39 protein-coding genes and 1 tRNA gene (1 of these 40 running past the window's edge) are annotated in these 57,671 nt (G+C 73.7%); 19 read left to right on the forward strand and 21 right to left on the reverse strand.

The features are described 5' to 3' along the window. The first annotated feature begins 1 nt into the window (after position 1). Positions 2 to 991, forward strand: coding sequence for a rod shape-determining protein (locus tag ACFV1J_RS32120; RefSeq protein ID WP_385864007.1), 990 nt, complete (start codon positions 2 to 4; stop codon positions 989 to 991). 224 nt (positions 992 to 1,215) lie between these two features. Next, complete coding sequence (locus ACFV1J_RS32125; RefSeq protein WP_385864009.1) at positions 1,216 to 2,232, forward strand: alpha/beta fold hydrolase; 1,017 nt, start codon at positions 1,216 to 1,218, stop codon at positions 2,230 to 2,232. Between the two features lie 193 nt (positions 2,233 to 2,425). Here ACFV1J_RS32125 and ACFV1J_RS32130 read toward each other — a convergent pair whose 3' ends face one another. After that, a complete protein-coding gene (locus tag ACFV1J_RS32130) occupies positions 2,426 to 3,172 on the reverse strand; it encodes a TetR/AcrR family transcriptional regulator (RefSeq protein ID WP_385864011.1) in 747 nt (248 codons plus the stop codon). Positions 3,173 to 3,589: 417 nt separating this feature from the next. On the opposite strand from ACFV1J_RS32130, the gene ACFV1J_RS32135 reads away from it, so the two are divergent. Further along, entirely contained in the window at positions 3,590 to 4,831 is a 1,242-nt protein-coding gene (locus ACFV1J_RS32135; RefSeq protein ID WP_385864083.1) for an FAD-dependent monooxygenase, read from the forward strand. Between the two features lie 297 nt (positions 4,832 to 5,128). On the opposite strand, the gene ACFV1J_RS32140 is transcribed toward ACFV1J_RS32135, so the two are convergent. Continuing rightward, a complete protein-coding gene (locus tag ACFV1J_RS32140; RefSeq protein WP_385864012.1) occupies positions 5,129 to 5,653 on the reverse strand; it encodes a CGNR zinc finger domain-containing protein in 525 nt (174 codons plus the stop codon). A gap of 25 nt (positions 5,654 to 5,678) precedes the next feature. On the opposite strand from ACFV1J_RS32140, the gene ACFV1J_RS32145 reads away from it, so the two are divergent. Beyond that, a complete protein-coding gene (locus ACFV1J_RS32145; RefSeq protein WP_385864013.1) occupies positions 5,679 to 7,289 on the forward strand; it encodes an MFS transporter in 1,611 nt (536 codons plus the stop codon). A 213-nt stretch (positions 7,290 to 7,502) separates the two neighbouring features. Here the strand turns inward: ACFV1J_RS32145 and ACFV1J_RS32150 are convergent. Further along, positions 7,503 to 7,578, reverse strand: a tRNA-Arg gene (locus tag ACFV1J_RS32150). A gap of 301 nt (positions 7,579 to 7,879) precedes the next feature. Here ACFV1J_RS32150 and ACFV1J_RS32155 point away from each other — a divergent pair. From ACFV1J_RS32155 to ACFV1J_RS32185, 7 genes are all read left to right on the forward strand, one after another. Then, on the forward strand, positions 7,880 to 9,784 hold the full coding sequence (locus ACFV1J_RS32155; protein ID WP_385864014.1) for a dynamin family protein: 1,905 nt from the start codon (positions 7,880 to 7,882) through the stop codon (positions 9,782 to 9,784). Between the two features lie 887 nt (positions 9,785 to 10,671). Then, the gene (locus ACFV1J_RS32160) at positions 10,672 to 12,534 is read left to right on the forward strand and encodes a GTPase (RefSeq protein ID WP_385864015.1); all 1,863 of its coding nucleotides are present in this window, start codon (positions 10,672 to 10,674) and stop codon (positions 12,532 to 12,534) included. A 177-nt stretch (positions 12,535 to 12,711) separates the two neighbouring features. Beyond that, positions 12,712 to 13,239 carry a single-stranded DNA-binding protein gene (locus ACFV1J_RS32165; RefSeq protein WP_385864017.1) on the forward strand — a complete coding sequence of 176 codons (528 nt, stop codon included), beginning with the start codon at positions 12,712 to 12,714 and terminating at the stop codon, positions 13,237 to 13,239. A 630-nt stretch (positions 13,240 to 13,869) separates the two neighbouring features. Further along, on the forward strand, positions 13,870 to 15,267 hold the full coding sequence (locus tag ACFV1J_RS32170) for an LAETG motif-containing sortase-dependent surface protein (protein WP_385864019.1): 1,398 nt from the start codon (positions 13,870 to 13,872) through the stop codon (positions 15,265 to 15,267). 725 nt (positions 15,268 to 15,992) lie between these two features. Next, positions 15,993 to 17,657 (forward strand): energy-dependent translational throttle protein EttA, encoded by a 1,665-nt coding sequence (ettA, locus tag ACFV1J_RS32175; protein WP_385864020.1) that lies wholly within the window; start codon positions 15,993 to 15,995, stop codon positions 17,655 to 17,657. 4 nt (positions 17,658 to 17,661) lie between these two features. Then, a complete protein-coding gene (locus ACFV1J_RS32180; RefSeq protein WP_385864022.1) occupies positions 17,662 to 18,096 on the forward strand; it encodes an acyl-CoA thioesterase in 435 nt (144 codons plus the stop codon). Further along, positions 18,093 to 18,833: a hypothetical protein gene (locus ACFV1J_RS32185; protein WP_385864024.1), complete on the forward strand. Its 741-nt coding sequence runs from the start codon at positions 18,093 to 18,095 to the stop codon at positions 18,831 to 18,833. Before ACFV1J_RS32180 ends, ACFV1J_RS32185 begins: the two co-directional genes overlap by 4 nt. Before the next feature lie 72 nt (positions 18,834 to 18,905). Here the strand turns inward: ACFV1J_RS32185 and ACFV1J_RS32190 are convergent, their stop codons facing one another. The 10 genes from ACFV1J_RS32190 to ACFV1J_RS32235 form a co-directional block, all read right to left on the reverse strand. After that, positions 18,906 to 20,042 (reverse strand): ABC transporter ATP-binding protein, encoded by a 1,137-nt coding sequence (locus ACFV1J_RS32190; protein ID WP_385864026.1) that lies wholly within the window; start codon positions 20,040 to 20,042, stop codon positions 18,906 to 18,908. Further along, positions 20,039 to 22,804 carry an FtsX-like permease family protein gene (locus tag ACFV1J_RS32195; protein WP_385864028.1) on the reverse strand — a complete coding sequence of 922 codons (2,766 nt, stop codon included), beginning with the start codon at positions 22,802 to 22,804 and terminating at the stop codon, positions 20,039 to 20,041. Before ACFV1J_RS32195 ends, ACFV1J_RS32190 begins: the two co-directional genes overlap by 4 nt. After that, complete coding sequence (locus ACFV1J_RS32200) at positions 22,804 to 26,202, reverse strand: FtsX-like permease family protein (RefSeq protein ID WP_385864029.1); 3,399 nt, start codon at positions 26,200 to 26,202, stop codon at positions 22,804 to 22,806. The genes ACFV1J_RS32195 and ACFV1J_RS32200 overlap by 1 nt, the downstream gene beginning before the upstream one ends. Positions 26,203 to 26,433: 231 nt before the next feature. Continuing rightward, positions 26,434 to 26,838, reverse strand: a complete 405-nt coding sequence (locus tag ACFV1J_RS32205) for a globin (protein WP_385864031.1) — start codon at positions 26,836 to 26,838, stop codon at positions 26,434 to 26,436. 824 nt (positions 26,839 to 27,662) lie between these two features. Then, the gene (locus ACFV1J_RS32210) at positions 27,663 to 29,285 is read right to left on the reverse strand and encodes an FHA domain-containing protein (protein WP_385864033.1); all 1,623 of its coding nucleotides are present in this window, start codon (positions 29,283 to 29,285) and stop codon (positions 27,663 to 27,665) included. Between the two features lie 333 nt (positions 29,286 to 29,618). Continuing rightward, positions 29,619 to 31,139, reverse strand: coding sequence for a PP2C family protein-serine/threonine phosphatase (locus tag ACFV1J_RS32215; RefSeq protein ID WP_385864034.1), 1,521 nt, complete (start codon positions 31,137 to 31,139; stop codon positions 29,619 to 29,621). Between the two features lies 1 nt (position 31,140). After that, positions 31,141 to 33,756: a tetratricopeptide repeat protein gene (locus ACFV1J_RS32220; RefSeq protein ID WP_385864037.1), complete on the reverse strand. Its 2,616-nt coding sequence runs from the start codon at positions 33,754 to 33,756 to the stop codon at positions 31,141 to 31,143. Continuing rightward, positions 33,753 to 35,045 carry a hypothetical protein gene (locus ACFV1J_RS32225; RefSeq protein WP_385864038.1) on the reverse strand — a complete coding sequence of 431 codons (1,293 nt, stop codon included), beginning with the start codon at positions 35,043 to 35,045 and terminating at the stop codon, positions 33,753 to 33,755. Before ACFV1J_RS32225 ends, ACFV1J_RS32220 begins: the two co-directional genes overlap by 4 nt. A gap of 268 nt (positions 35,046 to 35,313) precedes the next feature. Further along, positions 35,314 to 36,342 carry a glutamate ABC transporter substrate-binding protein gene (locus ACFV1J_RS32230; protein WP_385864041.1) on the reverse strand — a complete coding sequence of 343 codons (1,029 nt, stop codon included), beginning with the start codon at positions 36,340 to 36,342 and terminating at the stop codon, positions 35,314 to 35,316. Between the two features lie 242 nt (positions 36,343 to 36,584). Next, positions 36,585 to 37,958: a hypothetical protein gene (locus ACFV1J_RS32235; protein WP_385864043.1), complete on the reverse strand. Its 1,374-nt coding sequence runs from the start codon at positions 37,956 to 37,958 to the stop codon at positions 36,585 to 36,587. A gap of 740 nt (positions 37,959 to 38,698) precedes the next feature. Between ACFV1J_RS32235 and ACFV1J_RS32240 the strand changes: the two genes are divergently transcribed. Then, positions 38,699 to 39,391 carry a FadR/GntR family transcriptional regulator gene (locus tag ACFV1J_RS32240; protein WP_385864045.1) on the forward strand — a complete coding sequence of 231 codons (693 nt, stop codon included), beginning with the start codon at positions 38,699 to 38,701 and terminating at the stop codon, positions 39,389 to 39,391. A 354-nt stretch (positions 39,392 to 39,745) separates the two neighbouring features. Then, positions 39,746 to 40,075, forward strand: a complete 330-nt coding sequence (locus tag ACFV1J_RS32245; protein WP_385864046.1) for a hypothetical protein — start codon at positions 39,746 to 39,748, stop codon at positions 40,073 to 40,075. Between the two features lie 265 nt (positions 40,076 to 40,340). Here ACFV1J_RS32245 and ACFV1J_RS32250 read toward each other — a convergent pair whose 3' ends face one another. From ACFV1J_RS32250 to ACFV1J_RS32280, 7 genes are all read right to left on the reverse strand, one after another. Continuing rightward, on the reverse strand, positions 40,341 to 41,360 hold the full coding sequence (locus tag ACFV1J_RS32250; protein WP_385864048.1) for an N-acetylglucosamine kinase: 1,020 nt from the start codon (positions 41,358 to 41,360) through the stop codon (positions 40,341 to 40,343). Further along, complete coding sequence (locus ACFV1J_RS32255; RefSeq protein ID WP_385864050.1) at positions 41,351 to 42,604, reverse strand: 6-phospho-beta-glucosidase; 1,254 nt, start codon at positions 42,602 to 42,604, stop codon at positions 41,351 to 41,353. The genes ACFV1J_RS32250 and ACFV1J_RS32255 overlap by 10 nt, the downstream gene beginning before the upstream one ends. Positions 42,605 to 42,612: 8 nt before the next feature. Then, the gene (locus ACFV1J_RS32260) at positions 42,613 to 43,521 is read right to left on the reverse strand and encodes a carbohydrate ABC transporter permease (protein WP_385864053.1); all 909 of its coding nucleotides are present in this window, start codon (positions 43,519 to 43,521) and stop codon (positions 42,613 to 42,615) included. A gap of 3 nt (positions 43,522 to 43,524) precedes the next feature. Further along, on the reverse strand, positions 43,525 to 44,490 hold the full coding sequence (locus ACFV1J_RS32265) for a carbohydrate ABC transporter permease (RefSeq protein ID WP_385864055.1): 966 nt from the start codon (positions 44,488 to 44,490) through the stop codon (positions 43,525 to 43,527). 45 nt (positions 44,491 to 44,535) lie between these two features. After that, on the reverse strand, positions 44,536 to 45,876 hold the full coding sequence (locus ACFV1J_RS32270; protein WP_385864057.1) for an ABC transporter substrate-binding protein: 1,341 nt from the start codon (positions 45,874 to 45,876) through the stop codon (positions 44,536 to 44,538). A 74-nt stretch (positions 45,877 to 45,950) separates the two neighbouring features. After that, on the reverse strand, positions 45,951 to 47,090 hold the full coding sequence (locus tag ACFV1J_RS32275; RefSeq protein ID WP_385864059.1) for an ROK family transcriptional regulator: 1,140 nt from the start codon (positions 47,088 to 47,090) through the stop codon (positions 45,951 to 45,953). Positions 47,091 to 47,406: 316 nt separating this feature from the next. Next, positions 47,407 to 48,498, reverse strand: a complete 1,092-nt coding sequence (locus tag ACFV1J_RS32280) for a mechanosensitive ion channel family protein (RefSeq protein WP_385864061.1) — start codon at positions 48,496 to 48,498, stop codon at positions 47,407 to 47,409. Between the two features lie 288 nt (positions 48,499 to 48,786). Between ACFV1J_RS32280 and ACFV1J_RS32285 the strand changes: the two genes are divergently transcribed. After that, positions 48,787 to 49,323, forward strand: a complete 537-nt coding sequence (locus ACFV1J_RS32285; protein ID WP_018088296.1) for an HNH endonuclease — start codon at positions 48,787 to 48,789, stop codon at positions 49,321 to 49,323. 65 nt (positions 49,324 to 49,388) lie between these two features. Here the strand turns inward: ACFV1J_RS32285 and ACFV1J_RS32290 are convergent, their stop codons facing one another. Beyond that, the gene (locus tag ACFV1J_RS32290) at positions 49,389 to 52,331 is read right to left on the reverse strand and encodes a beta-N-acetylglucosaminidase domain-containing protein (RefSeq protein ID WP_385864085.1); all 2,943 of its coding nucleotides are present in this window, start codon (positions 52,329 to 52,331) and stop codon (positions 49,389 to 49,391) included. 507 nt (positions 52,332 to 52,838) lie between these two features. On the opposite strand from ACFV1J_RS32290, the gene ACFV1J_RS32295 reads away from it, so the two are divergent. From ACFV1J_RS32295 to ACFV1J_RS32315, 5 genes are all read left to right on the forward strand, one after another. Beyond that, positions 52,839 to 53,108: a hypothetical protein gene (locus tag ACFV1J_RS32295; RefSeq protein WP_385864064.1), complete on the forward strand. Its 270-nt coding sequence runs from the start codon at positions 52,839 to 52,841 to the stop codon at positions 53,106 to 53,108. Positions 53,109 to 53,114: 6 nt separating this feature from the next. After that, positions 53,115 to 55,220, forward strand: a complete 2,106-nt coding sequence (malQ, locus tag ACFV1J_RS32300) for a 4-alpha-glucanotransferase (RefSeq protein ID WP_385864066.1) — start codon at positions 53,115 to 53,117, stop codon at positions 55,218 to 55,220. 141 nt (positions 55,221 to 55,361) lie between these two features. Next, positions 55,362 to 55,607: a hypothetical protein gene (locus ACFV1J_RS32305; protein ID WP_385864067.1), complete on the forward strand. Its 246-nt coding sequence runs from the start codon at positions 55,362 to 55,364 to the stop codon at positions 55,605 to 55,607. Between the two features lie 260 nt (positions 55,608 to 55,867). Continuing rightward, entirely contained in the window at positions 55,868 to 56,842 is a 975-nt protein-coding gene (locus ACFV1J_RS32310) for an acyl-ACP desaturase (RefSeq protein WP_385864069.1), read from the forward strand. A gap of 160 nt (positions 56,843 to 57,002) precedes the next feature. Then, positions 57,003 to 57,671, forward strand: the 5' portion of a protein-coding gene (locus tag ACFV1J_RS32315) for a DMT family transporter (protein ID WP_385864070.1). The gene runs 252 nt beyond the window's last position; only the first 669 of its 921 coding nucleotides appear in the window; its start codon is at positions 57,003 to 57,005; the stop codon falls past the right edge of the window.

Below are 57,671 nucleotides of genomic sequence, written 5' to 3' on the forward strand. Positions count from 1 at the left end.
GGTGCTGAACGAGCCGTCGGTGGTCGCCGTCAACGCCTCCGGCGACGTCATCGCCGTGGGCGAGGAGGCCAAGCGGACCATCGGCCGCACCCCGTCCGGCATCACCGCGATGCGCCCCCTGAAGGAGGGCGTCATCGCCGACTTCGAGGCCGCCGAGCAGATGCTGCGCGCCCTGATGAAGAAGGCCCTGCCCAGTCGCCGCTTCTCCCGGCCGCGGGTGGTCATCTGCGTCCCGTCCGGCATCACCGGCGTCGAACGGCGCGCGGTCGTCGACTCCGCCCGGGGGGCCGGGGCCCGCGAAGTGCACCTGATAGAGGAGCCGATGGCCGCCGCGATCGGCGCCGGCCTCCCGGTGGACGAGCCGGTCGGCTGCATGGTGGTGGACATCGGCGGCGGCACCACCGAGGTCGCCGTGGTCTCCATGGGCGGCCTGGTCACCGCCCAGTCCCTACGGGTCGCCGGTGACGCCCTGGACACCGCGATCACCGCGTACGTCAAGAAGAAGCACTCCCTGGCCATCGGCGAGCGCACCGCCGAGGACATCAAGATCGCCATCGGGTCGGCGGTGTGGACCCCCGTCGACGTCGACGAGGACGGCGAACCGGACCGCCGCTCCTCCTACACGGTCCGCGGCCGCGACCACATCACCGGCCTGCCCCGCCTCCAGGAGATCGACGAGGAGGAGATCCGCCGGGCACTGGCCGAACCGGTCGACGCGATCGTCCGCGCCGTCCACCAGACCCTCGACGCCTGCCCGCCGGAACTCTCCGGCGACATCATCGAACGCGGCATCGCCCTCACCGGCGGCGGCGCCCTGCTGCGCGGCCTGGACCGGCGGCTGCACGAGGAGATGGGCGTGCCCGTACGCGTCGCCGACCAGCCCCTGGACTGCGTCGTCAACGGCACCGCCAAATGCGTCGACGAATTCGCCACCCTGCACGGCCTGTTGACCGGGGCGAAGGAACAACCCCGCAGGACGGTGCGTTTGTAGGGTGACCGCTGCAGGGCCCACGCTGCGGGACTGACCGTTGCAGGCCTGACCGCTGTAGGGATGGCGCTGCAGGGCTGCACGCTGTAGGGGCGGCGTTGCAGGGGTGACCGCTGCAGGGCCGCACGCTGTAGGGGTGCACGCTGTAGGGGTCACGCTGCAGGCCTGACCGCTGTACGGGTGCTGCTGCGGAGGAGACCGCCCCACTGGGAGCACTAGGAGGACGCATGCCGCAGACCACCGAACCGGCCGACCACCCCGCCGGCCCGGTCCACCGCTTCGCCGAGATCCCCGAAGGCCGCATCCACTTCGTCGAGCAGGGCACCGGCCCGGTGGTCCTCCTGGTCCACGGCTTCCCCGAGTCCTGGTACTCCTGGCGCCACCAGATGGCCGCGCTGGCCGCCGCCGGCTACCGGGCCGTCGCCATCGACGTCCGCGGCTACGGACGTTCGTCCAAGCCCAGCGAGGTGTCGGCCTACCGGATGCTGGCCCATGTGGCCGACAACGTCGCCGTGCTGCGTGCCCTGGGCGAGGAGACCGCGATCATCGCGGGCCACGACTGGGGCGCCCCCATCGCCGCCCACAGCGCGCTGCTCCGGCCCGACCTCTTCACCGCCGTCGCCCTGCTGAGCGTGCCGTACACGCCCCGCGGCGCGACCCGGCCCACCGAGGCGTTCGCGCGGCTCGGCGGCGACGAGGAGTTCTACATCAGCTACTTCCAGGAGCCGGGCCGCGCCGAGGCGGAGATCGAACCGGACGTCCGCGGCTGGCTGGCCGGCATCTACACCGGCCTCTCGGGCGAGGCGAAGCCCGCCGCCGACGACCAGGACGGCAACGGCCTCACCCGGCTGACCGTCCCCGCGGGCGGCAGGCTCTCCGACCGCTTCGCGGCCGACAGCCCCCTGCCGTCCTGGCTCACCGAGGCCGATCTCGACCACTACGCCGGCGAGTTCGAGCGGTCCGGACTGACCGGCGCCCTCAACCGCTACCGCAACGTCGACCGGGACTGGGCGGACCTCGCCGCCTGGCAGGGCGCCCCGATCACCCGGCCCGCCCTCTTCATCGGCGGCGACCGCGACGCCCCCACCCACTGGCTGGCCGACGCCATCAAGGCCTTCCCGGTCACCCTGCCGGCCCTCTCCGGCTCCCACATCCTCGAAGGCTGCGGCCACTGGGTCCAGCAGGAGCGCCCCGACGAGGTCAACCGCCTCCTCGTCGACTGGCTGCGAAGCCTGCCTGTTTGAGCGGAGCCTGCCTGTTTGAGTGGGCCTTTTCGGGCCCTCTTAGTAGTGAGCACTCTTGGCCGGGCACAGGGCACCGGGCACAGGGCACCGGGCGCCGGGCGCCGGGCGCCTACGGGAGGGGACGTTGGGGCGGGCCCCTCGGTTGGGGGCCCGCCGGGCGAGGGGCCATGGGTGCGGCCCCGCCTGCTCCCTGCTATCTGTTGCCGCCCATGTAGACCTCCAGCCCGTCGAGGATGCGCTCCAGGCCGAACTCGTCCGCCCGGTCGCGCGCGGCCGCATCGGCCTCGGTGGCGGAGAGCGCCGCGGCGACCGCCGGATAGCGGTCGGCGCGGCCCACCAGCAGCTCGTTCAGCGCCGCGCTCATCACCTGTTCGGGCTCCGTCGCCCGCGCACTGCCCAGCCCCATCGACGCCGCTACCTGCGCGAGGGCCCGTACGTGGCCGCTCACCACAACCACGGCATCGAGCTGCTCCCCGCCGCTCAGCCCGGTGTCCGCCAGCGCGGCCACCGCCGTCTCCGTCCAGCCGAGTTCGTTCGGCCCCATGACACGCGGGCCGGTGGCCGCACCCAGCAGCCAGGGGTGCCGGCGGTAGGCGGCCGACAGCGCGTCCGCCCAGGCCCGTAGGCCGTTCCGCCACCCCTCGGGCAGGGTCGGCGGTTCGCCCATCGCACTGTCGATCATCAAGGCGACCAGCTCGTTCTTGCCCGGCACATAGCGGTAGAGGGACATCTTCGTGAAGTCCAGCTCGCCCGCGACCCGTTGCATCGAGACCGCCCCGAGCCCGCCGACGTCGGCGAGCGCGATCGCGGTCCGGGTGATCCGCTCCAGGCTCAGCGCCGGCCTGGGCCCGCGACTGGGCCGCTCCCGCCCACCCCACAGCAGCTCGACACTGCCCGCCTGGTCCCCGAACACACTGCGCTTCTCGTCCTCACCCACCATCCCCGCATCCTAAAACTGCGTCCGGGGTACACAGAACAGTGTCCATCGGATACAGTTTCTTCTGTCGATCCGCCGACCGCCGACCGCGGATCGCGGATCGCGGATCGGTCTCATGCGTGATGACAGGGGGAAGCAGCAATGGCTCGACGCACGGCAACACACGGAACGTCCCACACACAGACCTTGGGCCTGGAGGGAGAAGCACAAGCGGATGCGGTCGCGGGGGCCGGTCTCGGCCTCGGCCTCGGCCTCGCCGACGCCGACGGTGGCCCTGACGACCGGCCGGAGGACCGAACCGGTGGCCGACCTGGCGACCGACCCGGTGACCCGTCGGGTGGAACCGGTGACCGACCCGGTGACCGATCGGGTGGCCGAACCGGTGGCCGAACCGGCGACGGCCGAGGTCGCACGGTCCTCATCTCCGGCGCCAGCGTGGCCGGCCCGGCCCTCGCGTACTGGCTCTGCCGTCACGGCTACCGCCCCACCGTGGTCGAGGTGGCCCCCGCCCTGCGCGGCGGCGGGTTCGCGGTCGACTTCCGGGGCGCGGCACATCTGACGGTCCTGGAACGCATGGGAATCCTGGACGAGGTCAGACGCCACAGCACCGGCGGCGGCTCCGCCATGAGCTTCATCGACGACCAGGGCCGCCAACTCGCCACCCTGCCACCCGAGTTCGCCGGCGGTGACGTCGAAATCCTCCGCTCCGACCTCTCCCGGATCCTCTACCACCACAGCCTGACCCCGGCGGCCGACGGTCGCCCGGCACCCGAGTACGTCTTCGACGACACCCTCACCTCCCTCACACCCACTCCGGACGGAGTCCACGCCACCTTCGCCCGCACCCAGCCCCGCACCTTCGACCTGGTGATCGGCGCGGACGGCCTGCACTCCACCGTGCGCAGACTGGCCTTCGGCCCCGAGCAGGACTTCGTCAGCCACCTCGGCTACTACGTCGCCGCCTGGGACCTCCCGGAGTCCGCCCGCGACCTGGCCGCCCGATCCGTCGGCTACTCCGAACCGGGCCGCGTGGCGACCGTCGGCCGCACTCCGCGCCGCAGCACCGAGCCGGGCTATACGGGCGAGGCGTTCTGCGTCTTCGCCTCCGAGGAGGAGCTGACTCACGACCGGCGCGATCTTTCCGCCCACAAAAAGGCGATAGCCCGCGCCTACGAAGGAGCCGGCTGGCGCACCCCGGAGCTGATCGACACCCTCTGGGCCGCCGACGAGCTCTACTTCGACTCCCTCAGCCGCGTCGACGTCCCGTGCTGGTCCACGGGCCGTATCGCCCTCCTCGGCGACGCCGCCTACGGCGCCACTCTCGGCGGTATGGGCACCGGTTCGGCGATCATCGGCGCCTACGTCCTGGCCGGCGAACTGGCGGCATCCCCCGACGACCACTCAGCAGCCTTCACCCGCTACGAAAGCAGACTCCGCCGGTACGTGACCCAGTGCCAGGAAGGCGGCCGCGGCACCGGCGAGTTCCTCGCCCCCACAACCCAGGAGGCCATCGACGCCCGCAACGCTGCCCTCAACGACCCCGCAGCCCGCACCGCCATGCTCCAACAGGGCCACGCCCTCTCCACGGCCCTCACCCTCGACACCCCGACCCCGGACAGACCAACCTCCCACGCGCCGGGGACGGCGATAGGCACCGCGTAGGGCATGACGGAGATGCCGTTGGCCGCCCGTAGCGCTTCGAGGTGCCACAAGGCCACGCATGGCGCTTCCGGGATGCCAAAGGCCGTGGAACGCTTTCGGGGTGTCGTAGCTCCGCCGGGGGTGTCTCATCAGGTCCCGCATAGCGCTACGAGGGCAGGGAGGGGAGTGGTGGGAGGGGAGGGAGGGGGCGGGGGTGGGGGCCCCGAGGAGAACGCGAGCCGGCCGGCAGAGGGGAACGCCCATGCCCGCCACGCCCCTCACCCCACCCGTACTCCCCCCGCCCCACCCGTACTCCCCCTACTCCGCCCGCCGCTTGGCCCGGTGGCGGCGTACGGCGTCCCGGTTGGCGCAGGCGTGTGAGCAGTAGCGCTGCCGCCCGGCCCGGCTGAAGTCGGCATACGCATTGCCGCACTCGGCCAGCGCGCAGCGTCCCAGCCGGTGCGTGCCCAGCCCGGTCAGGTGCAGCGCGGTCCCCACGGCACCCACTGCCCGCAACACACCGCCCAACCCGATCCCGTCCTCCCGGTAGTGAATGTGCCAGCCGCCGTCCGCATGGTCGGTCAGCCGGGGAGGGGTGGACGCCTCGGCGAGCAGCCCGTTGAGCAGCGCCGCGCGCCGCTCGTCCGTCTCGGCATCGACCACCTCCGTCCACCGCCGGAGAAAGCCCAACACCTCGATCAGGTCGCCCTGTTCGACGGGCCGGTCGATGACCATCCCCGCCGCCACGCACCGTTCCTCCAGCTCCCGCACGCCGCCCGGAGGCGCGTTGGTGAGCTCGACCACAAAGCGGACGGGGTCCTCCCCGTAAGGGTTCAGCTGCACAAGACCATTACATCAGGCTGACCACATGACTTCCCACCCACCCACGAACCCCCACACCACCAAAAGCCACCCAACAACCGCCCATCGCCGCCCAGTTGGTCCCACCCCCACCGGCAACAGCCGCGCACCCGACAACAACGGCACACCCAGCAACAACCGCACGCCCGACAACAGCCCCACCCCCACCGCCGCCGAGGTCCCCACCCCCCACCCAAGCAAGCCCCGCACCCTCGGCACATGGCTCCCCCTCCTGGCCACCTGCCTCGGTACGTTCCTCCTCCTCGTCTACGCGACGATCGTGACCGTGGCACTGCCGAGCATCGCCGCCGACCTGCACGCCGGATTCGGCCCGCTCCAGTGGGTCGTCGATGTCTACACCCTCGCCCTCGCCGGACTGCTCCTCGGCATGGGCTCCCTCGGCGACAGCCTGGGCCGCAAACGCCTCTATGTCCGCGGCCTGACCGCCTTCACCGTCGCCACCCTGGCCTGCGGTCTGGCCCCCAACGTCCAGGTGCTGATCGCGGCCCGCGCCGTCCAAGGAGCCGCCGGCGCGGCCATGTTCGCCACCCTCCTCCCGCTGATCGGCCTCACCTACACCGGTCGCGACCGGGCCAAGGCGTTCGCCATCTGGGGCGCGGTAGCCGGCGCGGCGAGCTGCGCGGGAAACATCGCGGGCGGCATCCTCACCCACTTCCTCTCCTGGCAGTGGATCTTCTACGGTGCGGTTCCCCTCTGCGCCGCCACCCTCGCACTCTCCGCCAAAGTGCTCGCCCGTGACACCACCCGGCCGACCCACATCGACTGGCCGGGCATAGTCACCTTCACCCTGGCCGCCCTCGGCATCACCTTCGGCTTCATCCGCGGCGGCGAAGCGGGCTGGTCGGCCCCGTCGACCCTGCTCGGCTTCCTGACCGGCGCCGCCCTCCTGGCTGCTTTCCTCCTGGTCGAACGTTCCGCGGCGCGCCACCCCACGCAGCAACCCATGCTGCCCCTGGCCCTGTTCCGCAGCCCCGCCTTCAACGGCATGCTCCTCGCCGCCTGTGTCTACTACCTGGCCGGCTTCGGCTTCCTGCCCGTCCTCTCCCTCTGGCTCCAGGATGGTGCGGGCCTCTCCTCCCTGGGCACCTCCTTCGTCCTCACCGCCCAGCCCGCGGCGTTCTTCGCCACCTCCGCCCTCGTCGGCAGCGCCCTGCACCGCATGCCCGCCCGCTGGACCCTCGGCGGCGGCTCGCTGATCGTCGGCCTCGGCGACCTGGCCTTCCTCATGACCGCCCCCGGCTCCTCCTGGCCGGCCCTGCTCCCCGGCCTCGTCCTCACCGGCGTGGGCGCCGGCCTGGTGTCCCCCGTCCTCCCCGCGACCGCCATGTCCTCCGCATCCCCGGCCCACGCCGGCGTGGCCGCCGCCGCGGCCAACAGCGCCCGCCAGTTAGGCCTGGCCCTGGGCATCGCCCTCCTGGGCACCGTCTTCCACCAGTACGCCCCGCCCCCGACCCCGTCCCCCACCGCCTACGCCCACGCCCTGCACGCCGTCTTCCTCCTCGCCGCCACCCTCGCCCTCACCGGCGGCCTCCTCTCCACCCACCTCCTGACCCGTCCTCCCCACCACCACTCCAAGCCCCACCCCGCCGCCAGCTGACCCACATCCCTACGCACACCCCCACCCTCAGCACGGCCCGGGCGAGCAGGCGAACGCAGTGAGGGGACGGCGGGGATGGATGAGGGGCCGCCCAGCGAGAGGCGTAACCAAGCCAGCCGAGGCCCCATCCCACCAGCCCCCGCCCGCCCCCGGCACCCCCAGCCCCATCCACCCCCCAACGAAAAGAGACCCTCCCCAAGGGAGGGTCTCGCCTGGCGCCCCCGGCAGGACTCGAACCTGCGGCCAAGTGCTTAGAAGGCACCTGCTCTATCCACTGAGCTACGGGGGCCGGTGTGGGCGTGGATCACGGACCGCGGACCAGGATAGAGGTCCGGGTACCTCGTCCCGGTTGCTTCACCTCCGTGGCACGTTGTGGAGGTTCGGTGAAGCGGTCCCGATAATCGCAGGCAGGTACGAATCCTGCACCGCTTTTGACGTTCGGCGGGGCGGGTGTTGTGCACTCGTTATGCCTGCGTCTCAGTTGTCGCGAACGTCCCATGCGTCACTCGTCCCATTCTGTGGTGGTTCATGCGGCGCGCACGAGGGGTTATACGCTTCAAAAAGCCAACGAAATTGGGCATTCTGCACATGTGGCGACCTTGGACGTACGACCCCGGCTGATCGACGCACTGTCCGTACTGCGCGACCGCGTCGAAGCCGCACGCTTTCCGCTGCCACTACGGGGCGCCGCCCGGGCCCGGTGCAACCGGGCAGAGCTGCTCGCCCAGCTCGACGACTATGTGATTCCCCGCCTCCGCTCGCCTCAGGCGCCGCTGCTGGCGGTGATCGGCGGCTCCACCGGGGCCGGTAAGTCCACCCTGGTGAATTCGCTGGTGGGGCGGCGGGTCTCGGAGGCCGGGGTGCTGCGTCCGACGACGCGTACGCCGGTGCTGGTGTGCCATCCCGACGACGTCCACTGGTTCTCCGGACGGCGGGTGCTGCCGCAGCTCCTCCGGGTCTGGGGGCCCGAGGAGGACGAGGGCGGCGCGGAGGGGTCTCCCCATGAGCATGAGGGATGCGGGGCGTATGGGGAGTGTGGGGCGTACGGGGACAGTGGCGGCCCCGGTAAAGGGGGAGCGGGTGGGGGTGGGGAGCCGTTCGCGGTACGGATCGAGGTGGAGACGGCGCTGCCCAGCGGGCTGGCGTTGCTGGACGCGCCGGACATCGATTCGCTCGTCGCCCGGAACCGCGAGCTGGCCGCTGAGCTGATCTGCGCCGCGGACGTATGGGTTCTGGTCACGACGGCCGCCCGGTACGCCGACGCGGTGCCCTGGCATCTGCTGCGCGCGGCGAAGGAGTACGACGTCACGCTGGTGACCGTGCTGGACCGGGTCCCGCACCAGATCGCCACCGACATCTCCGGGCGGTACGCGGAACTGCTGCAGCGCGCCGGCCTCGGCCACGTCCCGCGGTTCACCATTCCCGAGCTCCCCGAGTCGGCCGGCGGCGGCAGTGGGCTGCTGCCTGCCACGGCGGTCGCCGGGCTGCGCGAGTGGCTGGAACGGCACGCCCAGGACCCGGCCGCCCGTAGGGCCGCCGCGGACCGTACCGCCACCGGGGTGATCGCCTCGCTGCGCAGCCGGCTGCCCGCCCTGGCCGGGGCCGCGGCCGCCCAGCACGCCGCGGGGCTCCGGCTCGCCTGCCGGGTCGAGGAGGCGTACGAACGGGCCGCCGAACGGGTGCGGAGCGAGGTCGCGGCCGGTGAGGTGCTGGCCGGGGACGCCCGCGCCTACTGGCGCGACCACGGGACCGGCGGCCGGTCCGACGAGCTGCTCGACGCGCTGACGGACGGGCTGACCTCGTTGCTGACCTGCGCCGTGGAGGAGGCCGACGAACGGGCCGCGGAAGCCTGGCGGCGCGATCCCGCGGCCGCCGAACTCCTGCTGACCGCGGCCCCGGGAGCGCCCGGAGCGCCGGGAGCCGCGGAGGGGGCGGACGCGTCGGGTGACTCGGAAGTCGCGGGAGCGGCCGGCCGGCTGGGCGTCCTCGTCCGTCGCTGGCGGCGCTGCCTGGAGGAACTGGCCGAGGAGGAGACCCGTGAGGCGCGTGAGGCACGTGACGCGCGTGGTGGACCGGCCGGTGAACGCGTCGCCCAGGTGGAGCCGGAGGAAGCGGCCGCCTTGCTGGCCGCCACGCTGCTCGGCGGCCGGCGCGCCCGTACGGCGGGCGAGAACCTCGCCGACCTTCTGGGGGCCCAGACCGCGCTGCGGCTCCGCGACCGGGGCGGGCGGCTGCTGACCACCTATCTGGGACGGGCACTGGACGGGGAGCGCGAGCGGCGGCTGGCGCCGCTGGACCGGCTGACCGTACCGCCGGACCAGCAGGCCGAGCTGATCGCCGCGCTGTCCGTATTGCAGCGCGAGCGGCAGCAGGAGGAGAGGACGGCGGATGCCCTACGGGCGGAGGCAGTAGTGGCGGGAGGCGCGGCGGCGAACGCAGTGGTGGTGGAGCAGGAACGGCAGCCAGAGCGGGAGAAGGCGGAGGTGTCGGGGTGAGCGGTTCCGGAACGGCGGATTCGGGTGTGGGGGAGGGTGCGCCCGCACGTACGGCTTCGGGCGTGGGGGAGGGCGCGGGCACGGGGAACACGCAGAGAGCCGGTGACGTGCGGGGAGTGGGGGACGCGGAGAGCGGCGCGGCCGGGTGTGGCGAGTCGTGGAGTGCGCCACCAGGAGGCGCGCGTATGGCGGCCGGGGAACCGGGGTCGGGCGGGGCGTGGGATGACGGGTTGATCGCCCGGCGGGTGCCGGAAGGCGGTGTTCCGCGACCGGGCGCGGGGCGGGGGCCAGGCGGGGCGCGGATCGAACCACGGACCGCGTCGCGAGGCGAGCCGCAGGCCGGTGCCGCGGGGGTCGCTTCGGGCGCCGGTACCGAGGAAGCGGGTGGTGGGTCATGCGTCGGGGCATATCCCGGGGCCTTCGCCGAGGTATACGCCGAAGCGCACGCCGGGGCATATGGAGGGGCGTGCGGCGAGCCGGGTGGCGCGGCGCACGCCGTATTGGGTGGCGAGTCGGGTACCGCGTCTTCTGGCGCTGCCCCTACCGCGTCCTGTGGCACTACCCCTACCGGGGCATACGGAGCCGGCCGTGCCGCTTCGTCCGGCGTCGGACCGTCCGGTTCGTTCGCCGACGGACGTTCCGGTTCGTCCGGAGAGGCGCGGGGCGGGTCGTTCGCACAGGGGCGAGGCGGATCGTTCGGTGAGGGGCGGGATGGGGCGGTGTCCGGTGAGGGGCCCTTGGGGTCGTCCGCCGCCGGGCCCATCGGCGCCTCGTGTGACAGACCGCATGAGGGACGGCCACATGAGGGACGGCCGTATGAGGGGTCGTACGACGCGTCGGGTGGCGAACCGTGTGGCGGGTCGCCGCAGGAGTCGCCAGCGGAGGCCATGGTTCAGCCGCGTCCGCCCGTGGAGGGCTATCGGTGGGTCGCGGATGGCGGCCGGCGGGGGCCGGAGGGCGGATTGCGGGCACGGCTGGAGGCGTTGCGGGAGCTGATCGCGCTCTCGCGGTCACGGCTGGACGGGCGGGCGCTGGCGGCGGCCGGGCGGGTGCTGGAGGCCGCGGACGAGCGGTACCGGCTGTCCGGCGAGCACACCGTGGTTGCCATCGCCGGAGCCACCGGCAGCGGGAAGTCGTCCTTGTTCAACGCCCTGGCGGGAGCGAACCGTTCACAGGTCGGGCCGCGGCGGCCGACCACCGCCGAGCCGGTGGCGTGCGTCTGGCCCGGCGGCAGACCAGGTGCCGAGGGGCTGCTGCGGCGGCTCGGGGTGCCCGCGCACCGGCGGCACATGGCCGCGGACGGCAACCCCGAACTGCGCGGACTCATCCTGATCGACCTGCCCGACCACGACTCCTCGGCCACCGAGCACCGTGCCCAGGTCGACCGGATGCTGGCGCTGGTGGACGCGGTGATCTGGGTGGTCGACCCGGAGAAGTACGCGGACGCGGTGCTGCACGAGCGCTATCTGCGGCCGTTGGCGGGCTATGCCGAGGTGATGTTCGTCGTCCTCAACCAGGTGGACCGGCTGCCCGGAGAGGCCGCCGACCAAGTGGTGGACGATCTGCGCCGGCTGCTCGACGAGGACGGCCTGGCGCTCGGCGAACACGGGGAGCCGGGCGCGGCGGTGCTCGCCCTCTCGGCGGCGACCGGCAAGGGTGTCGCGGAACTACGGGAGTCCCTCGGCCAGTTCGTCGCCGAACGGGGCGCGGCGGACCGGCGGCTGGCGGCCGACGTGGATGCGGCGGCCGAGCGGTTGCGGTCGGTGTACGTGGCCCGGAGCCAGGTCGGACTGACCGAACGGGCCCGTGAGGAGTTCGCCGACCGGTTGGCCGAGGCGGTCGGCGCGGTCGCCACCGGGCGGGCCGCGGAACGTGACTGGCTCCGGTACGCGGAGCGGGCCTGCGGCTCCCCCTGGGCACGGCTGCGGGTCCGCCGGGCCCGTGGCGCGCGGCCGAACCACGGGCCGGGAGGCGCGACGACCGGCGCGGGCGGCGGAACGACCGGGGCGGGACAGGCAACCACCGGCGTGGGACGTGGAGCGGTCGAGGTGCGCACCCTGGGGCGGACGGGTGGTCGGCAGGACACGGTTGGCGGGGGGACGAGCGGCAAGGCTGTGGCCGGACCCGCGCTCGCAGCGCGGCAGGTGACGGCGGGCCACCGGCGGATGTCCGGGGCCTGGGGCGGCGACGCGTTGGGGGACCCGGTGGTGGTCCGGGCGGCGGCCCGGCCAGTGGTGGAGCAGGCCGTACGGGGCGTGGCCGCGGAGGCGGCGCACGGGCTGCCGGCGCCCTGGGCGCAGGCGGTGCGCGAGGCGGCGGACCGGGGTGCGTGCGGGCTGCCGGAGGCGCTGGACAAGGTGGCGGCCGATGCGGAGGAGGAGCTACGGGGCGGACCGGCCGTCAAGCCGCGGTGGTGCACGGTGGCCGCCGCGCTTCAGGGGATGCTGTCCGTCCTCCAACTCATCGGGGTGCTGTGGCTGTTGGCGGCGCTGACCGGGCTGGTCGATGCCTCGACCTGGGTCTCCGGGCTGCTGCCCGCGGTCATCGGATCGGTGGGCGGTCCGGCGCTGGCATGGCTGTGCCGGGTGGTGGCACGCGGTCCCGCGCGGCGGTACGGGCAGGACGCCGAGCGGCGGCTGCGGAACGCGGCGGCGGCCTGTGGCCGGGGCCGGGTGCTGGAGCCGGTCGCCGCCGAGCTGCTGCGCTACCGCGAGGTGCGGGAGCAGTACGCGGTGGCGTCGGGGGCCTGACGGCAAAGGACGCGGGAGGGACACTGCGCTCCAGTGCCCCTTTCGAGTGGCCGAGTTGTCCACAGCCGGCAGGTTGTCCACAGGCCGCAGCGGGGCTTGCCGGATCCGTGCAGCATGAGGTCAACGCAGCGCGCGAGCGACCCGGCGAGCGCGCAGGAGACGGGGGAGTGGATTTCCATGAACGAGACGATGGTGACGCTGGTGGGCAATGCCGCGACGGCGGTGGAGCACCGGCAGACGACGGCGGGCGTGCCGGTGGCGAGGTTCCGGCTCGCGGCGACGTCCCGGCGGTGGGACAAGGCGCAGGAGCGGTGGACCGACGGGGAGACGAGTTTCTATACGGTCCGGTCGTGGCGGGGTCTGGCCGACAACGTCGCGGCATCGGTGGCGGTGGGCGAACCCCTGGTGGTGCAAGGGCGGTTGCGGCTGCGGGAAGGGGAGCAGTCGCCGGAGAAGGGCGGGCAGCGCTGGTTCTCGGCCGAGGTCGACGCCGTCGCGATCGGGCACGACCTGTCGCGCGGCACGGCGGCCTTCCGCAGAGTCACCCGCGTGAGCCGCATGAACGTGACCGACCAGGAACCGGTCCCGGCCCCACGCCCGGACCCGTTCCAGGGCGCGCGCCCGAATCCGGAACCGGAACCAGAACCAGGCCCAGAATCAGGAACCAGACCCCGTCCCGCGCCAGAGCCCGTAACCCAACCGTAGGAGCAGGCAGGACGGTTGAGGACGCGGGCCTGACGGTGAGCCAGGGATCGGCACCGGCGGGCCGGTCACCGAGGCGGCCACCGGGTCAGCCACCCGGGCCGGTCACCGAGCTGGTCACCAAGTCAGCCACCGGGCCGGTCACCGAGCCGGCCACGAAGCCAGTCACCGAGTCAGCCATCAGGCCAGTCACCAAGCCAGTCACCGAGTCACCCACCAAGCCAGCCAACGACCCGATCACCCAGTCCGCCCACGAGCTGGTCACCCAAGCTCGCTCACGAGGCCGCCCCCGGGGCCGTCAACGAAGACCGCCCACGAGACCGCCCACGAGACCGCCCACGAGGCCGTCACCGGGCCAGTCGACGTGGCGAATTCGTCGCAGAAGGCCGCAGTGCCCTGAAACGTCCCGGGGATTTGTCGATAATGCCAGGTCAGGGTGCCTGTGTTCGGTAACAATTGCGATTCGGATCGCTTATGGGATGCCATTACTGGGGACCCTGGTGCGCCTGCTCCTTAAGATCCGACGAGTAGTCACGGGGGCTCACGGGGGCTGACGTTCGGCTGTTTGAGTTCTTTGGATCTTTCCGGCGAGGCACCTTCCCCACCCGACCGCCTCGCCCAGAGGGGAAATTCATGCTTTCGATGAAGAGGCGGGGCGCAGCCCGCCTTGCCGCCGCGGTCGTGGCCTCCGGCCTCGTCGCGGCGGGTGCGATAGCCACCGCGGGGACCGCAGTGGCGGACGACACGACCCCGGCTCACGGGGGTGCCACCGCCACGCTCGGTGGCCTGAAGATCTTCGACCAGGCGGTTGTGCACAACGACGGCGGGGACCAGCGCGTCGGTGCGGGCCTGTTCGAGATGTCCGTCGACAACGGTGGCACGCTGCAGACCTACTGCATCGACATCCACAACCCGACGCAGCAGCAGGCGAAGTACCAGGAAGTGCCCTGGAGCGCCTCGTCGCTGCACAACAACGGGGACGCCGGCAAGATCCGCTGGATCCTGCAGAACTCCTACCCGCAGGTGAACGACCTCGCCGCGCTCGCCTCCAAGGCCGGTGCCGGGAACCTCACCGAGAAGACCGCGGCGGCCGGCACCCAGGTCGCGATCTGGCGCTTCTCCGACCACGTGAAGGTGGACGCGGTCGACCCGGCGGCGGAGAAGCTCGCCGACTACCTCGAGAAGAGCGCGCAGAGCGTCGAGGAGCCCAAGGCGTCGCTGACGCTGGACCCGCCGGCCGTCTCCGGCAAGTCGGGCAACAAGCTCGGCCCGGTCACCGTGCACACCAACGCCGATAACGTGACGATCTCCCCGGCCGCCGGTGCGCCGGCCGGCGTCAAGATCGTCGGCAAGGACGGCAAGCCGGTCACCAGCGCCGCCGACGGCACCCAGCTGTTCTTCGACGTGCCGAAGGGCGCCGCGGACGGCAGCACCTCGCTGACCGCGCAGGCCGCCACCAAGGTGCCGGTCGGCCGGGCGTTCACCGGCATCGGTGAGCACGCCAAGAGCCAGACCCAGATCCTGGCCGGCTCCAGCGAGTCCACGGTCTCCGCGGCCGCAACGGTCTCCTGGAAGAAGCAGGGCGCCATCCCGGCGATCACCGCCGAGAAGAACTGCTCCAAGGGCGGCGTGGACGTCACCGCCAGCAACAAGGGCGATGAGGCGTTCCGCTTCCAGCTGGCGGGCAAGGACTACGAGATCGCCCCGGGCAAGTCGCAGACCGTGACCGTCCCGGTGGCCGAGGACCAGCCCTACGAGATCACCATCAAGGGTGCGGGCGGCTTCAAGAAGACCTTCTCCGGGGTCCTCGACTGCAAGACCGCGGGCAGCGGTGGCGGTAAGCCCTCGCCCAAGCCCAGCCCGGCGTCGGTCGGCGGCAGCACCGGTGGCGGCCACGGCACCGACCTCGCCGAGACCGGTTCCAGCAGCGCCACCCCGATGATCGCGGGCGTCGCGGTCGTCCTGGTCGTGGTCGGTGGCGCCGCGGTGTTCTTCCTCCGTAAGAAGAAGGCCGGCACCCCCGCCCAGTAAGGGCCTCGGCGGCAGGCGCCCGGTGACGGGCGTGCGGTAACGGAAGCCGCCGGACAGAGAAGACGCCCGACGATGGGCGAGCAGTAACGGCGGTCGCCCGGCCGGTCACCTCTCGGTAACCGGCCGGGCGTCTGCGTTCCCCGCGGGCGGCTCGCGGCCCGCAGCTCGACGGCCCGCGGCCCGCGGCCCGACGCCCGTGACCAGCGGGAACGAGTAGTTCTGAAGACAACGACCAGTTCTGAAGACGACGAGCAGTTCTGAAGACGACGAGTCGGAAGCCAAGGGAATGGGCCGTCCTGCAGGCAATCTGCGGGCGGCGGGAACAAAACGTGGCCCCCGAGTGGTTAACGCTCCGGGGCCATGGACGTGCGGTCCCGGGGTACGGCCTCATGAGTGCCCCCGACGCCGCCACCGCCCGTGTGATCCCGCACCCCACGCCGCACCCCACCCCGCACCACGCCCTCTGACATCCCGCACCCGACCCCCCGGCATCCCGCACCCCACCCGCCGTGCTCGCACCGCCTCGCGGGCGTCCGCCCCTCGGCACCCGTTTCCTTCCGGGGACGGACGTACGGCAAGATGGGTGTATCTGCCCTCCCACGGTCGCGACGGACGTCACGACGGACGCATGGCGCACGCGCAGCGCATGACGGACGTACGACGGACGATGGCCCGGGGCGGTGCCGCACAGACCCTGATCGATCCAATCTGCCGGACGGTTTCTCTTGGCTGAGTACATCTACACGATGCGCAAGACGCGCAAGGCGCACGGCGACAAGGTCATCCTCGATGACGTGACGCTGAGCTTCCTGCCGGGCGCAAAGATCGGTGTCGTGGGTCCCAACGGCGCCGGTAAGTCCACGGTGCTGAAGATCATGGCCGGTCTCGAGCAGCCGTCGAACGGCGATGCCTTCCTTTCGCCCGGCTACACCGTCGGCATGCTCCTGCAGGAGCCGCCGCTGGACGAGTCGAAGACGGTCCTGCAGAACGTCCAGGACGGCGCCGCCGAGATCATGGGCAAGCTCCACCGCTTCAACGAGGTCGCCGAGCTGATGGCGACCGACTACTCCGACGAGCTCATGGAGGAGATGGGCAAGCTCCAGGAGGACCTGGACCACGCCAATGCGTGGGACCTGGACACCCAGCTGGAGCAGGCCATGGACGCGCTGGGCTGCCCGCCCGGCGACTGGCCGGTCAACAACCTCTCCGGTGGTGAGCGCCGCCGCGTCGCGCTGTGCAAGCTGCTGCTGGAGGCCCCCGACCTGCTGCTGCTCGACGAGCCCACCAACCACCTGGACGCCGAGTCCGTGCAGTGGCTGGAGCAGCACCTCGCGAAGTACCCCGGCACCGTCGTCGCCGTCACCCACGACCGGTACTTCCTCGACAACGTCGCCGAGTGGATCCTCGAGCTCGACCGCGGCCGCGCCCACCCCTACCCGGGCAACTACTCCACCTACCTCGAGACCAAGCAGACCCGTCTCAAGGTCGAGGGCCAGAAGGACGCCAAGCGCGCCAAGCGCCTCAAGGACGAGCTGGAGTGGGTGCGCTCCAACGCCAAGGGGCGGCAGGCCAAGTCCAAGGCCCGTCTGGCGCGTTACGAGGAGATGGCCGCCGAGGCCGACAAGATGCGGAAGCTGGACTTCGAGGAGATCCAGATCCCGCCGGGCCCGCGCCTGGGCAATGTCGTCGTCGAGGTCGACAAGCTCAACAAGGCCTTCGGCGAGAAGGTCCTCATCGAGGACCTCAGCTTCACCCTGCCGCGCAACGGCATCGTCGGCATCATCGGCCCCAACGGCGCCGGCAAGACCACGCTGTTCAAGATGATCCAGGGTCTGGAGACCCCGGACTCCGGCGACATCAGGGTCGGCGAGACCGTCAAGATCTCCTACGTCGACCAGGGCCGGGCGAACATCGACCCCAAGAAGACGCTGTGGGCCGTGGTCTCCGACGAGCTGGACTACATCAACGTCGGCCAGGTCGAGATGCCCTCGCGGGCGTACGTCAGCGCGTTCGGCTTCAAGGGCCCGGACCAGCAGAAGCCGGCCGGGGTGCTCTCCGGTGGTGAGCGCAACCGCCTCAACCTGGCGCTCACCCTCAAGCAGGGCGGCAACCTCCTGCTCCTCGACGAGCCCACCAACGACCTCGACGTCGAGACGCTCTCCTCGCTGGAGAACGCGCTGCTGGAGTTCCCGGGCTGCGCCGTGGTCGTCTCCCACGACCGCTGGTTCCTCGACCGCGTCGCCACCCACATCCTGGCGTACGAGGGCGACTCCAAGTGGTTCTGGTTCGAGGGCAACTTCGAGTCCTACGAGAAGAACAAGATCGAGCGCCTCGGCGCGGACGCGGCCCGCCCGCACCGTGCCACCTACAAGAAGCTCACCCGGGGCTGACCTCGTGCGATACCGCTACTCGTGCCCCCTGCGCTGGTCGGACATGGACGCCTTCGGCCATGTCAACAACGCGGTCTTCGTCCGCTACCTCGAAGAGGCGCGGATCGACTTCATGCGTCGGCTGGCGCCGGGGGACGGCAGCCCGTCGTTCACCGGCGGCTCGGTCGTCGCCCGGCACGAGATCGACTACGTGCGGCCGCTGGTGCACCGGCCCGCGCCGGTCACCGTCGAGTTGTGGGTGACGAAGATCAGCGCCGCGTCGTTGACGGTCGGCTACGAGGTCAAGGACGAGGACACCCTCTACCTGCGGGCCTCGACCGTCGTCGTGCCGTACAACTTCGCCGAGGAGCGTCCGCGCCGCCTCACCGCGGAGGAGAAGGCGATCCTCAAGGAGTACCTGGCCGACGCGTCGCACCAGGAGGGGGCCGTCGCGGTATGACGGTGCTCGCCCTCGCCGATGCCGGGGAGGCGGCGGACCTCGCCGCCTTCCTCGCCCGGCTGATCCACTACGACCGGGCCGCCGCGGTCCGGCTGCAGACCGGTGGCGGGGTGCTCGCCGTCTTCGGCCGGCCGCCGTCCTTCGAGGTGCTGGCGATCCGTACGGCCCGGCTCGCCGCGCCCACGGTCCCCGACGAGACACCGGGCACCGGCCTGGACATCACCGTCTCCGCCGGTGACCTCCTCGAAGGCATCGACGAGGAGCAGGGGACGCTGACCGTGCCCGCCGCCGTCACCGGTCCGCCGTGGGCCGGGCTGCTGCCGCCGCGCGGCGGCTGGCAGCGGGTGCCGGGACTGCCCGCGCCGGAGGCGCTGCTGCGCGCGGTGGCGGCCGCGGTCGCCGAGTTCCGGGCCCGGGACGAGGCACTGCCGCCCGAGCGCCGGACCCGCGCCGAACGCGACCGTATCGGCCGGGAGATCTGGTCGCGCACCCTCGGGGACACCCACCTCCCGCTGCGCGCCGCGCACGCCGCCCAGTCGCTGGGCTTCCTCCGCCCGGTCCGCACCGCCGTGCTCGCGGCCGGCGGCGGCCCGCACCCCACCGAACCGCCGGCGCTGACCCTGTTGTCCGCGGGCGGCTGGCTGCGGCTGCGCACCCCGTACGGGTCGGTCGCGGTGCGTACCGGCGGGCCGTCCGGGCTCACCGGGCTGTCGGGTCTGACGGTCACCCCCGTCTGAGCCGCTCCCCGTCCGGGCCGCTCCCCGTCTGAGCCTCCCCGTCCGGGCCGCCACCGGAACGGAGTGCCGCCCTTACGTCGTCCGGTCGCCGGGCTTCGTTCCGCCACTGGGCGTGGCCCCGTCACCGGGCTTCGTTCCGCCACCGGGTGTGGTCCCGTCACCGGGCTGCGTCCCGTCGTCGCCGGCCTGTCCGTCGCCGGGCCGCGTTCCCCCGCCGGCGCCACGGCCGGTGTTCCCGTTCGCCGTCGGGTCCGGCCACACCCCGATGTGGTCGCTCTCCAGCTCCAGCAGCACCCGGTGCGCCATGCCCAGGCTGCTGGTGTAGTCGGCCGGCAGCTGGAGCCGGCCGGCCCGGTCGAGCATCGCGTACTCCCGTGCCACCAGCGCCTCCCGGCCGGTCGCGGCGTCCCGTTCGGTGCGCCGCAGCACCTCCGACGACGTCCGGCCGTCGCGGATCGCGACCGTGCGCCGCACCTCGTCCGCGACCGTCTGGTCATGGGTGACGATCACGATCGTGGTGCCGAGTTCCTCGTTGGCGGTGCGGAACGCGGCGAAGACCTGCTCGGCGGTGTGCGAGTCCAGTTCGCCGGTGGGCTCGTCGGCCAGCAGGACCGAAGGGGTGTTGGCCAGTGCCACCGCGATGGCGGTGCGCTGCTGTTCGCCGCCGCTCAGCTGGTGCGGCCGGCGGTCCCGGCAGTGGTCGAGCGAGAGCATCGTCAGCAGTTCCTCGGCCGCCTTCGTACGGGCCGCCCGGCGCCGTCCGCCGCGCAGCTGCATCGGCAGGGTGACGTTCTGCAGCACCGTCAAATACGGCAGGAGGTTGCGGGCGGTCTGCTGCCAGACGAAGCCGACGACCTCCCGGCGGTAGGTGAGCCGGGCCCGGGCGTCCATGGTCAGCAGATCGCGGCCGGCGACCGTCGCGGCGCCCGCGGTCGGCACGTCCAGGCCGGCGAGGATGTTCATCAGCGTCGACTTGCCGCTGCCGGACGCCCCCACCAGGGCCATCAACTCGCCCTCGGACACCAGCAGATCGAGGCCCTGGAGCGCCTGCACGTCGACGCCGTCCGCGGAGAAGACCCGCACCAGCCGGTCGCAGGCGATCAGCGCGTCATGCCCGTAGGCGGGCCGCTCGCGCCGGGCCGCCGCCCGCGCCTCCAGGTCCGCCAGGCTCACCGGCGCGCTCGTGGCGTCCTCGGGCTCTGTGCTCATGAGGGGTCCCCCGCTCTCAACTCGGTGCTCTCCCGCCGCCGTTCGCCCACCCACGCCTGGACCAGGGCGACCGCCAGGGCCAGTACGACCACGCCCGCCGACGGCAGCAGCAGGGACGCGGGATCGGTCCGCAGCCGTACGGTGCCCGGCCCGCCGCCGGCCGTGCCGGGCAGGGCGAGCGGGGTGAGGTCCGTGCCGGGGCCCAGCAGCCGGATCGCCACGGCCCCCGCCAGCACCCCGCCGACCGCTGCGAGCAGCGCCTGCGGCAGCGCCTCCAGCACCATCAGCCGCCGCCCCCGCCCCGGCGGCAGCCCCATGGTGCGGAGCCCGGCCAGCAGGCGGGTGCGTTCCGGGGCGGTCCGCAGCAGGGAGAGGAGCAGGGCGAGCAGCGCGAACCCGGCACCAGCCACGACGGCCGCGGTGTAGAGGCGTTCGGCGCCCTGCTGGAGCGGCGAATCGGCCAGCGCGGCGCGTTCCGCGGAGCGCAGCGACACCTGGACGGCGAGGGACGCCGGGGTGTGGGCGCGGACCGCGGCCCGCAGCGCCCCGGCGTCCAGCCCGCGGCCGGACAGCAGCATTGTGGTGGGGCCGTTGTCCGCCTCGGCGTAGGTGTCGGGGTGCACCCGGGCCACGCTCCGGGCGTTGATCAGCACGAAGTCGCCGCCGGGCTGGGCCGGGGTGTCGGCGCGCACCGCCCGGGGACGGACGACGAGTTGGCCGTACTCCGGTTGCAGCGCCATCGGGGCGTCGCCGAACCGGGTGCGTACGCGCGGGGAGACGATCGCGGGCAGCGGCCGGTCGCCGCCCGGGTCGGCGAGGTCGGCGGCGGGGAAGGCACCCAGTCCCGTGGCGCGGGCCAGCCGGGCGTACGCCTCCGGTTCGGCGATCACCAGGTACAGCGGCGGGCCGCCGTCGTCCGCGGTCTGCACGCTGATCCGCAGCGGTACCGCGTCCTCGACGCCCGGCACCCGGGCCACGGCCCGCTGCAGCGCGGCGGGCAGCGGCCGTTCGGCGGAGATCCGGGCCTCCGCGCCGACCGCGGTCAGCGCCGCCCGGTCCCGGGCCGCGGCGACCCCGGCGAGCACCGAGCCGCCGAACGACGCGGTGGTCAGCGCGATCAGCAGGGCCAGCAGCGGCAGGCCGGCGGTGGCCGGGGCGCGGCCCGCGCGGGCCAGCGCGAGGAATCCCGTCAGTCCGGAGGTACGGGCGGCCGGGCGGGCCGCCAGCCGCAGCGGCAGCGGCCAGAGCCGCAGCAGCACCAGCGCGGCGATCACGGCGACGAGCACCGGGGCGGCGCTGACCAGTACGTCCACGCCCCCGCCGGCCGTGGTGCGGCGGCGCAGCGCGACCACCGCGCCCACCGCCAGGACCAGCACGGTCAGTTCGGCGACCGTCCGGCGCCGGGACGGGCGGGCCCCGGCAAGATCGGCGCGGGCGGCCGGGCGGGGACGGCGGTGTGCGGCGGCGGCCCGCAGCGGCAGCGCGAGCGTGCCCAGCAGCCCGGCCCCGGCCGCCGCCAGCAGCGCCGGCGCCATCCGCCCACCGGGCACCAGCAGCAGCGCCAGCCCGCCGCCGGCCGCCGCGGCGGGCAGCGCCACCACCGCGGTCTCCGCCGCCAGTTGCCCGGCCAGGCCCACCAGGGACGCGCCGCGGGCCCGCAGCAGCGCCAGCTCCGGGCGCCGGCGTTCCGCGGTGAGCGCGCCGGCCATCAGCAGCACGATCCCGGCGACGGTGCCGAGGCCGACCGCGGCCACCGTGATGACCGGGGCGATCGCCGCCCGGGTCCGTGCGTAGCCGTCCAGCAGATCGTCCACCGCACTGTCGGCCAGCGCGCCGCCGCCCGCCACGGCGCGCAACCGGACCAGCGTCGCGCCGTGTTCGACGGACCGCACCCGCTCCCGCAACGACGGGGCGTCCGCGGCGGTCAGCGCACCGGCGTCGACCGGATAGTGCCAGAACTTCTCCGGCTCCCCCTCGGTGGACAGCAGCGCCGGCCCGTCCCCGGGCGCCAGCAGCAGCCCGGCGTGCCAGAACCGCTGCGCCGGCACCCCCTCGGTCACGGCCCGGCGGGGCGCCGCCCGCAGCGGATCCGCGGCCCAGTAGTCGCCGTCCGGCCGCCGCGGCGCGAGCAGCCCGGAGATCCGTACGGTCAGGCCGTTCAGGTGCAGGACGCGGCCGGTGCGCAGATGCAGGGTGCGGGCGGTGGCCGTGGTCACCGCCGCCTCCAGCGTGCCCGCCCCCGGGGCCGCGGCCCGCGGCAACCGGCCCTCGGTGACGGTCGCATGCCCGCCGAGGCCGGAGGCCGCGTACAGCGACAGTTCCGGATCGACGCCGTCCGGCCGTGGCAGTCCGGCGTCCCGGGCCGCCAGCGGGTTCGTGGTGCGGACACCGTGCACCGCGTCCGCCGCCGGGGTGCGCAGCGGGGCGCGGAACAGGCTCCGCAGCGCCCGGTCCTGACGGTCCAGCGCGGTCGCCGCGTAGCCGGCCGCCGGGTCCGCGCCGGTGACGTCCGCCCGGCCGACGGAGATCTCCACGGCCCGCTGCTCGGGCGGCGCCGAGGCGAGCGCATGGCGCAGCCCGTCCGTCTCGTACCGCGCCACCCCGCGTGGGAACGCCGCCGCCAGGAACGCCGTGACCAGCACCAGCGCGCCCAGCGCCAGCGCCGTGGCGCGCGCGGACCGCAACCGGACGCCCAGCAGGCCCGGCCGGGTGAGCGCGTTCCCCCGGCGGTCGGCCGCCCGCCGTGCCGGAGCCGTCGCCATCACCGCACCCCCTGCCCGCGCAGCGCCGTCACCGGGTCGCCGCGGCGCAGCCCGAGGGCCGCGACGACCAGCAGCGGTCCGGCCGCGACCGCCGCCAGCAGCCCCGCCACCTGGCCGGCCGGCAGCTCCACCAGCACCGGCGGCACCGGGCGGGTGGCCTGCCCGGTCAGCACGACCAGCGGCACCACCGCCCGGGTCAGCACCGCACCCAGCACCCCGCCGACGGCCAGCGCCAGCACGATCAGCACCCCCTGTTCGGCGGCGAGCGTCCGGGCCAGCTGCCGGCGCGGCGCCCCCAGGGCCCGCAACACGGCGAATTCGCGGTCGCGTTCGCGTACCGACCCGGCGGCCCCGACCGCGAAGCCGACCGCCGCCAGTGCCACCGCGACCACCGCGGCCGCGGTCAGCGCCGTCTGCGGACCGAGCCCCAGCGGATCGTCGTGCAGCTCCCGGGCGATCTCCGCGCGCGCCAGGACCTGGCCGGGGTCGGTGTCCGGGCGGGCCCGCAGCGCCGTCACGACCCGGTCCGACGCGCCGGGACGGGGCCGCAGCCACCACTCGGTGGCGGTCAGCGGGGCGGCCCCGAGGTCGGACAGCGCCGCGTTGACGGCACCGAAGTCGACCAGCAGCCCGCCCCCGGCCGGCGGGCCGTCCGCCGGGCCGGGCAGCGCCCGCACCGCCCGCACGATCCGCGCCTTCACCTGCTGCCCGCCGACCGGCAGATCGACCACCGACCCGACCCGGGAGCCGCTGTCGCGCAGATAGGCATCGGTGGCCACGGCGGCCAGCGGCGGCAGCGGCGGATGCGCGGCGGTGATCCGCACGGTCGTCACCGCCGCGGTCCACTCCTCGGGCCGGGCGCCGGTGTCGTACGTCTGGGCCAGCAGCCCGCCCGCGGGCACCTCCGCGCGGCCGGCCCGCGGCCCGAACGGCTCACCCACGTAACTGCTCTTGTCGCTGATGCGGGCCCGCCAGGCCGGCCCGCCGGGCGCGGTGAGCGGGCGGACCGCCCCGCCGGCGGTGACGGCCTGCGCGGCGGACACGGTCAGCCGCTGACGGTACGACACCGACGACTGGTCCATGTCGGCCAGCAGACCGGTCACCCGCAGCGGCCCGGCCGGACGCCCGGCCGGCGGACCGGCCGCGGCGGCCAGGTCCACGCGGAGGGTGTGCGGCCGGCCGTCGGCCGCGAGCCGGCCCAGCGGCAGCGTGTACGGCACCCCGAACCGGTCGGTGACCTGGACGGACAGGGCCGCGGGCACCGGCCCGGTGTCCCGCCCCGGATTGCCGGGCCGCGGGCCGTCGGCCACCGGGGGCAGCGCCTTGAGCGACCGCAGCTGTGCCGTCACCCGCAACGCCCCGGCGTCGGGCGGCAGAGGAAGGCCCACGGCCCGGTCGTCCTTCGGCGCCAGCGCGCGCAGCACCCCGTCCGCCGCGCCCGCCGAGTCCGCGGCGCCGCCCGCCAGGTCACCGCGCAGCAGCAGCGCGCCCGCGGACCGCCGGGAGTCCACCGCGAGCAGTGTGGAGGACCGGCCGCCCGACAGGTCCAGGTTCACCAGCCCCACCGGCAGCGCCGCGGCCACCCCCGGCACCGCCGCATAGCCGCCGCCCTGCCCGAACTCCGGTGTCCTGCTGGCCAGTACGCGCACCGCCGCACCCGCCCGGAAGTCGGCCTGGTCGTCCTGCGAGCGCTGCCAGGACGCGCGCTGGCCGATCGCCAGCATGCCCAGCGCGGTGGCCAGCACCAGCAGCAGCACCGGCCCGGCGCCCCGCCCCGCGTACCCGCCGCCCGAGCGGAGCCCGGCGGCGGGGGAGGTGCGCCGGCTGATCTGCCAGCCGGCCAGCGCCGCGGCCAGCCCCCGGCCGCGGGCCGCGCCCCGCTCGGCGATCCGGGCGGCGAGCGGCAGCAGCCGCAGCGTCAGCACCGTACCGGCGAGCAGCGCCAGCGCCGGGGCGGCCACCAGCACCGGGTCGACGCCCAGCGCGCCGGTCCCGTCGCCGGTCAGCACGCCGCCGCCGGCCCCGCCGTGCGCGGTCCGCTGCCGCAACTGCCCGTACGCGACCCCGGCGATCACCAGCAGTCCCAGGTCCGCGCCGGCCCGTGCGGCACCGGGCAGCGCACCGGACCGCCGCCGGCGGGGCGCGTCGGACCCGGTCCGCAGCAGCGCCGGGGCGGCCACCGCGAGGGCGCAGCCCAGGGCCACGGCAGCACCGGTCAGCCAGGTCGTGGCGGTGAGCCGGGTGTCCAGCGGCAGCCCGATCCGGGCCAGGGCGCCGTGCGCGGCCAGCAGGCGGATCAGCGGGCCGGACAGCAGCGGCCCGGCGACCGCGGCCGGGACGGCCAGCAGCAGCGACTCGGCGAGGGCCAGCCCGGCCAGCTGCCGCCGGGAGGCACCGCGGGCCCGCAACAGGGCCGTCTCGCCGGCCCGTTCACCGCTCAGCATCCGGGCGACCAGCAGCAGCGCGTACCCGGCGAGCAGCACCAGCTGGAGCGCGACGATCAGGATCGTGGCACGGTTCACCAGCAGCGCCCGCCGCAACTGCCCCAGCGCCGTGGGCAGATCGGTGCTCGCGGTGGCGTGGCCGGCGAACGCCGGATCGGCCATCAGCGCCGTGGGGGCCCGGCCGGCCGCGGCGCCGAGCGCCGGCAGCCGGTCCGCGGTGAGCGTGCCGAAGTCCGCGGTGGCGAGCCAGCCCACCGAGTCCTGCACCAGCCGCCCGTCGCGGAACGCCGCCGGGTCGGCCAGCAGCGGCCCGTAGGTGGTGAAGCCGACCGTGCGCACCCCTCGGCCCCCGAGGTCGTCGAGGTTCCAGTACGGGTCGGTGCGGTCCCGGGGCCGGTAGACGCCGGTGACCACGACGGTCAGATGCGGCGGCCCGGAGAGCCGGTTGTCGAGGGTGATGCGCCGTCCGGGCCGGGCCCCGAGCCGGGCGGCCGCGGCCTCGGGCAGCGCGACCGGCAGCGGACCGCGCCGTTCCGCGGTGGGCCAGCGGCCCTTGACGAGGGTGAGCCGGGAACGGTCCAGGGCCGCGAGCTGGGTGAGGTCCGGTTCACCGGTGCGGGCCCGGGACGGCCCAGGCGTCCGGGGCAGCGCGTACGGCCCGGAGCGGGTCAGTGTCCGCACCGTGTACGGCAGCCCGTCGAACGCCCGCCGGGCCGCCGCGGCCACCGCCCGGTCCGCCGACTGCCGTGATCCGGGCGGGAGTTGGGCCTTCACCTGGAGCGCGGCGGCGGCCGCCGACCTGGTGCGCAGCGCCTGCCGGAGCCCGGCGTCGCCGACCGACTCCGAGAACGCCGCCAGCGTCGCCAGCACCGTCCCGGTCAGCAGCACCGACAGCAGGGCGGCGACCAGCAGCAGACGGTGCGCCCGCACGCGCAGTACGGCATAGCCGGCCACGGTCCCCCCTGCCGTGTTCAGCGTCGTTCGCGATCAGTCGCTCACGGTCGGTCGAACGGATGTCACACGAATGATCGACGCAACGGATGGAACGGATGCTGTCAGAGTGCGAAGCGTCCGGTAAGCGGTTTCCGAGGGGCCTTGACCGGATCGTGACGCGATGTGTCCGGCAGCGCACGCCCGCGGCGCGACGGGGGCGCGGGGAGGTGTGACGTATCTCTCGTGCGGTCGTCAGTCCGCGGTGTTGATCATCGACGCGGCGGCGTACGTGAGGTAGTCCCACAGTTGCGCCTCGTGTTCCTCGGCCAGGCCGAGCGAGTCCACCGCGTCCCGCATGTGCCGCAGCCAGGCGTCGTGCGCGGCCCGGTCGACGGTGAACGGTGCGTGCCGCATCCGCAACCGCGGGTGCCCACGGCCGTCGCTGTACGTGCGGGGCCCGCCCCAGTACTGCATGAGGAACAGCGCCAGCCGCTCCTCGGCCGGGCCCAGGTCCTCCTCCGGGTACATCGGCCGCAGCAGCGGGTCCTCGGCGACTCCCTGGTAGAAGCGGTGCACCAGGCGCCGGAAGGTCTCCTCGCCACCGACCTGCTCGTAGAAGGTCTGCTCCTGCACCGTGCCGCGTGGAATCTCGTTCACGGCTCCATGGTGACAGACGCTGCGCGGGGCTTGGCTGGCCTCCGACGTACCTGGCTGTCTCGCCGGGGGGCTCGCCGTTGTGCTGCGCTTTGCGGTGCCTCCCACGTACCTGTCTGTCTCGCCGCGGGGCTGGCTCGCCGTTGCGCGCTTTGCGGCGCCGCGTACGTTGTCGGCTGTCCCGTCGTGGGGCGTGTTCGCCGTTGCGCCTGGCGGCGGGCGTGGTGTTTTTGGGTGCGGTGCCGGCCCTCCAGACTTCGTCCTCCGGTCCAGCCCCTCCCGTTGGTGGGGGGTGAGAGGCCGGTGGGGGCGGGCGTTGTCGTTCGGCGGTTTCTCGTGTCGTGCGGTGTCTTGTGTCGTGCGGTGTGGGGAATTCCGCGCCGGCCGGTCGAGTTGAGGCCCTGCAGGGGGCGCCCGTACCCCTTACGGGATCTGTTCGCCTCTCCCCTACGGGACCGCCGACCCCCACGTCCACCCCTACCCACCCTTCTCCCTCCCCCAACGGGAGGGGACGGGCCGGAGGGGCCGGTTGTGTGGACGTAAAGCGAAGCAGTCCACACGACCGGCCCCGGAGGACCGTCACCGCACCCACCACCACCCAGCCCGCCGCAGGCGCAACGGCGACCAAGATCCGCGGCGCCGCAGACAGGTGCGTGGGAGGCGCCGCAAAGCGCAACGGCGAGACGCCCCGCGGCGCCGCAGAAAAGTACGTACGGGGCGCCGCAAAGCGCAACGGAGAACAACAACCGCGGCGCCGCAGACGGGTACGTACGGCGCGCCGCAAAGCGCAACGGCCCCGCGGCGGGAAAGCCAGGTACGTGGGAGGGCTAGCCCCGACGCACCGTGAGGGTCGTCCAAGCCCCCACATGCACCCGGTCGCCCTCGTGGAGCGGCACCGGCACGTACGGCTGGATCGGGTCCTCGGCGAGGTTGATCGTGGTGCCGTTGGTGGAGTTCTGGTCCACCACCGCCCAGCTGCCGTCCTGCTGCTGCGCCAGCAGTGCGTGCTGGTGCGAGACGCCCGGGTCCTCCGGCGGGCTGCCCAGGTCGATGTCCGGGGACTCGCCGGTGCTGTTGCGGCGGCGGCCGACCGTGAGCTGGCCGTTGGCGAGCGGCAGCACCTGCTCGGGGGAGTACGAGGGCAGGTTGAGCCCCGCCGCCTCCGGGCCGCTGCGGCCCATCATCGCCATGAAGTACTCGCGGTCCGGGGCGATCGCCACCACCCAGCCGTCACCGACGACCGGCGGCGGGCCCTGCGGCGGTGCGGCGGGACCCTGGCCGGGACCGCCGTTCCACTGCTGGTCCGGGCCGGGCCCCTGCTGCGGCGGCATCTGCTGCTGCTCGTACGGGGCCGGCGGCTGGTCGTAGGGACCGGGCTGCTGGTCGTAAGGACCGGGCTGCTGGTCGTACGGGCCCGGCTGCTGCGGCGGGAACGGCGCGGGCGGCTGCTGCTCGAACGGTGCCTGCGGGCCGGGGCCGGGCGGCGCGGGCGCCATCGGCGGCGCGCCCTGGGCGGCGGGCGGGCTCAGCGGCCAGTCGTCGTTCTGCTGCGGCGGGGGCGGGCCGGGCTGTCCGGCCGGGCCGGGGCCGGGCATGCCGGGCGGCGGTCCGGGCTGTCCGGGGAAGCCGCCGGGGGCGGGCTGGCCCATGCCGGGCGGCATGCCCTGCGGCTGCTGGGGGTGCGGCGGCGGGAAGCCGTAACCGCCCTGGCCGTCCTGGCCACCGGGGCCGGGCATCGGCTGGCCGGGGCCGCCGGGGCCGGGTGCCGGGGGCGGGAAGCCGTAGCCGCCCTGGCCGCCCTGGGTGCCGGGGCCGCCAGGTCCGCCGGGGCCGGGTGCGCCGGGCGGCGGGCCGGGCTGCTGGCCCATGGGCTGCCCGGGCGGGGCGTAGGACATCGGGGAGTTGGTGAGGAAGTTGTAGCGGCACTCGCCGCAGAACGGCGCCATCCCGTCCCGCGGCGTACGGCACTGCGGGCACGGCTCGCCCGGGGCGCCCGGCCCGCCGGGAGCGGACTGGTCGGGTCCGGGGCCGGGCATCGGCTGGCCGAGGCCGGGGCCGCCAGGGCCGCCGGGACCGGGTGCCGGCGGCGGGAAGCCGTAACCACCCTGGCCACCCTGCGTGCCGGGGCCGCCGGGGCCGGGCGCGGGCGGCGGGAAGCCGTAGCCGCCCGGAGGGCCCTGCGGGTCGGGGCCGCCCGGGCCGAGACCTCCGAAGCCGGGTCCGGGGCCGCCAGGGCCAGGTCCGGGGCCGCCGGGGCCGGGGGCGCCGGGCGGCGGGCCCGGCTGGCCCTGCGGCGGACCGGGCTGGCCGGTCGGCTGCGCGGGCGGTGGTGTGTTCAGGAAGCCGGCAGGCAGGGAGGGCGGCGGGGGGACAGCACCCGGCATCCGCTGGCCGCACACCTCGCACCAGTCTTCGGCCACCGACTGGTGGCCGTTCGGGCAGGTCGGCATGTCGGTTCTTCCCCCTCCGTACCGTTTACTTGCTCTGGTACTGCTCGGTACTGATCGTGGTTCTCTGTCGCTTTTTTTCGTGCTGCGACGGTGCGCGTGGCGCGTGCGGCGGGAGTCGTCCCGCCCGCCCCGGCACCCTTCGCCTTCCGTCGCACAGTACCGGGCGCCGTCTTGACGACGCCCACCACCTTCGCAAGGAGTTTCGCACTCTCCTCCCCCCGTGCGACTCCGGACGGCCGGTCAATGCCGCCCGAAGTCCCCGTTCCACGGCCGGAATCGGATCGAACCTCCGATAAGCCGTCATCCCTCCCCTGGTGACCGGCTTGTGGTGGTTCAGCCCGTCCGGCCGGGGGCCGGTGCGGGGAACGGCACGACCGCCACGGTGACGTTGTCGTGCCCGCCGCCGGCGAGGGCGTGGGCGACCAGCGCCCGGGCGGCGGGCAGCGGCCGGGCCGGCGCGTCGTACGGCAGCACCGCGGCCATCTGCTCCGCGGTGTCGGCGTAGTTCCACAGCCCGTCCGTGCACACCACCACGACGCCCGGCCCGTCCGGCTTGAACGACGCGGTGTGCGGCTCGACCTCGTAGGCGTCGGCGCCCAGCCAGCCGGTGATGGCGTGCGCGCGCTGGTCGGCGTTGGCCTCTTCCTCCGACATCAGGTTGTTGGCGACCATCTGGGCGGCCCAGGAGTCGTCCTCGGTGAGCCGGACGGGCGGCGCCGTACGGTCGTTGGGGATCCAGTACGCGCGGCTGTCGCCGACCCAGCCGACGGTCAGCAGCTCACCGCCGACCAGCACGCCGACGATGGTGCAGGCCGGGGCGTTCTGCTGGCGGTGCTCGTCGTGCACGATCGAGGGATCGTCGGCCAGCGCGTCCACCGCGGCGGACGCGGTCAGGACGGCGTCGTGCATGGCCTGCTGGGGGTGGGCGCCGCGCGGCAGGGAGGCCGCCAGCGCCTCACCGGCCGCCTCGGACGCCGCCCGGGAGGCGTCGTCCGGTCGGGTCGCCGAGGAGACCCCGTCACAGACCACGGCCGCCACGGCGGGCGCGCCGTCCGGCAGCGCGGCGGCCCGCAGCGCGAAGAAGTCCTCGTTGCGGTGGTGGCGGTGGCCCCGGTCGCTGACCGCCGCGATGCCCGCCAGCTCCCGCTCCATGTGGTCCCGTTCCGGTCCCGTGGCGGCGGCCTCCGGGGCGGGTGCCCCGGCGGGCGCGGCGACGGGCGGTGCCGGAGCCGGCGGCGGATCGAAGGGCGACCCGCCCGATGGCGGGTCGAACGGCGACCGTCCCGACGGGACATCGAAGGGCGTCTCCTCCGGGGCGGCCGTACCGGTCCCGTCCATACCCGCGCCGGTCCCGTCCGTGGTCGCCCCGGCCCCTTCGGCGTGCGCTCCGGCCGCGGCGTCGGCGACCGCCTCGTACCCGGCCACCCGCGGATCGGCCGGCGGACCGGCCGGGGAAGCCGCGTCCACCCCCGGCAGACGGGTGCCGGGATCGGGCGGCGGCGGACCGGCCGGGGCGCCACCGGCGGGCGGTACGGGCGGTGCGGCCGGTGCAGGCGGTACGGGGGGCCGCGGCGGCACGGGGGGCGCGGGTGGTACCGGGGGCGCGGGCGGCGCCAGTTCGTACGCCGACGGCTCCGAAGACTCCGGCCTCTCCGACACATCCGGCGTCTCCGGCGTCTCCGGCGACTCCGACGGATGCGAAGTCGCCTGTGTCGCCGAAGTCGCCGGTGTCGCCTGCGTCCCCTGCGTCCCGGCCGTCGCCGGCAGGGCGGCACCGCACCGCCCGCAGAACTCGTCCGCCGCCTCGTACGGCTCGTCGCAGCCCGCACACCGGAACGGCCCAGTCACACCCATGTCACACCCATGTCCTGGGGCGGAAGCGGTTGGCCCGTTCCACCAGTTCGATCCTTCTCTCACCACGTTCCGCCAGCCGCGCCAGCAGGCGGTACGACCGTTCCAGGCCGAACCGCAGCCCGCGCTCGTCCAGTGGGCTGCCGAGCAGCACCGGCGGTCCGCCGCCGGCGGCCGTACCGTCCGGTCGGGCACCGTGGCTCCCGGAGAGTACCCAGTCCAGGGCCGCGCCGAGTACCTCGGTGGCGAGTTGTTCCCGCCGCCCGGCGTCCAGGCCGAAGTCCGCGAGCGCCTCGACCTGTTGGGCGGCCGCCCGCAGGTCCGGCCACAACGGATCCTCCGGGGGTCGCTGCCGCAGTCGGGCGCGGACCGCCGCGATCCGCGCCGCGGTGTAGTGGATGGACGACGCGGGGACGGACTCCAGGGCCTCGACCGCGCCCTCCCGGTCGCCCGCCGCCAACCGCACCCGCGCCAGCCCGAACGCGGCGCTGACGTAACTGCGGTCGGTCGCCCACACCAGGCGGTAGTACTCCACCGCGTTGTCCCACTGCTCCAGCAACTCGGCGCACAGGCCCAGCGCCAGCTTGGGCGCCGGCTCGCCCGGGAACGCGTCGTAGACCGCGTCGAAGGCCAGCGCCCCGGCCTCCCGGTCGCCGGTCGCCAGTGCCACCAGGCCGCGGTGCCACACCACCCGCCAGTCGGCGCCCCGGTCACGGGACGCCTCACCGGGCCCGTCACCGGACGCGTCGGCGGACCGGACCGCGGTGTCCCACGGCCCGGCGGGCGGATCCGCCAGCTGCGCCAGTACGTCCTGGGCCGCCGCGGCGTCGCCGTTCTCCAGATGGGCGCGCAGCTCCCGCAGCCGCACCTCCAGGGAGGCGACGGGCGCGGCGCGCAGCGCGGGCAGGAGTTCGGCCGGGGCGGCGGTCAGCAGCCCGGCCAGCAGCCCGGCACCCGGGTCGGCCGGATCCACCCGCGGCACCGGCAGTGCGAGCGCCGCACGGGCCACGTCCAGCGGCCGCAGCGCCGGCCCGGAGGGCACCGCCGCCCCGGCCCGGTCCGGGGCCGGGCCGCGCGCCCCCAGCAGCGAACTGTCGCCCTCCTGCGGCGCCAGCAGCTCGGTGTCCGCCGCCCGCAGCTCCGGCCCGAACAGCTGCGACAGCGCCGGCCGCGGCTCGCCCGACCGGACCGCCACCACCTCCCGCAGCACCCCCGTCAGCTGCTCGGCCATCTCCTGCGCCGACCCGAACCGGCGGTCGCGGTCCGGGTCCGTGGCACGCACCAGCAGCCGGTAGAACGACTCGTAGGCGCGGAACACCTCGATGTGGTCCGGATCGGGCAGCGAATCGGCGAAGACGTTGGTGTAGCCCTGGAAGTCGAAGGTGAGCACGGCGAGGGTGCGCGCGACGGTGTAGAGGTCGGAGGCGACCGACGGGCCCAGCGCGGCAATCTCCGGCGCCTGGTAGCCGATCGTGCCGTAGATCGGGCTCTCGTGGTCGTCCATCCGGCGCACCGCGCCCATGTCGATCAGCTTGAGCTGGTCGTGCTGCTGGATGGCGTTGTCGACCTTGAAGTCGCAGTACAGGTAGCCGCGGCTGTGCAGATGGCCGAGCGCCTCCAGCGCCTCGATGCCGTACGCACAGGCCTGCTCCACCGGCAGCGGATCGCGCCTCCCCTCGGGAGTGCGCCGGTCGTTGGCGATGTCCTTGAGCGACTTGCCGCCGACGTACTCCATGACGATGTAGCCGTCGAGACTGCCGGTGTCCCGGTCGAGGTGCTGCACGAAGTTGTAGATCCGCACGATGTTGGCGTGCTCGATCTCCGCCAGGAACCGCCGCTCGGACATCGCGACCGCCAGTGCCTCCTCGTCACCGGTGTCCAGCAGCCCCTTGAGCACCACCCAGCGGTCCGACACCGCCCGGTCGATCGCCAGATAGATCCAGCCCAGCCCGCCGTGCGCCAGGCAGCCCACGACCTCGTACTGGCCGTGCACCATCTCCCCGGGCCGCAACTTCGGTACGAAACTGTACGGATGGCCGCACTTGCCGCAGAACCCCTCCGTACGGCCCGGCCGGTCACCGCGCGCACGGCCCACCGGCGCACCGCAGTCCGCCCGGCTGCAGAACCGCTTGCGCTCCGGCACCTCGGCATGCGTCAGCACCGCCGTCCGCGGATCGGGCCGCGGCACCTGCGGCACCGTCACCAGACCCACGCCCAGCCGCCCCCGCGCCGACCCGGACGACGCCGCGCCGCCGCTACCGCGCGCCGACACCGCCGCCACCCCGCGCACCGTCCGGCCGGACCCGTCGCGCGGCAGCCGCCCGGACACCGAACGCCGCGACACCGGCCGCCGGGACCCGGGCACGCGCCCGGACGTCCCCGCACCGGAACCCGGGCCGGGGGAGGGCACGGTCAGCAGCGCCCCGGCCGCCTCCCGCGCCTCCGGTCCGGCCACGAACGCCCGGCCCGTCACACCCGTCGGCGGCGCCGCCAGCAGCCCGTCCGGCGACACCACCGGCGGCAGCCCGCACACATCGCAGTACCGCTCACCGCCGCCGACGTCCTCGTAACCGCCCGCACAGTCCCGCCGCTGGCAGCGCTCGCCGGCCCGCTCCGTCACGAATCCCCCCTGCCCTCCGGCGCTTGCGGAACCAGCACCTCCGCCGCCGCCTGCTGATAGCGCCACACCGCCTGCTCGGCCGCCCGCAGATCGCACGGCGCGCTCCACAGCATCCGCCGCGCGAGGTCGTACCGCTCCACCAGCAGCGGATCCTCCGCCAGGCCGTGCCGCGCCACCCTCGCCCGGCACGCGTCCAACCGGCCGCGCAGCTCCGCCCGTACGGCCAGCGGCGCGGTCACCGCCGTCAACGATTCGCGGGCCCGCTGCAGTTCGTCCTCCGCGCGCTCCTCCAGGCTGTCCAGCAGCGGCGACAGCCGGTGCCACTGCGCCCGCCGGCGGTACTCCGCGGCCGCCGCCAGCTGCTCGTGCAGCGCCGTCGACGGGCCGCTGACCGCCGGCACCTCCGACGCGGCGATCTTCGCCAGCACCTCGCCGCGCGCCTGCCGCGCCTCGGTCAGCGTCCGGTCCGCCCGCGACAGCACGTCCCGCAGCCGCATCAGCCGCCGCTCGGCGTCCTGCCGGACGTCCAGCACCGCCGCCACCTCCCGCCGGATGTCCTCCAGCGCCCGCGCCGCACGGTCGTAGCGCTCGGTGTCCGGCCGGCCGCCGCCGGGCGCCGAACTCCCCGTCGCCGACGACACCCAGAACGCCAGCGGATCGGCGATCACCCGCGCCCGCAGCCGCGCCAGCTCACCCGTGATCCGCTCCAGATCGTCACCGGCCGGATGCTCACCGGGCCGCACCCCCACCGAATGCGCCAGCGACCGGGTCCGCTGCAACTCGGCCGACAGCAGGTCTATCCGGGCCGGCAGCGCCGACCACACCGCGTCGGCCGCCACGATCACGTCCAGGGAGCGCGCGTACAGCCCGTTCATCCGCGCGACGAGCTCCTCCAGGCAGTACCGCTCACCCGGACCGCTCACCCCCGGCACCGTCACGCCCGCGCCGTGCAGCAGCTCCGTCAGCGCCGCCAGGTCCTCCGGGGACGGCCAGCGCCGCCGCGCCCGCAGCTCACGCGCCGCCGCCAACGCCCCCGTATACGCGTCGAACAGCGCCCACAGCACCGTGATGGACCGCTCCGTGTCGGCCCAGCGCTCCTTCGTGGTGCCCGACAGATCCGCGCCCTCCAGCAGCCGGCGCCCCGCATGGTCCTGCAGCGCCAGCAGCGAGGTCTCGATTGCCTCGTACTCGGCGCCGAGCCGCGCCAGGGCGCGGTCCACCTCCTCCAGGCCCAGCACCGGGGCATCGGAACTCCCCGCCGAACCGGGGACAGGTCCAGGGACCCCCATCGATCACCTCTCCAATACGCGTACGCTGCACGGCGATTGCTGCGACCGAGTCCGCGCGGCTGCTGCGGTCCGGCTCCCTCCGCCTCCTGTTCTGTCCGCTTTCCATAGTGACGGCATCGGGCACTTCGTGGGGCGATCGGCCGGGTGACACCGCTCCCGGGGGGCCTCTTGACTTTCCGGGGGCCGTTGTTGACGTTCCTCGCGGCCGTTGTTGACGCCCCGGGCCGTATGGGCGGCTCGGCTCCGCGTGGGGCGGCGCGCGGAGGAGTCAGTCGCTGTACTCCGGCGACGGCGGGCCCGATATGTCCGGCAGATCGGCCTTCAGCCACTTGCGGTACGCCCGCATCCACGGACCGTCGGACGCCCCGCCGGCCCGGTAGTCGTCCAGGACCTTGTTGACCCGGCGCACCAGATCCGTGTCGGCCTCGTTCATCGCCACCCCGTACGGCTCGTCCGTGAACGGCCGGCCCTTCAGCTCCACCCTCGGATCCTGCGCCGCCTGCGCCGCGGCCAGCGCATTGTCCGTGACCACCGCGTCCGCCTGGCCCAACTGCAGCCGCACCAGGCAGTCGAGCTGGTTGGGCACCGTCAGCACCTTCGCGCCGTGCGGCCGCGCCGCCAGCTCCGACTCACCCGTCGAACCGGCCGCCGTGCACACCCGCTTGCCGCGCAGCGAATCGTCGAACGCCTTCACGCCCGACGACTTCGGCGCCAGCACCTGCTGCCCGCCCTGGAAGTACGACGTCGAGAACGCCACGAGCTTCTTGCGCGCGCAGTTGATCGTCATCGTGCGCACCACCATGTCGACCCGGCGCTTGCGCAGCGCCGGTATCCGCTGGTTCGTCGGCACCGCCTTGAACACCACCTTCGCGTGCGGCCCCAACATGTCCGCGGCGATCGCCCGCGCCAGATCGATGTCGAAGCCCGCCAGCTTGCCGGTCGCCGGATCGCGGTAACCCCACCGGTAGGTGTTCTGGTCGACCCCGACGACCAGCTGGCCCCGCTCCTTGATCCGCGTCACCGCCGGCCCGTCGTCCGACGACGGCCGCAGGCTCTCCGCGGCGTTCCCCGGCGTGCACCCCGCCGCGGCGGACCGGGCCGGCGCAGGCCCGTACGCCCGGTGCGTCACCACCGGCGACGAGGCACGCCCCGCACCGCCGCCCACGGCACCGTCCTCGGCCCCGACGGCCAGCGTCGGCACCAGCACCGCCGCCGCGGCCGCCATCACCCCCATGCCCGCCACGACCGGCGCCAGGACGGCCCGCAGATTCCCCAGCACCCGCCCCCGCACGCTCATGCCCCCCTCACCACGCCTTCTCCCCGATGCCCCGCCGCCCACCGGTACTCCGTTTTCCCTCACCGGCACTTCGCCGCCCACCGGTATTCCGTCACTCACCGGTGTTCCGTCACTCACCGGTACTTGGCCGCTCACCGGTGCTCGGTCACTTACCGGTGTGCCGTCACTCACCGGAATTCCGGCGCTTACGGGCACTTCGCCGCTCACCGGTACTCCGGTTTCCCTTACCGGCACTTCGCCGCTCACCGGTACTCCGCCAGCCTGCGCCCGATACCCAGCACCGCGCCCAGGGCCCCCACCAGTGCCAGTGCCCCGGCACCCACCGGCAGCCCGTCCAGCGCGCCCCGCCCGGCGTCCGCCGCCGTACGGAACTCCGCCTGCTCGTGCACCAGCGCCCGGGACAGCCCCGCCGACACCCGGTCGAAGGACTCACCCGTCGAACCCGTGCCGTCGACCACCTTCGCCAGTGCCTGCTCGTACTCGCCCTTCTCGTCCGCCGTCCGCGCCTCGGCATGCCGCACCTGCCACTGGCGTACGGACCCCAGCGCGGCGCGCACCGGCGTCCGCCCCGCCTCGTCGTCGGCCAGCGCCAGCGCCGCCCCCAACCGGCTCCGCGCCGCCGCCGGACCCCGCTCACCCGGCCCCGCCAGATCCGTCATCCGGTTGCGGAAACCCGCCTCGTAGAAGTCCTGCTGATCATCCGTGAGCACCGCGCCGCGCGCCACCAGGGTCAGATTCTCGTTCCCGCGCGCCTGCAGTGCATCGATCCGCGCCTCGTTGAGCACCCGCAACGACCGGGCGCCGTGCTCGTACGACTCCGTCAGCCCCGCGCGCGCCACCGCATGCCCCACCACCAGCCACAACAACACCGCCACGGAAGCCGCCGTGGCCGCCAGCAGCCCGCGGTTGAACACGCGGTTGGTCCGCCGGTAATGCCGCCGCTGCGCCCACCCCAGCGCGGCCACCGCCAGCACCCCCGCCACCAGCGCCGCCCACGGCCAGGCCTTCGCATCGGCGTAGTCCGCCGCCAGCCGGTCCGACTCCGCCTCGTACAACGCCCGGGCGGCCGGGAGGAGTTCCTTCCGCATCCGCTCGTTCGCATACCGCAGATACGCCCCGCCCAGCGGCAGCCCCTGCCGGTTGTTCGCCCGCGCCGTCTCCACCAGGCCCGTGTACTGCGGCAACTGGCGGTTGAGCCGGGCGATCTGCTCGCCCGCGCCGTCCGAACCACGGGCGCTCTGCGCCGCCTTGGTGAGCAGCTCCGCCGCGGTGGCGATGTCCTTGCCGTAACGCTGCCGGGTCGCCGCATCGCCCTTCCCGCCCGCCAGGAACCCTCCGGCGGCCGTGGTGTCGGCGTCCGCCAGGGACCGGTAGATGCTCGCCGCGTCCGCCGTCAGCGGCTGACTGCGCTCGACCACGTCGTCCGCGGCCGCCGCCCGGTCCGCGACCTGCCACGCCGCGGCCGCCCCGAAGACCAGCACCAGCAGCGCCAGCACCGCCCCGATCGCCCGCAGCCGCCCCGGCTCGGTCGTCGCCGCGGCACGCAGCTCGTCCAGCCCCTCGGCCCAGGCCGGACGGCGCGCCGGAGCGGGCGGCGCCACGCTGCTGGTCGGCACGGACGACACAGATCCTCCCCCTGGGTCGCTGACACGCCACCGGCCGCCCTGCGCGGCGCCCGAACGCGCTCACGACAAGGACCGGTGCATGGGCAGCAGTATGTCCGCCGCCACTGACACGCACACCGCGATTGGCTCGATCCTGCCCTGATCGCCCTCGCCGCCGGCGCACAGCGGCCCCACGAGCCGGCGGGAGCGGCGCACCGGCGCACGACCCCGGCGGCCCGCCCCCGCACTAAAGTGACGGCCGGAGCCCGCGCCCCACCATGAGCCGGTCACGACAGTCACGACAGCCATAACAGCCGTGGCCAGCCAGCACGGCGGTGGCCCGGCGGGACCGGTATGGATGCCGGACGCACCAGACGTCGGAGGATGGCACCACGGATGCCGAAGGGCCCGAAGGAGCATCGGGAAGGCCCAGAAGGACTGGAAGGAGACCACCAGGCCCGGAGAAGACCCCACCGGGCCCGGAAGGAGAGCACCAGGCTTGCACGAAGGCGCCACCGAGCCCGCGAGAAGAGCACCAGGCCCGGAAGAAGAGCACCAGGCCCGCAAGACGCAGAAGCCCCGGAAGACATCAGGGGAGTCTGGCGGTCACGTACGACACCGCCGCCGCCCCGGGTCGACCGCCCAAGCACGCCGGCCGGCCGCCCACCACCCTGGACGGACGGCCCACCACCCTGGACCGACGGTCCACCACGCCGGGCAGGACCGCCCACCACCCGAAGGGAAGTGATCTCATGCAGCCCGTCCGCAAGGGCAGGGTGTCGCTCGTGGAGACCGCGACCGACGAGATCCGCTCCCAGATCGTGAACGGCACCTGGCCGGTGGGCAGCCGCATCCCGCCCGAGAGCGCCTTGTCCGAATCCCTCGGGGTCAGCCGCGCCTCGGTCCGCGAGGCCGTCCGCTCGCTGGTCCACTCCGGCCTCCTCGAACCCCGGCAGGGCGACGGCACCTTCGTGATCTCCGACGACGACAGCGCGGTCGCCCTCCGCCGCCGCCTCGAACGGGCCGAGCTCAGCCACGTCACCCAGGTTCGCCAGGGCCTCGACGTGGTCGCCGCGCGCCAGGCCGCCAAGCACCGTACGGACGCTCAACTCGCCGGCATCGAGGCCGCACTGGCCCGCCGCAAGGCCGCGCTCGCCGCCCACGACGCCGAGACCTTCACCGCCGCCGACGCGGAGTTCCACGTCCTGGTCGCGGAGGCCAGCGCCAACCCCGTACTCGCGGACATCTACCGCTCCCTCAGCGCCGCCCTGCGCGAGGAACTCCGCCGCGCCGCCTGCCTCGACACCGCCACCGCGGCCCCCACCGACCCGCACTCCCGGCTCACCGACGCCATCCGAGCCCAGGACCCCCAAGCCGCCGTCGACGCCGCCGTCCTCCTCCTCGCCGGCCACGTACGCGATCTGGCCCTTCCCCTCGACGACTGAGCGCCGCTGAATGCCTGAGTGCCTCTGAACGACTGAGTGCTCTGGATGCCTGAGAGCCCCTGGACGACTTAATGCCTCCAGGCGACGGAGCATTCCTCGGCGGCTAGGTGCCTGTCGGCGACTCAGAGGCACTCGACTGAGTGGCCCTCGGCTGAGTGGCCACTCGGCTGAGTGGCCCTCGACGACGGAGCCGTCGCAGCCGGGGGCGCGCACGCCCCGCCTCCCCGCCCCCTCCTCGCCCCCGCGCGCCGCTACCACCCCCACCCTCCTTCAACTACTCTCAGTAACGAAAGAAAGCGACAGGGGCGCGGACCAGACGGCCCGACCACCGCGCCCCAAGACTGGGAGATCACCATGCACCGCATCCGCACACTCCTCGCCCCCCTCACCAAGCGCCCGCAACCCGGCGCCTCCCCGCTACCGGTCACCCCGTTGGCCAGCGGTTTCCTCACCATCGGGACCACGACATACATCGACCCGCACGGCACCTACCCTCTCGACCACCGTCCGGACGGCACCCCGACCATCATCATCAACGACACCACCCACCCCCTCACCATCCTTACGGAGAGCGACAACTCTCACCCCGCCACCGCACGCCCGCACAACCTCCCACCACCCCTCGTCCTGGCCCCCGGCGAACGCACGAAGACCCGCCGGGGGGACGGGGTACGGGTGGGCTGAACCGAACCGGAGGGGGTGTGCTGGGGGGCTGAACCAGATACGGAGCACTGGGGGGAGGGGGAGGGGGAGGGGGAGGGGCGGGGTGGGCGGGGCGCCCCCGACCAACCCGGCCACCCCTAGCCACCCCCAGCCACCTCCGACCAACCCCGCCCCTCCCGGCCAGGAAACCCCCGAACAGCGACCACCTCACCGAGCAGCCCGGGCCAGAGGATTCCGGCCCTAACGCCCCTGTCTCCCCCCGGAGTTACCCGCCCATCTGTCCCGGTCATCCGTCATAAGTCCCCCGCAGGCGCTCATAAGCCCCCGGTGGGGACCCTGCCTGGTCCAAGGTGGCGAGGGCGGCGCCGAGGACGGGTGGGGCGGTGAGGACATGGGGGACGGCCTTGGGGGCGCGTTCGGACAGCAGGCGGGTGAGGTGGTCGTGGAGGAGGGGGTGCCGGGCGGCCAGGACGCTGCCGCCCAGGATGACGGGGGTGGGGTCGGCGAGCAGGTCCAGGCGGCGCAGGGCGACGGTGGCCATGGTGGCGATCTCCTCGGCCTGGCGGGCGACGAGGGTGCGGGCGACCGGGTCGCCGTCGGCCGCCACGGTGAAGAGCAGGGGGGTGAGTTCATGGCGGCGGTGCGCGGGGATACGGCCCAGGTGGAGGCCCTCGATCAGCTCGGCCATCGTGGTCAGGCCGAAGTGGGCGGGCAGGGCGCGGGTGAGTGCGGTGGGGTCGCCGCGGCCGTCCTCGGCGCGGGCCGCCCACCACAGGGCCTCGTCGGCGAGGTGCGCACCGCCGCCCCAGTCGCCGGAGATCCGCCCGACGGACGGGAAGCGGGCGGTGGCTCCGCCGTGGCCCAGACCCGCGCAGTTGATGCCGGCCCCGCACACCACCGCCACCCCCACCGGCTCCCCGTCGTCCGGCAGTCCGGCCCGCAGCAGCGCGAAGGTGTCGTTGCGGACGGACACCGTACGGGCCCAGCCGCGGGCGGTGATCTCCGCGGCCAGTGCCTCCTCCTCCGCCGGGAAGTCGGCGTTGGCGAGGAAGGCCGAGAGGTGACCGACGGGGCCGGGCCGTCCGGCTTTCGCGAGGGCGGCCGCGACCAGGGGCGCGAGGGTGTCGACCGCGCGGGCGGTGCCGACCACCGGTGGCTGGAAACCACCGCCGCGCGCCGAGCCGAGCAGCCGCCCGTCTGTGGTCACCAGCGCCACGTCGGTCTTGCTGTTGCCCGCGTCGACGGCGAGTGCCACGTCGGTGGCGAGCGTGGCGTCGATGGCGAGCGCCGTGCTGGTCAGGCCCACGTGAGGTGCTCCCGGTTGTGCGCGATCAGCAGGTCGGTGAGCCGGTCGGCGTGGTCGATCTGGCCGATGAGGGGGTGGGAGAGGAGCGCGGCGAAAACCCGGTCGCGGCCGCCGTGCAGCGCGGCGTCCAGGGCCAGCTGCTCGTAGGCGGTGACGTGGGCGATCAGGCCGGCGTAGAGGGGTTCGAGGGGGCGTACGGGGAGGGGGGTGACGCCGGTGGCGTCCACGGTGGCGGGGACCTCGATGACCGCGTCATCGGGGAGGAAGGGCAGCGTGCCGTTGTTGAGGGCGTTGACGACCTGGATGTCGCCGGTGTCCGCCAGCAGGGAGGAGGTCAGTGCCACCGCCGCCTCGGAGTAGTAGGCGCCGCCGCGCCGGGCCAGCAGGTCCGGTTTCTCGTCGAGTGCGGGGTCGGCGTAGAGGGCGAGCAGTTGCTGTTCGATGGCGGCGACCTCGGCGGCCCGGGACGGTTTGCTGCGCAACTCCTCGACGACGGCGTCGTGTTGGTAGTAGTAGCGCAGGTAGTAGGAGGGGACGGCGCCGAGGCGGTCCAGGACGCGCCGGGGGAGGCGCAGATCGGCGGCGAGGGCGTCGGCGTGTTCGGTGAGCAGCTTGGGGAGGACGTCCTCGCCGGCGACGCGGACCGACCGCTCCCAGGTGAGGTGGTTGAGCCCGACGTGTTCCAGGGCGACCTGGTCGGGGGCGACGCCCAGGAGTGCGGCGAACTTCCGCTGGAAGCCGATCGCCACGTTGCACAGGCCGACCGCCTTGTGGCCCGCCCGCAGCAGTGCGCGGGTCACGATGCCGACCGGGTTGGTGAAGTCGATGAGCCAGGCGTCCGGGTTCGTACGGCGGACCCGCTCGGCGATCTCGAGGACCACGGGCACGGTCCGCAGTGCCTTGGCGAGGCCGCCGGCGCCGGTGGTCTCCTGCCCGACGCAGCCGCACTCCAGCGGCCAGGTCTCGTCGTGGTGGCGGGCGGTCTGGCCGCCGATGCGCAGCTGGAGCAGGACGGCGTCGGCGCCCTCGATACCGGCGTCCAGGTCGTCGGTCCAGGTGATCCGGCCGGGGTGGCCCTGTGCGGCGAAGATCCGCCGGGCCAGGCCGCCGACCCTCTCCAGCCGGTCCAGGGCCGGGTCGACGAGGACGAGTTCGGCCAGCGGCAGCAGGTTGCGCAGCCGGGCGAAGCCGTCGATGAGTTCGGGGGTGTAGGTCGAGCCGCCGCCGACCACTGCGAGCTTCATATCCGTTCTCAGCCCTTTACTCCGGTGAGGGTGACGCCTTCGACGAAGGCCTTCTGTGCGAAGAAGAAAACGACGATGACCGGGGCCATGACCAGCAGCGTCGCGGCCATGGTGAGGTTCCAGTTGACGCTGTGGGCGCTCTTGAAGGACTCCAGTCCGTAGGAGAGCGTCCAGGCGGCGGGGTTCTGCGCGGCGTAGATCTGCGGGCCGAAGTAGTCGTTCCAGCAGAAGAAGAACTGGAAGAGGGCGATGGCGGCGATGCCCGGTCTGGCCATCGGGACGACGATCCTCAGCAGGGTGCGCAGTTCCCCGCAGCCGTCGACCTTCGCCGATTCCAGGTACTCCTGCGGGATGGTCAGCAGGAACTGCCGCAGCAGGAAGATGGAGTACGCGTCGCCGAACGCCATCGGGATGATCAGCGGCCACAGCGTGCCCGCCAGGTGGAACTGCTGGGCCCACACCAGGTACATGGGGATCACGACGACCTGCGGGGGCAGCATCATCGTGGCGATGACCAGGATGAGTGCGGTGCGGCGGCCGCGGAAGCGGAACTTGGCGAGCGCGTAGGCGACGGGGACGGCCGAACAGACCGTGAAGAGGGTGCCCAGGCCCGCGTACATCAGGGAGTTCTTCCACCAGTCCAGGAATCCCGGGGTGCGGAAGACCGTGACGTAGTTGGACCAGTGCCAGGTGTCCGGCCAGAGTTCGCCGCTCATGGCCTGGCCGTCGCTCATCACGGACGTCAGGAAGACGAAGACGAAGGGCAGCAGGAAGAAGAGGGCGGCGGCGACGGCGACGGTGTGTACCGCGATCCAGTGCAGCAGCCGGGTGCGGCGGGCGCGGGTGCGGGCGGCGCCGTGGCCGGGGTGGCCGGCCGGGGCCGGGGCGGGGCGGGCGGTGAGGGTCGTGGTGGTCATCGGTCAGTCCTCCGCCGGGAGCAGGCCGGCGCGCTTGCGCATCAGCAGGGTGGTGACGGCCATGGCGACGGCGAAGAGCACGAGGGAGAGCACGCATGCCGCGCCGGTGTTGAAGTTCTGGAAGCCGAGGGAGTAGACGAGCTGCGGGACGGTGAGGGTGGAGTGGTCGGGGTAGCCGGGCTGGATGACGGTGCCGGGCCCGATGGAAACGCCGGAGGCGAGCTTTCCGGCCACCAGCGCCTGGGTGTAGTACTGCATGGTCTGGACGACGCCGGTGACCACCGCGAACAGCACGATCGGGGTGATCGACGGCCAGGTGACGTACCGGAACTTCCCCCAGGCGCCCGCGCCGTCCAGTTCGGCGGCCTCGTACTGCTCCTTCGGCACGTCCAGCAGCGCCGCCATGAAGATCACCATCAGGTCGCCGATGCCCCACAGGGACAGCATCACCAGTGAGGGTTTGGCCCAGTCGGGGTCGTTGAACCAGGACGGTGCGGGAATGCCGAGGGTGCCGAGGAGGTCGTTGACCGGTCCGGTGCCGGGATTGAGGAGGAAGACGAAGGCGACGGTGGCGGCCACCGGCGGCGCGAGATAGGGCAGGTAGAAGGCGGTGCGGAAGAATCCGGCGCCGCTTTTGACCTTGGTGACGAGCAGACCGATGCCCAGGCCGAACACCACCCGCAGGGCGACCATCACGGTGACCAGCCAGAGGGTGTTCCACAGGGCCGGGCCGAACAGCGGCATCTGTGTGAGGACGTATGTCCAGTTCCGCAGGCCCACGAATTCGGGCGGTTCGATCTGGTTGTAGTGCATGACGGAGAAATAGCCGGTGGCGAGCAGCGGATAGCCGAAGAACACCGAGAATCCGACCAGCCACGGGGAGAGGAAGCCGAGCACGCGCAGCCGTTCGCGGGCGCGTTTGCGCCGGAGTGCGGGCGCCGGTGCGGGGGCGGTGGTCGTGGTTGCCATGGCGGTTCTCCGTCGGTTCCCGGCCGTCGGTTGCCCGGACGGCCGTCAGTTCTCGGACTGGAGGGTGTCGGCGTCGATCTGGGCGTCGAGTGCGCGCAGGCCCTTTCCGAGTTCGGGCACCTTTCCGGCCTCGACGTCGTAACTGAAGTCCTGGAGTGCGGTGACGTACTGGCCGCCGTTGGTGGACGGTGGAAGGGCGACGCTGTGCGGGTGCCGGGCGATGCGGAGGAAGGTGCGGAACGTCGGATCGGCGTCCAGCTTCGGGGAATTCAGGGCCGCTTTCGTGGACGGCACGTTGTGGATGGCGTTGGCGAACCGGACCACCTGATCGGTGTCCGTGGTCAGGAATTTCACCAGTTCCCAGGCCGCGTTCTGATGGGTGCTGCCGTGCGCGATACCGATCACGGTGCCGGTCAGATATCCCTTGCCGTAGGTGTCGGCCCGGTCGTCGGGCACCGGCATCGGCGCGGTGTCCCAGCCGAAGGGGGCCTTGGCCTGGCGCAGCATCAGTCCGCGCCATTCACCGTCCATGTGCATGGCCACCTTCTGTGTCAGGAAGGCGTTCTGCGAGGACATTTCGTCGCCGAAGGTGGTGCGGAACTTCTCCAGCGGTCCGTAGCCGCCCTGGGCCTCGATCAGTTCCCGTTGGAAGGTGAGGAACTGCCGGGTCGCCGGTTCCTTGGCGAGCCGGGATTTTCCGTGGGCGTCGAAGTAGCGGGGTTCCCACTGGGCGAACAGCCGGTCCGGACTGTTCTGGTAGAGGCGGAAGTTGGGCATGAATCCCACCCGCCGGTAGGAGCCGTCCTTGGTGCGCCGGGTGAGGGTGACGGCGTCCCGTTTCAGTTCGGACATGGTCCGAGGGGGCCGTGTGATGCCTGCCTCCCGGAAGGCGTCCTTGTTGTAGTAGAGCCCGAAGGCATCGGCGAGCAGTGGCAGGGCGCACTGCTCGCCCCGGTAACTCGTGTAATCCAGCAGGGTTTTCGGGAAGATCTTCTCCTTGACCACGCCGGTTTTCCTCAGGAACGGGTCGAGGTTCGCCCACATGCCCGACGAGCAGTACTGCCCGACGTTGTTGGTGGTGAAGGACGAGACCACGTCCGGTGCGTCGTCCCCGCCGGCCCGCAGGGCCTGGTTCATCGTTTCGTCGGTGACGTTCGGGACGACCTTCACCGTGATGTTGCGGTGCCGTTTCTCGAACCGCGCGACGGAATCGTTGATCGCCTTCATTTCTTCCGGCGTCGACCAGCCGTGCCAGAAGGTGAGGGTGACGGGCTTGGTCGGGTCGTCGCGGTCACTGCCGACGCTCGGGTGGGCGCAGCCGGTAAGGAGCAGCCCGGCACCGGCCAGTGCCGCGGAAAGCCGGTGGCGCAGACGGGGGAGCGGCATGGCGGACGTCCTTTACGGCGGGGCGGATTTTCCTTTGCGCGGGGAGAATTCCTGGGCGGGGCTGGCCGGGCGAGTCAGCCGGTCGTGTCGAACACCGCGTCGCGGGCTTCGGCGAGCGCCGTGCGCAGCGCGCCGATGAGGATCGGATTGCCGTCGATGTCGCTGAGCCGCAATTCCGGTCGGGGCAGCGCGAGTCCGGTGAATTCCTCCTCGACCAGGGCGCGCAGCGCCTCCCCGCCGGCCTGCGGGACTTCCCCGGAGAGCACCACCAGGCGTGGGTCGACCACCGCCACCACGGCCGCCAGCCCGGTGGCCAGCCGCCGCGCGACCTCCTCGCGTACGTCGTCCCTGGCCAGCGCCTCGCCGACGGTACGGACCGCGGGCGCCCCGTAGGCATGGGCGAGTGCGATGACGCTCGGGGAGCCGACGAGCCGCTGGAAGCCGCCGCCGGCGTCCGGCCGTGCGGCGCTGCGGTCGCCGCCCCGGGCCAGCGGCGCGCCCGGCAGCGGCATGTAGCCGATCTCGCCGGCGCCGCCGGTGGCCCCGCGCAGCAGCCGGCCGCCGAGCACGATGGCGGCGCCCACGCCCTCGTCCGCCCACACCAGCACGAAGTCGTCGAAGTCCTGGGCCGCGCCGTCGTGTTGTTCGGCGACCGCCGCCAGGTTCACATCGTTCTCGATGGTGATGGGCGTGCCCAGCACCTCGGCCAGCTCTTCCTTGAGGGCGCGCGAGTGCCAGTCCGGCAGGTGGGGGGCGTAGCGCAGCCGGCCGGTTTGCGGGTCCAGGGCGCCGGGCGTGCCGATCACCGTTCCGTGCAGCTGCTCGCGGTCCAGTCCGGCCTTGGCCAGCGCTCCGTCGACGGCCTCGGCGACGAGCCGTGCGGTGCGGTTCGGTACGTCCTTCGCGACGGCGTCGGTGCCGACCCGTTCCTCGCCGAGCACCCGCCCGGTGATGTCGGCGACCGCGGCGGTGATCCCCAGCTGGTCCACGGCCAGCGCGGCCACCTGCGCGGCCGCCGGATCGACCTCGTACAGCTGGGCGTTGGGTCCGGGCCGCCCGGTGACGTTGCCGGTCGTGCGCACCAGTCCGGCCGCCTCCAGCCGGGCCAGCAGCTGCGAGGCGGTGGGCTTGGACAGCCCGGTCAGCTCGCCGATCTGCGTACGGGTCAGCGGCCCCTGCGACACCAGCAGGTCGAGCGCCGCCCGGTCGTTCATGGCACGCAACACCCGTGGCGTCCCCGGCGTCCCCTGCGCCTGCTGCCCACCGGCCAAGTCCGTCACCCCGTTCACCGGTGGCCGACCCGGCCACCGCATCTGTTAGGAAACTTTCCAATCGATGAACAGGAAGGTAGGCGGCACACCGGGCGGCGTCAATGGGTGCGACGGGGTGGGTTGACCGAACGCCGCCGGCGCAGCGGCCGCACCCGGGGGGCGCGCGTGCAGCGGGCCGCGCACACGGAAGGAGGGGCGCACCGCCGTGATGCGGTGCGCCCCTCCCTGCTTTGCGGTGCGCCGTTCTGCGGGGCGCGGCCTACTTCACCGACTTCGGCACCGCCGCCAGCGGCTCCGCGGCCTGAGCCTGCGGCGAGGTGGGGTTGTTCAGTGCGGAGGGGGCCGCCACCGTGGCCGTGGGGTCCGCCGCGGGCAGCTCCTCCTCGTCGGCGGGGGCCGGGCGGGGGGCGAGGTGGACGCCGGCGGCGTCCAGGGCCCGCTTGATCCGCCAGCGCAGTTCGCGCTCCACGCCCGCGGCCTTGCCCGGCATGGTCCGGGCGGACACCGAGAGGGTGACCGTGTCGAGGTGCACCTCGCTGAGGCCGAGGACCTCCACCGGCTCCCACAGCTGCTCGTTCCACGGCTCGGACTTCGACATCGCCTCGCCGACCGCGGTGATGGTGTCCCGGGCCCGCTGGAGGTCCTGGTCGGCGGCGAGGACGACGTCCACGGCGGCCGTGGACCAGCCCTGGCTGAGGTTGCCGATCCGCTTCACCTCGCCGTTGCGGATGTACCAGATCGCACCGTTCGGGCCGCGCAGCTTGGTGACCCGCAGACCGACCTCGATGACCGTACCGGTGGCCACCCCGGCGTCGATCTCGTCGCCGACGCCGTACTGGTCCTCAAGGATCATGAAGACGCCGGAGAGGAAGTCCGTGACGAGGTTGCGGGCGCCGAAACCGATCGCGACGCCCGCCACGCCCGCGCTGGCGAGCAGCGGCGCCAGGTTGATCTTCAGGACCGACAGGACCGTCAGCGCGGCCGTGCCCATGATCACGAAGGAGGCGACGCTGCGCAGGACCGAGCCGATCGCCTCGGACCGCTGGCGGCGGCGCTCGGCGTTGACCAGCAGCCCGCCCAGCGCGGTGCCCTGAGCGGCGGCCGCGGTGCGGTTCATCCGCTCGATGAGCTTGGTGATCGTGCGGCGTATCACATGCCGGAGCACCACCGCGATCACGAGGATGAGCAGGATCTGCAGACCGGAGGTGAGCCACGTCCCCCAGTTCTCCTGCACCCAGCCGGCGGCGTTGGTGGCCTTCTCCGTGGCGTCGTCGAGCGAGGACGAGCCGGTGGAGCCGGCGGGGGCGGCGCGCAGCTGCGCGGCGGCGACCGTCGAAGCGGACCAGAACACAGTCGAACCTTCCGTATGGGACAGCAGACCCGGACCGCTGCGGGACCCAGCGACCGGGCTGACCAACCACACTAACGGGGCAACCCGGGTGGCCCGCGCCCGTGTTCGACCGGTCACATCCGCGGAAGGCGGGAATGAGCCGTATCCGGCGGGACGGGCGGGGGTGTGGTGGAAAACACCTCGGGGCCGTTACCCGGTCATGGTGGCGCTCCGACCAGGCACCGGGGGACACTGTGGAGAGATCGTCCCGGCGCGAGCCACGCGCCGCCGGCGTACAAGGAGGCACCCGTGCCGCATGTCCTGGTCCTCAATGCGTCGTACGAGCCGCTCGGCGTCGTACCGCTCCGCCGCGCGCTCATCCTCGTCCTCAATGAGAAGGCTGTCAGCCTCGAGGAGTCCGGCGCCCTGATGCACAGCGCGACCCGTGTCATTCCGGCCCCCAGTGTGGTCCGCCTGAAGCGGTTCGTGCGGGTGCCCTTTCGTGGCCCCGTGCCACTGACCCGCCGGGCGCTCTTCGCGCGTGACGGCGGGCGCTGTATGTACTGCGGTGGCGTCGCAACCAGCGTCGACCACGTCATCCCGCGCAGCCGCGGAGGTCAGCACACCTGGGAGAACGTCGTCGCCGCCTGTCGGCGCTGCAACCACGTCAAAGCGGACCGCCATGTCGCCGAGATCGGCTGGCGGCTGCGTCATCAGCCCGCCCCGCCGTCAGGACTGGCGTGGCGGATCATCGGCACGGGTCATCGTGATCCGCGCTGGCTGCCGTATTTGCAGCCGTACGGCGCGGATGACGCCTTGGCCCGGATCGATGCCGTGTCGGCATAGGCCGGGCCTTCGTCGTGTTCGGGCGGGCGGAGCCTGCTCCGCCCGCCTGGACACACAACGGTCGGTCACCCGCGGTCCTGCACCGCGTACGCCTCCACCGACCACAGCGAGTACCCGAACCGGGTCGCCCGCTTCTCGCCCTGTATGCGGACGAAGCGGGCGTCCTTCGCGTCCATCCTGATCGATTCCCGGCCGCCCTTGCCGTCCCGCACGGTCGCGGCCGTGCGCCAGCTGCGGCCGTCCGGTGAGACCTGGATGCGGTAGCGGGCGGCGTAGGCGTCCTGCCAGTGGAGGACGAGCTGGCCCAGGCGGGTCGGGTGGGCCAGCGCGAACTGCAGCCAGGCGCCGTCCTCGGCGGGGGAGGACCAGCGGGTCCCCGGGTTGCCGTCGGTGGCCGCGGACGCCGGGAAGTCGGGCGTCTCGTCGCCGGAGGACGTGGCGACCGTGCCGCGCGCCAGGTCCTTGCCGCCGGTGCGCGGATAGACCCGCACGGTCAGGGTCTGCTCGGCGCCGTCGAACTCCACCGGGATCCGGTACGTCCCGGAACGGGCACCCTCGGGGACGTCGACGGTGAGCGGAACCGTCGCGGTCCCGCCGCGCGGCGCGGTGACCTCCTCGGGCGCGTGCACGGTGAAGCCCTTGGGGGCCTTGACCGTCAGCTTGCCGCGGACGTCCTCGGGGCGCCGGGAGAAGATCCGGGCGTCGACCCGGGCGCTGCCGCCGGTCTGCGCGTCCGACTCGGTGCGGGAGAGTTCCAGGCCCGCCGCCGGGGCGTCCGCGAACCACGGGGTCAGGGCGTGGACGGACGGTGCGTCGGCGCCGTTCGCCCAGGTCAGCCGTACCGCGTCGGCCCGCATCCGGCGGGTGGCGGCCTCCGTCCAGCCGGTCGCGGAGAGCCGGCCGAGGCGGCGCCAGCCCTCGCCGGGGACATGCGCCTCCAGGGAGACGGCGCCCGCGGCCGGGCCGGGATCGGTCAGCGCGGTGACCGCGGACAGCGGGCGGACCCGGCCGAAGGGCACGGTCAGCGCGGTCGGGTCGGCGCCCTCGTCGGGGCGCGGGGTGTCGCGCCGGGCGCCGGTCCAGGCGTCGGCCTCGGTCATCGCCCGGTCCAGGAACGGGGCGAGCACCCCCTTGCCGACCGTCGCGGGACTGTGCGCGATCTCCGTGCGCAGCCGCTGCACCTCCCGCTGTGCCGACCAGGCGGCGTCCCCGTCGTCCCGGGCCTGCGCCAGGAGGGTGTCCACCGCCTGCTCGCCGGCCTGCCCGTAGCGGGCCAACTGCGCGGCCCAGGGCCGGATTTCGGCGGCCAGGTCGGAACGGAGGTCGTCGGGGGCGGTGCTCATGGTGTGGAACGCGTCCCGCAGCGCCTTGGCCGCCTTGGCGTAGTCCGCGTCCTTGCCGGGCCGGCCGGCGTTGACCGCGGCCTCGCGGGTCTCCCAGAACCGGTCGATCAGCGGCCGCAGATAGCCGGACTCGCTCTTGTTCAGCAGCGAGGACGCGGCGTTCCCGGCCAGCGCACGCAGCGCCGCCCGGGCCCGTGGGGCGCCGCCCGCCAGGTCGTCGACGGCCGCGTCCCAGGATTCCGCCGGACGGTAGGCGCGCGGGTTCCAGGCGTAGTCGGCGGCGGTGAACAGCGGGATGCGGGACGCCAGCGGCTGCTCCATCGCGTTGGCGAGCAGCGCCGCCGACCCGGTGGCCACGGCCGGTTCGCGGCCCCGGTACGGGCCGAGGAAGATCCGGTCCTGGGCATAGTCGTTGACCGGGTAGTTGTCCATGGTCACCAGCGGGTGGCCGAACGCCTGCCGGGCCGTCACCAGCTCCCCGCCGGTGATCGTCCGCGGGACCACGCCGACGCCGGTCCAGGCCACCTCGACCCGGCCGCCGAGCGCCTCGGCCAGCGCTTCTCGGTACGCCGTCGAGCCGTCCTGGTAGTACTCGGTCGGCATCAGCGACAGCGGCACGGCGTCCGGGTGCCGCTCGTGGAGGTGGTCGGCGAGCGCGTTCGCGATCTTGGCCTGGGCCCGGGCGGCGGCCCGCGGCCCGGTGCCGAAGGCGTCCTCGTCGGCGCCGCAGTGCCATTCGTCGTAGGCGACGTCCTGGAACTGCAGCTGGAAGGAGCGCACGCCCAGCGCCCACATCGCGTCCACCTTGCGGCGCAGCGCCCGCAGGTCCTCCTGTGAGGAGAAGCACAGCGCCTGGCCGGGCGCCAGGGCCCAGCCGAGCGTGACGTGGTTGGCGCGGGCCCGCTCGGCCAGCGCCCGGAACGCGGCGCGCTCCTCCGCCGGGTACGGGTCGCGCCAGCGGGCCTGGCGGTACGGGTCGTCGCCGGGCGCGTACAGATAGCGGTTCTGCTTGGTGCGGCCCATGAAGTCCAGCTGGGCCAGCCGCTGCGGCTGGCTCCACGGCTGCCCGTAGAAGCCCTCGGTGGTGCCGCGTACGGCCGTGCCGGGCCAGTCCCGGACGACCACGGACGCCAGCTGCCGGCCGCCGTCGGGACCGTCGGTGACCAGCTGCCGGAGGGTCTGCGCGGCGTGGAAGAGGCCGTCCGGGCCGACGCCGTCCAGGGCCACCGTGTCGCGGCCGTCGACCCGGCCCACGGCGAGGCGGTAGCCGCCGGTGGGCAGGTCGCCGCGGGCCGGTGCGCGCAGGGCCCGCAGGGCGTCCTCGGCCGGTGCGCCGCCGATCCGGATCACCGGCCCGGCCGCGGGCAGCCGCTCGCCGGGCGCGACCTGGTGCACCGTGCGCACGCCGGCGTCCCGCAGCAGCCCCCGCACCACGTCCAGTGCGTAGGGGTCGGTGTCGGGGGCGGCCACCACGACGGCGGCCTCGCCGAGCGGGACCGCGTCGCCGAGCTCGCGCAGTGACTGCGGCCGTGGCCAGACGGCGGGCGCCTGCCCCGCCCCGGCCGGCCGGTCCGGCTGGTCGGGGCTGCCGACGGCCGGGTCGGCCGGTGCCGCCTGGGCGCTGGGCACCCCGCCGAGCAGGCCCCCGATGACGGCCGCGGCCAGTGCGGTGGTCCCCGCGACCCGTGCCCGGGTGCCCGCGCCGTTCCCCCTGCCGTTCCTACCGATTCTTCCGACGCCCCACACGCCCCGGCCTCGCACGGCTGCTCCTCGTCCGCGTCCGCTGCTCGCCGGCTCGCGCCGGCCCCCGTTCGTCCCCTGAATTGTTCGCTGTCTCCCCGTCGAGGTCCGTTCGGACAGACCTTCGGCCGTGAGCCCACCATTGTGGCGGTGAGGGTGTCAACCGGTCGATGGCGGGGTCCCGGACGGGTGGCTCCGCACGGGTTCCGGCCGCCGCCGCGGAGCGGATGTGCCGGGACCGCCGGCCCGCAGAACTTCCGGTGCCGGGCCCGCTCCCGCCGCGTTCTTCGCGCCCCGCGGCGGCGTGCGCGGGGAAATCGCCTGCCTACGGCATACTGTGACGTGAGTCACGTTTGGTGGGCGATTGCGTCTGCGATCGTGGCGAGTGGGTAGGGCCCACGTGTCCCCATCACCGATGAACGGGAGGCCCTCGTGGCCGCATCCGCTCAGCTGCTCCTCGACGCCCTGTCCTCCAAACCGGGAGGTGTGACCGTGGAGCGCGATCTGTTCGACGGGGTCTCCGACCCCGATTCCGGCCTGGACGGCTCCGGCTCCTACAGCTTCGCCGAGCCGCCCCTGACCAGCGAGCCGCCGCTCGCCGACGCCGCGCCCCTGACCAGCGAGGTCCCGATCGCCGCCGAGCTGCCGCTGACCAGCGAGCCGACAGCCGCCGGCCTGGGGACGGAGTCCATGGAGGTCTGAGGACCCATGGGCCGCGCGCGGCTCGCCCGGTTGCACGGCATCGCCACGTCGTACGAACCCGCACCGGGCAGAAGCGTCCCGATCGCCGGCGACACCGTCGTCGCCGTGCTCGCCGCACTGGGGGTCGACGCCTCGACCCCGGACGCCGTACGCACCGCCCTGGCCGCGTACGAGGACGCCGCCGGCCGTGCCCTGCTCCCCCCTGCCGTCGTCGCCCGCCCGGGCCGGCCGCCCGACCTCACCGGCCTCCCCGGAGGCACCGCCCTGCGGGTGGAGACCGAGGACGGGCAGCTGTGCGACGTACCGCAGCACCCCCACGACGGCCCGCACGAGGGCCCCGGACCGGCGCTCGCCCGGCTGCCGCTGGGCCTGCACGCGCTGCACGCCGAGGCGCCCGACGGCCGCACCGCCCGCGCCCCGCTGATCGTCGCCCCCGACCGGGTGCCCGCACCACCCGCCCGTAGTCACGGTTTCCTGGTGCAGCTCTACTCCCTGCTGTCCCGGCACTCCTGGGGCATGGGCGACCTCGGCGACCTCGCCGACCTCGCCGCCTGGTCCGGGCGCGCCCTGGGCAGCGGATTCGTCCAGCTCAACCCGCTGCACGCGGCCGTCCCCGGCCCGCCCACCGACCCCTCGCCCTACCGTCCCTCCTCGCGCCGCTTCCCCGACCCGGTCCATCTGCGGATCGAGCAGATCCCGGAGTACGCCCAGCTGACCGGCGCCGCCCGGTTACGCGCCGACGAACTCGCCGCACGGGCCCATGCGCTGCGGGACGGCGTACTGGAGCGGGGCGCGCTGATCGACCGGGACGCGGTCTGGGAGCTCAAGCGCGAGGCCCTGGAGCTGCTCTGCGCGGTGCCGCTCTCACCGGGCCGGCGGGCCGCGTACTGCGACTTCCTCGCCGAACAGGGCCGGGCACTGGAGGACCACGCCACCTGGTACGCGATCGCCGAGCGGCACGGCCCCGACTGGCGCACCTGGCCGGCCGGGCTGCGCGACCCCCGGTCCGCGGACACCGCCCGGCTGCGGCCACGGCTGATGGGCCGGATCGACTTCCACTGCCGGCTCGCCTGGTTCACCGACCAGCAGCTCGCCACCGCCCAACGGGCCGCGAGGGACGCCGGGATGCCCGTCGGGCTGGTGCACGACCTCGCCGTCGGCGTGCACCCCTCCGGCGCCGACACCTGGGCCCAGCAGGACGCGTTCGCCGCCGGCATGTCCATCGGGGCGCCACCGGACGCCTTCAACGCCCGCGGCCAGGACTGGGGCCTGCCGCCGTGGCGCCCGGACGCGCTGGCCGCCACCGGCTACGCCCCCTACCGCGAGCTGCTGCGCGGACTGCTGCGGCACGCCGGGGCGCTGCGCATCGACCACGTGATGGGCCTGTTCCGGCTGTGGTGGGTCCCCGAGGGCCGGCCGCCGACCGAGGGCGCCTACGTGCGCTACGACGGGGAGGCGATGCTCTCGGTGCTGGCCCTGGAGGCGCACCGGGCCGGTGCCGCGGTGATCGGCGAGGACCTGGGCACCGTCGAACCGGGCGTGCGCGAGGCGCTCGCCGAGCGGGGCGTCCTCGGCACCTCGGTGCTGTGGTTCGAGCGGGACTACGCCGGTGTGGACCCCACGACCGGCGGCGAGGCCCGCATCCTGGCCCCCGAGGAGTGGCGCAGCGACTGCCTCGCCACCGTCACCACCCATGACCTGCCCACCACCGCGGCCCGGCTGACCGGCGACGACCTCGCCCTGCGCGAACGGCTCGGGCTGCTCGCCGGGCCCCCGGAGCGCGAACGGTCCCGGGCGAGGTGCGAACTCGCCGCCTGGTTCCGGGAGCTGGTCCGGCGGGGCCTGCTGCCCGAGGGCACCGGCGACGAGGAAGCGGTGATCAAGGCCGTGCACCGCTTCCTGCTGCGCACCCCGGCGCGACTGGTCGGGGTCTGGCTGCCGGACGCGGTGGGGGACCGGCGCCCGCAGAACCTGCCGGGAACCTGGGAGGAATACCCGAATTGGCGGCTGCCGGTGGCCGGTTCGGACGGCCGGCCGCACACCCTGGAGGAGCTGGCCGCCTCACCCCGCCTGCACGCCTTGATGCGCGAACTGGCCGACGGCCGGCGGTAGCCGGATTCCGTCCCACCGTCGCGGCCCGCCGACGCCCGGGTACCCGCGTGTGCGGGCGCCGGTGACCGCGGGGGCCGTACGGTTTCGCCGATGCCCACCCCGGGCGCGCGGGGCGGCGGGGCGTCCGATACGTTGATGTTCGTGAGCAACAAGGTCAAGAAGAATGCCCTGCGCGCCGGAACCGTCACTGCCGGCACCGCGCTGATGCTGCTGATGTCGTCCCCCGCGTTTGCGCTCACCCGCGACGACGGTGACGACCCGGGTCCCGGTCTGAACGTCGCCCAGACGCTCGGCCTCTACGTCGTCGCCCCCATCGTGCTCTTCCTGGTCATCGCCGGGCTGGTCATGCTGAGCGACAAGTCCCGCAAGACGAAGTCCCAGGGCTGAACCCCCGACCGGATTCCCGGCCCCGCACGGGCCACGGCGACCTACCCAGGGCGCCGCTCGGTAACAACAACCGAGCGGCGCCCTTTGTCGTACCCGGCTATTTCCGCAGGTGAAAAACGTGTTGCCAGGCGGCTATCGAGCGATTTTCGGCCGATTTGCGCGAGCGGATCACTTAACCGGAGCTCACTTACGATGACGTAACCTACGCAGCCGTAGGTTGAACCTACGGTCCCGTAGCTCATCGTCCCCAGGAGTTCCCCTTGACCATTGCCCCCGCCCACAACGGAGAGCTCGGCCAGGCCGCCTGGAGCGACGCCAAGCTGCTCTACGCACTCGAAGAGGTCGTCGAGAAGGAGCTCAACCGGCATCTGCAGGTCGCCAAGGAGTGGATGCCCCACCAGTACGTCCCCTGGAGCGACGGCCGGAACTTCCCCGGGGTCCTGGAGGACGGCGAGGAGTGGGCGCTGGAGCAGTCCAAGGTCAGCGACATCGGCCGGACCGCCCTGGTCGTCAACCTCCTCACCGAGGACAACCTCCCCAGCTACCACCACGAGATCGCCACCCTCTTCGGGCGCGACGGCGCCTGGGGCACCTGGGTGCACCGCTGGACCGCCGAGGAGGGCCGGCACGGCATCGTGATGCGCGACTACCTGCTCACCAGTCGGGCCGTCGACCCGGACGAGCTGGAGCGGTTCCGCATGGCCCACATGTCGGAGGGCTTCGAGGCCGACAACTCGCACAGCATGCTGCACTCGGTGGCCTACGTCGCCTTCCAGGAGCTGGCCACCCGGATCTCGCACCGCAACACCGGCCGCCACTCCGGTGACCCGGTCTGCGACCGGATGCTGGCCCGGATCGCCGCCGACGAGAACCTCCACATGCTCTTCTACCGCAACCTGCTCGGGGCGGCCTTCGAGATGGCCCCCGACCAGACCATGTGCGCGGTACGGGACGTGGTCACCGGCTTCCGGATGCCCGGCCACGGCATCCCCGGCTTCGAGCGGGCCGCCGCCCGGATGGCCCTCGGCGGGATCTACAACCTCCGGATCCACCACGACGACGTGCTGCAGCCCGTCCTGCGCCACCTGAAGGTGCTGGAGATCGGCGGACTGGGCCCGGCCGGTCTGGCGGCGCAGGAGGAGCTGGGGCTCTTCATGGACGGCCTGGACGGTCAGGCCCGGAAGTTCGAGGAGCGACAGGCGGCCATCCGCGCCCGCCGCGAGGCCCGCCGCTGAGGCCTGCCGCCGAGGCCCGCGGCCGAGCCGGCTGAGGCGGCTGAGGCGAGCCCCTCCGACCTTTCAGATTCACTGAAAGGAAGAGGGGAAAATATTCGATGGACCTGATGGTTCCAGGGCTGCCACGGTGGAGATCCACCACCGCTGAGGAGAGGAAACCGTGGCAGTCCTGGAACAGGTCCGCGACCGTCGTGCGCCGCTGTCCGCGCAGGGGGCCGGGCTGACGCTCGCCCTGACGGCCACCGTCGTCTGGTCCGGCAACTTCGTCATCGCCCGCGCCCTGCACGACAGCGTCCCGCCCGTCCAGACCGCCTTCTGGCGGTGGATCATCGCGCTGCTCGCGGTCGCGCCGTTCGCCGTCGGGCGGGTCCGCCGCGAGTGGCCGGTCGTCCGCCGGCACCTCGGCTTCCTCACGCTGGCCGCGCTGCTCGGCGTCACCCTCTTCAACACCCTCATCTACCAAGCGGGGCGCTCCACTTCGGCCACCAACATGGCCATGATCGCGGCCGCCTCGCCGGTGCTGATCGCCCTCTTCGCACGCGGCGGGGAGCGGCTCGGCGGGCGGCGGACCGCCGGGATGCTGCTGGCGCTGGCCGGCGTGGTGACGCTGGTCGGCAAGGGCTCGCCGGCCGCGCTCCTCGGTCTCGACCTCGCCGGCGGCGATCTGTGGATGCTCGCCGCGACGGCCACCTTCGCCGGCTACAGCGTCCTGCTGCGGCGCCGCCCGGCGGGGATCGGCGGGGTGGCGTTCCTCTTCATGACGTTCGCGCTCGGCGCGGCGATGCTGCTGCCCGTGTACGGCGTCAGCCTCGCCGCGGAGGGCGGCTTC

Source organism: Streptomyces sp. NPDC059649 (genome assembly GCF_042734445.1).
In the GTDB taxonomy this organism is placed as follows: domain Bacteria; phylum Actinomycetota; class Actinomycetes; order Streptomycetales; family Streptomycetaceae; genus Streptomyces.

Coding starts and splice junctions, on each gene's coding strand:
- ACFV1J_RS32125 (WP_385864009.1), top strand. CDS start 1,216: ATGCCGCAGACCACCGAACCGGCCGACCACCCCGCCGGCCCGGTCCAC.
- ACFV1J_RS32130 (WP_385864011.1), bottom strand. CDS start 3,172: ATGGTGGGTGAGGACGAGAAGCGCAGTGTGTTCGGGGACCAGGCGGGC.
- ACFV1J_RS32145 (WP_385864013.1), top strand. CDS start 5,679: ATGACTTCCCACCCACCCACGAACCCCCACACCACCAAAAGCCACCCA.
- ACFV1J_RS32160 (WP_385864015.1), top strand. CDS start 10,672: ATGGTTCAGCCGCGTCCGCCCGTGGAGGGCTATCGGTGGGTCGCGGAT.
- ACFV1J_RS32165 (WP_385864017.1), top strand. CDS start 12,712: ATGAACGAGACGATGGTGACGCTGGTGGGCAATGCCGCGACGGCGGTG.
- ACFV1J_RS32170 (WP_385864019.1), top strand. CDS start 13,870: ATGCTTTCGATGAAGAGGCGGGGCGCAGCCCGCCTTGCCGCCGCGGTC.
- ACFV1J_RS32185 (WP_385864024.1), top strand. CDS start 18,093: ATGACGGTGCTCGCCCTCGCCGATGCCGGGGAGGCGGCGGACCTCGCC.
- ACFV1J_RS32190 (WP_385864026.1), bottom strand. CDS start 20,042: ATGAGCACAGAGCCCGAGGACGCCACGAGCGCGCCGGTGAGCCTGGCG.
- ACFV1J_RS32195 (WP_385864028.1), bottom strand. CDS start 22,804: ATGGCGACGGCTCCGGCACGGCGGGCGGCCGACCGCCGGGGGAACGCG.
- ACFV1J_RS32210 (WP_385864033.1), bottom strand. CDS start 29,285: ATGCCGACCTGCCCGAACGGCCACCAGTCGGTGGCCGAAGACTGGTGC.
- ACFV1J_RS32215 (WP_385864034.1), bottom strand. CDS start 31,139: ATGGGTGTGACTGGGCCGTTCCGGTGTGCGGGCTGCGACGAGCCGTAC.
- ACFV1J_RS32225 (WP_385864038.1), bottom strand. CDS start 35,045: ATGGGGGTCCCTGGACCTGTCCCCGGTTCGGCGGGGAGTTCCGATGCC.
- ACFV1J_RS32230 (WP_385864041.1), bottom strand. CDS start 36,342: ATGAGCGTGCGGGGGCGGGTGCTGGGGAATCTGCGGGCCGTCCTGGCG.
- ACFV1J_RS32240 (WP_385864045.1), top strand. CDS start 38,699: ATGCAGCCCGTCCGCAAGGGCAGGGTGTCGCTCGTGGAGACCGCGACC.
- ACFV1J_RS32245 (WP_385864046.1), top strand. CDS start 39,746: ATGCACCGCATCCGCACACTCCTCGCCCCCCTCACCAAGCGCCCGCAA.
- ACFV1J_RS32255 (WP_385864050.1), bottom strand. CDS start 42,604: ATGAAGCTCGCAGTGGTCGGCGGCGGCTCGACCTACACCCCCGAACTC.
- ACFV1J_RS32260 (WP_385864053.1), bottom strand. CDS start 43,521: ATGACCACCACGACCCTCACCGCCCGCCCCGCCCCGGCCCCGGCCGGC.
- ACFV1J_RS32265 (WP_385864055.1), bottom strand. CDS start 44,490: ATGGCAACCACGACCACCGCCCCCGCACCGGCGCCCGCACTCCGGCGC.
- ACFV1J_RS32270 (WP_385864057.1), bottom strand. CDS start 45,876: ATGCCGCTCCCCCGTCTGCGCCACCGGCTTTCCGCGGCACTGGCCGGT.
- ACFV1J_RS32275 (WP_385864059.1), bottom strand. CDS start 47,090: ATGAACGACCGGGCGGCGCTCGACCTGCTGGTGTCGCAGGGGCCGCTG.
- malQ (WP_385864066.1), top strand. CDS start 53,115: ATGGGCCGCGCGCGGCTCGCCCGGTTGCACGGCATCGCCACGTCGTAC.